This window comes from Mesorhizobium sp. M1088 (assembly GCF_040318575.1).
Taxonomy (GTDB): domain Bacteria; phylum Pseudomonadota; class Alphaproteobacteria; order Rhizobiales; family Rhizobiaceae; genus Mesorhizobium.
This window is the reverse complement of record NZ_JAMYMO010000035.1, coordinates 1-55,546: the sequence shown is the minus strand read 5'-3', so window position 1 is coordinate 55,546 and position 55,546 is coordinate 1. Positions and strand designations below refer to the sequence as shown.

The following is a 55,546-nucleotide window of genomic DNA, read 5'->3' as shown; positions in this document are numbered from 1 at the left end:
GATGCCGGCCTTCTTCTCTTCGGCAGCAATCTGAAGTTCCAGCTCGACGGCCATGCGCTCGAATTCGGCGATCATCATGTCGAGCTGCAGCAGCTGCCGCCGCTTCTCGCTCACCTGAAATTGCTTCAGCCGAACGAGGTTTTCACGTGACTTCATGATTCGGTACTCCCGGAAACGCACACCTGCACATATCGTCCAATTCACCCGGCAAGGCCCAGGCTTGACCCGTTTCCACCGGCTTTCCCCGAACTATGGGAAACAAACTCCTAAAGTTTTTTGCCGGCGGTAACCATTCGTTTACGGGCATTGTTAATCATACGGCTCAGGACTTAAGGGCGGGTAAAAATTCTGCTTCTCGTCGGGAAACCCGGCCAACGAGTCCGAAGAGTCACTTAGTCTGGCTTATTAATGTGCTGCATTAACGGTTTGGGTCTGTGATTCGTTATTGGATTCAACAAGGTGTAGAAAGGGGTTAAAAAATCTGATACCGTCATGGACGGGGAATTAGGTTTTATTAACCATTCGATGGCAGCCTCTGCTCAGGCAATCACTGCTCCGGTCCTGGACGGGTCGTGAAATGGTCCGGCAGCAGAAAAGGGGAATGAAATGCGCGTTCTGCTGATAGAAGACGACAGTGCAACCGCACAAAGCATCGAGCTGATGTTGAAATCGGAAAGTTTCAATGTCTATACGACCGACCTTGGCGAAGAGGGCGTCGATCTAGGCAAGCTTTACGATTACGACATCATTCTCCTCGACCTCAATCTCCCCGACATGTCGGGCTATGAAGTTTTGAGAACACTTCGCCTGTCCAAGGTGAAGACGCCGATCCTCATCCTCTCCGGCATGGCCGGCATCGAGGACAAGGTGCGCGGCCTCGGCTTCGGCGCCGACGATTACATGACCAAGCCCTTTCACAAGGACGAACTGGTCGCCCGCATCCATGCCATCGTGCGGCGTTCCAAGGGCCACGCCCAGTCGGTCATCACCACCGGCGACCTGGTGGTCAATCTCGATGCCAAGACCGTTGAGGTCGGTGGCCAGCGCGTGCATCTGACCGGCAAGGAATATCAGATGCTGGAACTGCTCTCGCTGCGCAAGGGCACCACGCTGACCAAGGAAATGTTCCTCAACCATCTCTATGGCGGCATGGATGAGCCGGAGCTGAAGATCATCGACGTCTTCATCTGCAAGCTGCGCAAGAAGCTTGACGCCGCGTCTGGCGGGCAGAATTACATCGAGACCGTCTGGGGCCGCGGCTATGTGCTGCGTGAGCCCGAAGATATCCGCGTCAGCGCCTGAACTAGGGGCGTGATCCCAAGGTGGGCGCCGGTTTTTTCGGAAAAGAACCTGGCAAAACAACAGGATAGAGCCGATCCGATTTTCGTCGGAATGGAACAGCTCTGATCAGGCGGCAATCTTCAAGGCGCGGAAGCACTCGAGCAGTTGCGGCCGGTTGAACGGCTTCAGCAGGTAGCCCTGGGCGCCGGCGCGCTTTGCCCGCATGATCGCCCCGACGTCGACCTCGACCAGCGAAATCAAAACTTGCGGCACTACCGGGCTTTCCATGGCGCGCACGCGGCGGATGAGGTCCTGCGCCTGCATGTCCGGCAAGGCGCCGTCGACGACGATGATATCAGGCATGTCGGCTGCGCACATCTCGATCGCCTCGTGGCCGCTGGCGGCTTCGATCACCATCATGCCGGAACCGCCCAGGATACGCCTTGCGACCTTCCTGATGACGCTCGAATTGTCGACGAACATGCAGCGTTTCATTCCGGGACCCTCTTTGCCATGCGGCGAACCGGCAGCGTCGTGGCATCTGCCGGGGAACATAGGCCGATCTGGTAAAGAAGCCGAAAAGCCGTTAGGTAAAATTTTCCTGAAGGTGTTTTAAGTGAAATCTTCTTTCGCAATGCTTCACGCAATCAATCCGCAAGCCCGCCCACAGATGTTAGGACAACGCCGCAAATATGACTTGAGAAAAATACTTTCCCCGCTCTTTAGGAGAACTTCAGGCTGCGGAAAGGACGATCTCGTCGGCGGTCGCATGGATCGAAATCGTCATGTTGGCTTCGCGGGCCAGGAGCAGCGTGTAATAGGGCTGCACCGAATGCGCGTCGATCGGCTCTTCCGGCCTGTGGCCGGAATGCAATTCCAGGAATTTGGGCGGCACGCGCAGCATCGGGCCGCTCGCCGCGAGCGCAAAGCGCGGCTCGGTCTCGAGGTTCTCCAGCGTGACCACCAGCCTGCCGCCGCGCGGAATGGCGGCGTTAGCGACGAGGATGAGATTGAGCAGCAGCTTGACCTTGTTCTTGGGCAACAGTGCGCGGGTTCCGTTCCAGATCAGTTCCGGCTTCTCGTTCTTCAGGAAGGCGATGGCCACGGCCTCGGCGTCCCCGGTGTCGATCAGCATGCCGGCGGAACCGGCGGCACCGAAGGCGATGCGGGCGAATTGCAGGCGGGCGGAGGCGTTTTTGGCGCTTTGGCGGATCAGCTTCATGGCGTCTTCGTCGGCGCCGCCTTCGTCGAGCAGCTCAAGCCCGTTGTTTATGGCACCGACCGGCGAAATGATGTCGTGGCAGACCCGGCTGCACAGCAGCGCTGCCAGATCGGGTGCGGAAAGGGTGAAAAGCTCGGCCATCGGCAAAAATCCCTGCAAATTTCACAACACAATGACCGGGCGATCATGATCACGCCTGTCCACACGAATCACGCTCTCTCCCAAGCATTCTGAATACACAGCGCTTGTGCGTGCAGCAACAAATCCGAAATCATGATTGTCGAAAATGGCGTGTTCACGCAGCAGGGTGCTGCGCGGGCGATGTGAAAACAGCCTTCGAACCGCCATCTTCATGTGGGAGTTTAATGGTTGAAAAAGGATTACGGCATAGTTTGCCCCTAACAGTCATCCTTAACGGCCGCCAAAGAGCCGTACGGGTGCGAGGCGTCGGCGAAAGTGCTCCCTGACGGAGATTGGAAGCATGGTTTCCCGATTCTACGACCGGACTTTTTTCCGTGTCATCTCAATGACGATCGCGCTCATCGGCCTTGTCGCCTTTTCGGCATCGGCCGCGCGGGCGCAGGAATACACCGCGCAGGAGATCGTCGATTCCGGTCATAAATTCTTCGGCGCGACGTCGGGCGGGCTCGCCACCGTCGTCGAGAAGATTTTCGCCACCTATGGCCTGCCGAACGGCTATCTGCTCGGCGAAGAGGGGTCAGGGGCGCTGATCGGTGGCCTGACCTATGGCGAAGGCACGCTCTACACCAAGAATGCCGGCGACCACAAAGTGTTCTGGCAAGGCCCGTCGCTCGGCTGGGATTTCGGCGGCGAGGGCTCGCGCGTCATGATGCTGGTCTACAATCTCGACGATGTGAGCAGCCTCTATAATCGTTTTGGCGGCGTCGCCGGCTCCGCCTATGTCGTCGCCGGCGTCGGCTTCAACGTGCTGAAGAACAACAATGTGCTGCTCGTGCCGATCCGTACCGGCGTCGGCGCCCGTCTCGGCGTCAATCTCGGCTACCTCAAGCTCACCCAGCGCGCGACCTGGAATCCGTTCTGACCTGCATGATGGCGCCACTGCGATTGGAGCTGTGATCCCACGGTCTGAGCCTTGCCGCGGCATACTCTTGCCGTGGCGCCGGATTTCCGTCATGCGAAGATGGCAAAATCGACCTTTGGCGGTTGCCATGCACAACGGATAGTCATCTTGGTCCAGTCGATCCTGTTCTTTGTTCTCGGCTTTCTCTGCGCCGGCTTTCTGGCGCTGATGATTGCTCCGGCCGTGTGGCGGCGGGCGGTGGCGCTGACGCGCAAGCGCGTCGAGGGCTCGATGCCGTTGACGCTGGCCGAGATCCAGGCGGACAAGGATCGCATTCGCGCCGAGTTCGCGGTTTCGGTGCGCCGGCTTGAAATGACCGTCAAGTCATTGCGCGAGAAAGCCGCCGAACAGCTGGTCGAGATCGGCCGCGACCGCGAAGCCCTGAAGGAATTGGCGGCCGAGCGACAGGACAAGAACCGGGTCGTCGCCGATCTTACAGCCAGCGGCGAGGAGCTTCGCAAGCGTGATGAGCAACTGCAGCAGCTGTCGGAACGGCTTGCGGAGACCGAGCGCGCCCTCGAAAAGCGCGGGCTCGAACTGCGGAAACTGGAGCACATGTATGACGACGCCAGTTTTTCATCCAGCAGCCGGCAGATCGAGTTGGTGGCGCGCGAATCCGAGCTGCAGAAGTTGGCAAGCGACATTTCGCTGCTGCGCGGCCAGCGCAAGGAGGCGGACAGGCGCAGCCAGGAATTGGCAGCCGAAAGCAAGGTTTTGCGGGACGCGCTGAAGGCCGAGAAGAAAAGAACCGGCGACCTGGAAAAGAAGGTCGAACGCCTGCTCGCCTCGCTGGCCGATCGCGAGGACAGGCTCGAGCGCCGCGAGAAGGAACTGGTGCGCCTTCGCGAAAAGCCGAAAGGCGCTGAAAGGGCGCCTGCGGTGGGTCTTGCCGGCGTGCCAGGCACCCAGGTCAATGTGGCCGCCAACGGCGACATCGAACAGACAACCGCCAAGCTCGACGCCGACCGCGAGCGGCTGGAGGCCAGGCTGACGTCGCTGGCACGCGAGAACAGGCGGCTGAAGACAGATCTTGCTGCCGTCGAAACGTCGAAATCGCGGACCGGAGACGATACCGGCAGCGCCAGCGCGGCATTGCGCGAAGAGATGAACGATCTGGCGGCGCAAGTCGTGGCCTTGACGGCAAAGCTCGACGGGCCGGATTCGCCCATCGCCCGGGCGCTTGCAGCGCCTGAGGATACGCGGCCGGGGAGCGGCGGACGCAGCCTTGCCGATCGGGTGCGGGCGCTGCAGAAGGCCGCTTCGACCGACTAAGATTCCACAAGCGCGAGCGGGACGCCCCGGCTCTAAATTAGGCTCCGGAAAAATGATGCAGCGCGATGGCTGACGCGGCGGCGACGTTCAGGCTGTCGAAGCCCTGCGCCATACCGATCCGCAGCGTCTGCAGGCGGGCAAGCAGGCTTTCCGGCAGGCCTTCGCCCTCGGTGCCGAGATAGAGCGCCAGCCGCTCGTTTCTCTTGGCATCGCGAATGTCGATCTGCCCGCGCGGCGACAAGGCGAATTGGCTGAAGCCTTGCCGGTCGAGCATTGCGGTGCAGCCGGCGGTATCGGCAAAGCAGGCGAAGGGGACTTTCAAGGCCGCGCCCACCGAGACGCGGATTGCCTTGCGGTACAGCGGATCGCAGCAGGTCGGATCGAGAAGCACGGCATCCGCGCCAAAGGCGGCGGCATTGCGGAAGATCGATCCCATATTGTCATGATTGGCGATGCCGACCAGCACCACGATCAGCGCGCGGGCGGGCAGAGCGCCGAGCAAAGCTTCAGCGGAGACGGCCGCGCCCTTGCGGCCGATCGCCAATATGCCGCGATGCATGTGGAATCCGGCAATCCTGTCGATGACTTCGCCGGATGCGACATAGATCGGAAGCCCGGCAGGCGCCTTGCGCAGGACGTCATCGAGGCCGGCCAGCCGGTTCTCGAGCACCAGCACCGATTCTGCCTCGAAGCGACGGGCGGCAAGCAGCGTGTCGAGCACCACCTTGCCTTCGGCGACGAAACGGCCCTGCCGGCCGGCAAGATCGCGTTCCCGGATGTCGAGATAGGCGGCGACGCGAGGATCCTGCGGGTCGTCTATGCGGATCGGATTCATGGCTTCCTCGGCGGATCTTGGCGTCGGCCGCGAATCGGGATTCGGCTTCGGAAGGCATGATGCCGGATCCGAAGCTCTGACCGTATCTCAGCGTCCAAATGGATGCACGCCGTTCTAACGGTTAAATCCAATCACAAGGCGCCGGGCCGAGACGCCTTGCCTGGCCTCCTGGCGGCATGGAGATATTGATTCCCGCGGCACGGCACTTCGGCCAAGCCGCTTCAATGCAGAATTTCGATGGGGCGAAGGAACCCCACGGGGCCATGCCGCGTCATAGAGGCGGGCTCCTGCTGCGGTCCTGGGAGGACATCGATGATCAGGCTCCTCCTCGTCTTTACCGCCACGCTTGCCCTTGCATGTGGCGTGGCCAGCGCGGCCAAGCTTGATCCAGCCACCGTCAATCAGGCCCAATTCACTATCGGCGAACCGAAGGGTGTCGATCCGATGCTGCTGAAGGCGCAGATCCTTCTGGATCGGGCCCGCTTCTCGCCGGGCCTGATCGACGGGCGCCTTTCCCAGAACTTCGCCAAGGCCGTCGCCGCGTTTCAGGCGGCAAACGGACTTCCGCCCGAGGGCAAGCTCAGTCCACAAACCTGGAGCAAACTCATCGCAACCTCCGCCAGGCCGGTGCTGGTGAGCTATGAGGTGATGCGCAAGGATGTGCGCGGACCTTTCACCAGGCGTATTCCGGCTCGCTTGGAGAGGATGGCCCGCTTGCGGCGGCTCGGCTACCGCAATGCGGTGGAGAGGTTGGCCGAGCGCTTCCACGTCAGCGACCAATTGCTGCGAATGCTCAATCCGGGCACCAGCCTCAGGAAACCAGGCAGGACCTTGGTGGTGCCTGATGTCGGCAGAGGCGACCCTCCCGCCGGCGTCGCCACCGTCGAGGTCGACAAGGGCGCTCGCCTGGTGCGTGTGCTCGACCGTGCCGGCAAATGGCTGGCGGTCTACCCGGCCTCGATTGGGAGCGAGGAGAAGCCGGCGCCAAGCGGCATGGCGGAGGTCAGGCGCGTGGTGCACAACCCTACCTATCATTACGATCCGGACTTCGCTTTCAAGGGGGTCAAGACCAAGCGGCCCTTCACCATCGCTGCCGGGCCGAACAATCCCGTGGGATCGGTCTGGATCGACCTCTCCATCGAAAGCTACGGCATCCACGGCACGCCCGAACCAGGCAAGATCGGCACGACCTTTTCGCATGGCTGCATCCGGTTGACCAATTGGGATGCCGAAGACCTTGCCTCCATGGTGCAGCCGGGCACGAATGTCGAGTTCAAGGACGAGATTGCGCAGGCCGCCGACGAGCGCGTTCAGTAGCAAGGCTGACTTGGCAGGAGGGCGGACTTGGCAGCAAGGCGGACTTGGCAGCAAAGCGGATTTGGCGGGGCATTCTCCGCCTCGGCCGCTCAGGTCCCGGCGCGACGCAGCCGGTGAGCCATCTGCGACAGTTCACCTTCGCCGAAAATGCCGTCCAGCATGTGCAGCAATTCGCGCACCGCCGCGGACTTGCAGGAATAATAGATCATTTGCCGGTCGCGGCGGGTCTCGACAAGGTCGGAAGCCCTGAGCTTGGCCAGATGCTGTGACAGGGCGGATTGGCTGAGCGATACCTTCTCGGCTATGGCGCCGACCGACATCTCTTCCTCGGCCAGATAGCTCATGATCAACAAACGTTTTTCGTTGCCCATCAGCGTCAGAAACGCAGCCGCGGTTCCGGCGTTGGCGACTAGTTTGTTCGAGACCATAGATCCCCCATGCCTTCTTGCTCATCCGCCGCTATGGGGGCAATAGCGTCGGATTCCATAGACTTTCCCTATAGATGCACGCCAGCGATTCAGCGTCACTCGCAAAGGTAGAACATTTCGCTCAAATCTCAAGGCTTGCTTTCCACTCAAGCCGATTAACTGTGCGGCTGTGATTAATTTGCCGATCGGGCAGCCTTGGCCATGTCAACCAGGACAGGCCTGAGGTCGCGCGCCGCTCTCAGCGGCTCGGGGAAGAAAACCCGACAGACATTGTCGCCCGATATGAGATCCATCCCGTCGGCGTCGAACCCGGTGACGATCCAGCCGTCACTCTCGGCCCCGCCGAAATGACTTGCGTAGAGGGCAATCGCATCGAGATGGTCGGCGTTCATGTGGTCGAGCGCCGATTGCTCGCCGGCGGCAAGCTCTTCGACGATCGCTCCCGTCGCGACCAGATCGGTGCGGTCGAGCAGATAGGCCTTGCCGAAGCCTCCGTTCAGGCTGGCGCGCTCCGGTTCGAGCCGGAAAATCGAGAAGTCGCCGAGCCCGGCATAGAGTTTTGCCTTGGGGTTGCGGTTGAGGTAGCGCCGCTCGGCACGGGCGTGTTCGTTCGATCTGCGTTCGAGCCGCACGGCGCGGCAGACGAGCGTCAATCGCGGATGCGCCAGCGGATCGCCCTTGCCGGGTTCGCCGACGAGCAACGAGCAGCGCGGGTCGGCAAGGATGGCGCCGGTATGGGTGGACAGCATCGATACCAGGATCAATGGCGTGCCGTCGATGTCTGTGGCGACGCCGACCCGGCTGGCCAGCGGCGAACCGGTTCCTGGTTCGAGCACTGCCAACGCGCCGAAACGGGCGCTGCGGATCAGCGTCTTTGCCAGCCTGATCGCCTCGGTATCGGTCGCGCGGATCACGTCTTTCCTGGGTTCGTCCAAGGCATCACCGTCGCATTTATTTCGGCGCCATGCGGATGGCGCCGTCGAGGCGAATGGTCTCGCCGTTGAGCATCTGGTTCTCGATGATGTGCAAGGCAAGTGCCGCGTATTCCGAAGGCTCGCCCAAACGGGAAGGGAAGGGCACAGCGGCGCCGAGCGAATCCTGCACCTCCTGCGGCATGCCGGCCATCATCGGCGTCCTGAAGATGCCGGGTGCGATGGTGCAGACGCGAATGCCGGAGCGGGCGAGATCGCGCGCCACCGGCAGCGTCATGCCGACGACGCCGGCCTTGGACGCGGAATAGGCGGCCTGGCCGATCTGGCCGTCATGGGCCGCGACCGACGCGGTGTTGACGATGACGCCGCGCTCGCCGCCCTGCAGCGGCTCGAGCCTGGCGGCGCGGTCGGCGACCAGGCGGATCATGTTGAAGGTGCCGATCAGATTGACCTCGATCACCTTGCGGTATTGATCGAGCGGATGCGGTCCGTCCTTGCCGATCGTCTTCATGCCGACAACGATGCCGGCGCAATTGACCAGGATGCGCGGTGCGCCGAGCGTCTCTGCCGCTTCCGCGACTGCGGCGGCACCGCTCTCGGCGTCGCTCACATCACATCGGACGGCGATGCCGCCGATGTCAGCCGCCACCTTGGCCGCACGCTCGATACCGAGATCGAGGACGGCAACCCTGGCGCCGCCGGCGGCAAGAGCGCGCGCCGTCGCCTCGCCAAGGCCGGAGCCGCCACCGGTGACGATCGCAATCTGGCCGTTCGGGTTCATCTCGACGTCCTCCTCCGTGTCCAGACTATGCCGCCAAGCCACCGTGCGACAGCGCCGGCACGGTCATGCCATCGCGGCGATGTGCGCGGCAATGCTTGCCTGGTCGGCGTGGCAAACCTCGCCCGCCAGCCTCGCCAACGCGCCCGGCACGATCTCGTGCGCCAAAAGCCGATCGGGGTCGACCGGACGCGGCATCGAGATCTGCCCGCGCGGCAGCCTCCTGAAGCCGAGCGGGCCGTAGTAGGGTTCGTCGCCGACCAGCATCACCGCCGGCGCGCCGGCGTTGGCGGCGGCTTCCAGCGCGATTGCCACCAGCCGGCGGCCGATGCCGAAATTTTTGAAGGCCGGCCGCACAGCGAGCGGCCCGAGCATCAGCGCGCGGCCAGCGCCGGCGGCGATGCGCGTCATCCGTACCGAGGCGACGACGATTGTGCCATCGACGGCCACGAAGGACAAAGCCCGTTCATGCGGGCCACCTTGGCGGATCTTGTAGGCGGCGAGCACGAAACGACCTGGCCCGAAGGCCTCGTCATTGATGGCTTCGATTTCAGGATCGTGCGCCGGAGTTTCCGGCAGGTATTTCACGTCGGCCAGATATTTCAAGTCGGCAAGGCTCATGGTCTTTGCGTTCCGGTATGCGAGGAAAGGTTTGCTGCAAGCGGCAGCGTTCGCCAGTCAGCGCTTCATCAAGCGCGGGCGCTCTTTCGTCGTCGGTCGAACCGGATCACGGCAAAGTCGAACATGCGGATGTCCGCTAGCACCAATTTTCAGCCGCCGCAATCGGCCCGCGCAGCCGACGCGCACTCGACGACGCAGCCGTTGACGATCTGTTCAGCATCGGGGATTTCCGCGGCGCCGCTTGGTGCCCTACATCGGGTAGGAACGCGAAAGGATATTGCATGGGATTGCTAGTCGAAGGCCAATGGCAGGACCGCTGGCACGATACCGGGGAGAGCGGCGGCAGGTTCGTGCGGGCGCAGTCGCAGTGGCGCGACTGGGTGACCCGCGACGGCACGCCGGCCGAAGGGCGAAAACGCGGCTTCAAGGCCGAGCCCGGCCGCTATCACCTCTATGTCTCGCTCGCCTGCCCGTGGGCGCATCGGACGCTGATCTTTCGCGTGCTCAAAAAACTCGAGGACGTGATTTCCGTCTCGGTCGTCCATCATTTCATGGGCGCCGACGGCTGGACGTTCCTGGCCGAGGACGGCGCTACCGGCGACACGCTCTACGGCCTCGATTTCCTGCACCAGATCTACACCAGGGCCGATCCCGGCTATTCGGGCCGGGTCACCGTTCCGGTGCTGTGGGACAAACGCGAGCAGACCATCGTTTCCAACGAATCCGCCGAGATCATCCGCATGCTCAATTCGGCCTTCGACGAATGGGGCGATGCCAGGCTCGATTTTTATCCGCAACCGTTGCGCGGCGAGATCGAAGCGATCAATGCGCTGGTCTATCCCGCGGTCAACAACGGCGTCTACCGTGCCGGCTTCGCCACCACGCAGGCCGCCTACGAGGAGGCGTTCGGCGAATTGTTCTCGGCGCTCGACACGCTGGAGGACCGTCTGTCAAGGCAGCGCTATCTCGTCGGCGGCCGCATCACAGAGGCGGACTGGCGGCTGTTCACGACACTGGTCCGCTTCGACCCGGTCTACGTCGGCCATTTCAAGTGCAATCTGCGCCGCATCGCCGATTATCCGAACCTGTCGAATTACCTGCGCGATCTCTACCAGGTGCCGGGCGTCGCCGGCACGGTGAATTTGCACCACATCAAGTCGCATTATTACGGCAGCCACGAGACGGTCAACCCGACGCGCATCGTGCCGGTCGGGCCGGAGCTGGACTACGGCGCGCCGCATGACCGGGACAGGTTCAGGAAGGCGGCGTGAAATCAGCGATCTAGCGGAAGGTCTCGGAGTCCATCTTTGCCCTTCTAACGAGTTCAGCTTTCAATATGGTATTTCCAAATCGATTGGAGTAGCCGAGCGACGTTGCAAGGAACGCAACGATGCCGCTGATCATGACGATCACGACCGACATCTGGGGCGGGATTGCGCATAACAATCCCGACGGCAGAAGCACAGCCATTCCCAAAATCATTTCTATCAGGGTTGAGAAGCCGACCATTTTCCAGAATTCAGTGCGAGTAAAAAGCTGAGCATGTCGCTTTATAAAAACGAAATATGTCACGAATGCCGCAACTAATTGTATTGTGAATTGGATGAATCTTCCAACTTTTGCTAACATGTATGGATCTATCCCAAGAACTATTGTCGAAATTAACGCTATAACTGAAAATGTTATCACATTAATTCCCGTGTAAAGTGATACACAGAGCGCGATTCTAAATCTATCGTTTTGGCTGTGTTGCATTTTTTCTCCTCATCGCTCAGCATTTATCTCTCTGAGAACAATGAATGCTGCCGGTCTATACCGACGCAGCCAAAGCTGTTGAAGAGATGATCTACCAGTAAGGCGATGCCGAATTCCCCCCCAAAACTTCGGCAATCCGCCGCAGCGTCGCCGGTGTCGTGCCCTGGGGCAAGCGGTCGAGCGGGAAGAAGCCGGCTTCGGCGATCTCGCGGTCGGGCAGCTTGGGCGCTGTCTGGTTGAACTCCTCGACCAGATAGAGGCCGACATGGTCGCGGCGGCTGGCGCGGCGGTTGAAATGCAGCGACTTCAGCACCGGCGGTCCGGTCAGCGCGATGTTGCCTTCCTCGAAGACTTCGCGTGTCAGCGCTTCGATCATCGTCTCGCCCAACTCGACGCCACCGCCCGGAAGGTGCCAGCCCGGGACATAGGTGTGGCGGATGAGGAAGACGGAATTGGAGGGGCGGTCGTGGATCAAGCCGCGCACGCCGAGCGTCATCGGCCGCCGCAGTACGAAATACAGGTGAAACAGCCTCGCCCTGAAGCCCGGCCAGCCGGTCTGGCGTAGGGCTTGCTCCGGATCCGGCGTCATCGTCCGCGAAACCGTGAGTGGAAAGCCGCGCGCGGCTCGCCTATGAAGAAAAGATGTACAGGCTCGCGCATATTTCCGATGTCCATCTGGGGCCGCTTCCCGATGTAACCTATCGCGATCTCGCCTCCAAGCGCGTGGTCGGTTACGTCAATTGGCAGCGCAACCGCCGCCGCTACATGCATGATGCCGTCATCGACACCATCGTCGCCGACATGAAGGCCAGCGGGCCGGACCATCTCGCCATCACCGGTGATCTTGTCAATCTGGCGCTCGACGGCGAGCTCGAGATGGCCAAGCACTGGCTGGAGACGCTGGGCTCGCCCAATGACGTGTCGGTCGTGCCGGGAAACCATGACGCCTATGTGCCGGGCGCCTTCGACAAGACCTGCCGGTCCTGGGCGGCGTGGATGACCGGCGACGGCGTCAATACGCCGGTCGACCGCAACACCTTTCCCTATTTGCGCGTACGCGGCAATGTTGCGCTGGTCGGCGTCACGACGGCGCGCGCCACGGCTCCATTCATGGCCAACGGCTTCTTTCTGGAGGGCCAGGCGGAACGGCTGCGCGGCATGCTCGACGCCACAGGCAAGAGCGGCCTGTTCCGGGTGATCATGATCCACCATCCGCCGGTGCGCGGCGCCGTTTCGCAGAACAAGCGGCTGTTCGGCATCTCGCGCTTCCACAAGGTTCTTCACCGGCATGGTGCCGAGCTTGTGCTGCACGGCCATTCGCATGTGCCGTCGCTCTTCTTCATCGGCGCCCGCAGGGCCAAAATCCCGGTGGTCGGGGTCGCCGCCGCCGGGCAAGCGCCCGGCAGTTCGCATCCGCCGGCGCAATACAATCTGCTCGACATCGACGGTGAAAAGGACAATTGGCGGATCAGGCTGACGCGCCGCGGCCTGACCGGGCCGGCATTGCCGCCCAGCGACCTGCAGACAATGGAGCTTGGCGTGGGGGCCGAGGCGTCGCTTGCCGGGGCGCGGTGAACTCAGATGGGAGCGTCTCGCCGGTCGTCAGCCGCACTCTGCGACGCCAAGTGACATCACTTGGCTGCAAATGCTTTAAAAGCTGATTTTCATCGCGACGATGCGGTCCCAGAACAGCACGAGCGAAATCGCCAGGCCGACCAGGGCGCCGGCGGCGATCAGGCCGAGGCCCGAGAAGAACGCCGACCAGCCGTTGCTGCGCGCAGGGACATGCAGCGGCGGCTCAGCCTCCGCCACCAGGGCGCGTTTCAGGCCGGCGACGGCCTGCTCGATGCCGCCTTCCATCATCCTCTGGCGTTCGACGACGCGCTCGGCGACATAGCGCGTCACCTGATCGGCAACGACCTTCATCTCGGTCGACTCGGCGAGCACGACGCGGCCAATGCGCGTGTCCTTGAGAAAGCGGTAGGTGCGACGGTCGCGTCCCATGGCGACATGGCTGACGGCGTCGATCCACAGCCGTGGCTGCAGGCCGGACGAGACGGCGAAGTCGAAACTGTCCATGTCGGTGGGCACGTCGGCGAAGACCGACGCGAGTTCGGCGGCAAGCAGATCGAGCCGCATGCGATGCGCTTCGCGCATCTCGACGACGACGTCGTCGCGGTCGGCGAAGGCGTTTTTGACGTCGCGAATGGCATCGGACAGTTTTCGCGACTGATCGATCTGGGTGATGTTCTCGCCTGCGTCCTTCATCGGCGTTGCCTCGCGGGTTTGGTTAACACCGAATTAACACAGCCGCCGGCAAAATGCACTTGCGAGATCGACGGGCCGGCAAGCGGTTCGCTGGATGAGCACAAGCGCCGCCGCCGTGCCTGCGCGAGGACCGATCAGCTCGCCGCAGCGGCGAATCCTGGACGAAGTCGCCTGCTGCGGCGCCGCATATTGCGACGGACGGCCTCGACGACCAGGCCGGGCGCTTCCTGGACCAGCATATGGCCGGCTTCCAGCACGTGGTGCAGATGAAAATGCTTCGGCACGCTGTCCGCCTGGCTGACGGGCAGCATCGCGTCGTCGGTTCCCCAAACCACCATGATTGGCATATTCAGCGTTTCAAGCCGCTCGTTCGGGATGACGCCTTGCCGATCATCCCTGGTCATGGCGGCTGCGAGCTCGACAAGTGTACGCAACTGGCCGGGCCGCCGGCGCATCTCGCTGACGAGTTCGACCCTATGCTGCGGCAGCCGGCTTTGCGGTCCCGACATGGCGGCAAGACAGGCGCGGATTTCATCCATGCCGGCAGCGGCGGCGTAGCGACGCAGCAGCGGACCATTGATCTCAGGACCGAAACCGCCCGGCGCCAGCAGCGTCAGCGACGCCATTCTTTCGGGCTCGCTCAATGCCATCAGGGCGGCCACCGCGCCGCCCATCGAATGACCGACGAGATGGGCCCGCTTTATCCCGCGAGCGGAAAGATCCGCAAGGACGGCACTGGCTGCAATCCTGGCCGGACCGCCGCCCGGAAAATCGAGCGACAGCCCATGTCCCGGCAGATCATAGGCCAGGGTCCGCGCGCCGGGCGCCAGAGACTCGGCCACATCGCGCCAGTCGTCGTGGCAGCCACCGAAACCATGCAGGAAGGCGATCGTTGTCGGGCCGGCGCCCCGTTCGGCAGCGTAAAGGGATGGGGTCATGCAAACTTTATGGCTTGGTGCCGGAATCAATCAGGATGCCGGGGCGGTCTTATGCGAGGATCAGTCTTTGCGGGAGGTCAGACTTATGTGGAGATCAATCTATGCAGGATCAGATTGGCCGGTTCAAATTGTGTCTGAATTGCGCTTTGGCCGTCCGGATGGCCAGTAAAATCTTCGCGATCACCTGACGTCGTGCACGCGCCGGGAGACGTCAGCTGGCGCCGCCAAGCCCGGCGGCACGCAGGGCCTCCACCAGCCGGTTGGTCAGATCGGCGGGATATCTTCGCTCGACGAAGGTTGTGCGCGGATCGGCTGCGAATTTCGGAAATTTGGTGGTCAGTTCCTGCAGCAGCCTGCTCGCCAGCTTCTCGCGGCCGGCAGCCTTGGCGCCGATCAGCCGCGCCGCCAGATAATGCGATTTCATTTCAGTCGTTCGCAAGCCGTCGCTGGCAAGCGTCGCCCTGTTCATGTCGCCCATCATGAACTCTCCGGCGAACAGCCCGTAATCCCACCATGTCGGATGGGCGCTGGCGATGTCCACCGCGTGAGCAAGGATCGGGGCGCCCTCGCTGTACTTGCCGGCGAAAACCAGCCCGTAGCCATAGGCGGCGGCCATTGCGAGATCGTAGGGATTGAGCTCATAGGCCTTGCGCATCCAGCGGATCGATTCCGCGGAATCGCCCATGCGCGAATTGAGGTAACCAAGGGCGCGGTGCGCGTAGGGGCTGGTCGGGCCCATCTGGATGGCGCGATGGGCAAACGTCATCGCTTTGTCGATCGTCGCGTCGGCGGGGTAGGGATAGTGGTCGGTGACCGCTTCGAGATGCAAGGAAGCGAGTTCCGAATAGACGAGCGACGACTTCGCCTCCCGGTTGGCAAGATCTTCGAGGCAGCGGTAGGCGGCTTCATGCGTCTTGGCATTCTGGTCGAGATAATATTTGCCGTTGAGCACCAGACACGCCGTCAGCCCGGTCTGGATGCCGCTCTGCTCGATGTAGTTGTAGATCGTGCCCGAGGCGGGAAGAGCCGAGGTCAAAATGCCGGAGATCTGGTCCTCGATGGCGGTGTTCGCGCTGTCGCCGGCGGTCAGGTTGCGTGAGAGCAGCACGCGGCCGGTCGCCACGCTTTGCAGCTCGAGCATGATGTCGCCGCTACGCGGCCCGGGCAGGACATCGAATACGAAGCTGGCGGCGTCGGTTACTGGATCGGGCGGGCTGTCGGCATCACGGCCGATGAAATTGATGGTATCGAAGCCGCTGAGGCCGGCGCGCAGCGATGCGGCGACACGGCGAGCCAGGTCGCTGTCGGCCTTGATGGCGATGTAGACCTGCGGGAGGTTTTCAACCGGAGGCGCTGCTATGCTGCCGGTCGCCACCGCGGTCTCGACCGCCGTGTCGCCGCCGGTCAGCAATACCACGCTACCCTGGCGAAGGATCAGCACACCCAGCATGAGGATGACCAGCGCGATCGCCAGCCAGAAGAACTGCAAATGGCGTTGCAGCGAAGGAGCAGCAGGGGCGACGGCTGGAACGCTCAGCAATGCGGCCGGATGTGCCCGGTTGCGGGCGTCCTCCAGCGATCCGGGCGGGGCGGTCGTCGCCGCTTCCTCTGTTGCCAGCTCCGGCTTGCTTTCTGCCTTGGGCTCCACCTCCGCCGGCAAGCGAATGGCGTTGAGTTCGTAGGACGGAACATAGCCGCCGCGCGGAATGGCGATGCGGACCGGTTCGGCAACGCCCTCATTGGCGAAATACTGCTGCAGAAGCTCGCGCAGCCTGCCGGCCTGCACCCGCACCACCGCATCGGTCGACGGATCGAAATCGCCGTCCTTGCCGAACACGTCCATCGCGATGGAGAAGCCCTTGAGCCTGTCGGCTTCGCCTGCCTGCTCGCGCTCGACCAGGTAGCGGAGCAGCTTGCGCGCGCGCTCGGATCGTCCGAACGTTTCGCTGGCAAGCAATCGCTCCAGCGTTTCGCGCACTGCGGGGGCGGCAGGCGTGGTATGCTGCAAGTGTCGATCCCTTCGAATTCGGCACAGTTGAGGTACAATCATATCGCGCTGGCGGCGCCTTACAAGCATGTGCTTATGGTGCGATAGCGTACCCACCGGATAAAATTTCCGGTGGGCTGATGCGCGGGCGTGGCAGTCCCGGCTAGCCGCCCTTTCGGCCGACGATGCGGTTGGCGGCCGAAACCACGGCTTCGAGCGACGCGGCGACGATGTTGGTGTTGATGCCGGCGCCGAACAGCTTGCCGCCCGGATGTTCCATCTCGACATAGGAAATGGCCGAGGCATTCGAGCCGCGCTGCATGGAATGCTCGGAATAATCGAGCACCGACATCGGCACCCCGACATGGCGCGACAGCGCATCGACGAAGCCGTCGATCGGGCCGGTGCCGGTGCCTGATATGGTCACCTCCTTGCCCCTGTCGAGGATCACCGCTTCAACCACGCGCCGGCCCTTGACCTCGGTGTCGGGGTAGGTGTGGTGGTCGAGGAACTTCAGCCGCGCGCCGGGCTGGTCGACATAGGTGTCGAGAAAGCGCTCGTAGATGCGCCTGGCCGGCACCTCCTTGCCTTCGGCGTCGGTGATCGCCTGGATGGCCTGGCTGAACTCGATCTGCAGGTTGCGCGGCAGGTTGAGGCCGTAATCCGCATGCAGCACATAGGCGATGCCGCCCTTACCGGACTGCGAGTTGATGCGGATGATGGCTTCGTAGCTGCGGCCGACATCGGCCGGGTCGATCGGCAGATAGGGCACCTCCCAGTGCGGCGTGTTGGCCTTGCGCAGCGCCTTCATGCCCTTGTTGATAGCGTCCTGGTGCGAGCCGGAAAAGGCGGTGTAGACGAGCTCGCCGACATAGGGATGGCGCTCGGGGATCTTCAGCTGGTTGGAGTATTCGTAGACGTCCTTCATGCGGTTGATGTCGGAGCAGTCGAGCCCGGGATCGACGCCTTGCGTGTACATGTTGAGCGCCAGCGTGACGATGTCGACATTGCCCGTGCGCTCGCCATTGCCGAACAGGGTGCCTTCGACGCGGTCGGCGCCCGCCATCAGGCCGAGTTCGGTGGTGGCGATGCCGGTGCCGCGGTCATTGTGCGGATGCAGCGAGATCAACAGGTTCTCGCGATCGTCGAGGTTGCGGCACATCCATTCGATGCGGTCGGCGTAGATGTTGGGCGTCGACATCTCGACCGTGGAGGGCAGGTTGATGATCAGCTTGTTCTCCGCCGTCGGCTTGACGATCTCGGTGACCGCGTTGCAGATCTCCAGCGCCACTTCGAGCTCGGTGCCGGTAAAGCTCTCCGGCGAATATTCGAAACGGTAGCCGCCGCCGGCCTTGGCCGCCATGTCGGTGATCATCTTGGCCGCATCGGTGGCGATGCGCTTGATGCCGGCGACGTCCTTCTCGAAGACGACGCGGCGCTGCAATTCGCTGGTCGAGTTATAGAAATGGACGATCGGGTTGGTGGCGCCCTTCAGCGCCTCGAAAGTGCGGGTGATCAGTTCCGGCCGGCACTGCACCAGCACCTGCAGCGAGACGTCGGCGGGCACGTTGCCTTGTTCGATGCACCAGCGGGCGAAATCGAAGTCGGTCTGCGAGGCCGACGGGAAGCCGATCTCGATCTCCTTGAAGCCCATGTCGAGCAGCAGGGCGAACATGCGCGCCTTGCGTTCTTGGCCCATCGGATCGATCAGCGCCTGGTTGCCGTCGCGCAGGTCGACCGAGCACCAGATCGGCGCCTTGTCGATCACTTTCGAGGGCCAGGTGCGATCGGCAAGACCGACGGTCGGATAGGGCTGGTACTTCCGGGCAGCATCCGGCATGCCCCTCGCGGGGCTGGCGGTTTCCTCTACATTCAGACGGATATCTTCTCGTGCGTTCATCGTCTTTTCTCCCGGCGGCTCGCGGATCCAGCTTCAGGCGGATTGGTGGCGAGCGGCGCCTTTACCAGAATTTCGTTCGCTTGATGTGACGTGCCAATTTTGTAACTGGCCAAGGAGCGTGCGCGTGAGCGGCGAATTCGACCGCCGGGCGCTCCTTCAGCGAACCCGGCGATCGCCGATAAGGCCGAGAAGCAGCAGGGTGGAGGCGAGCGCGCGAACGGTCTGGCCGGCAATGCCGGTCGGACGGGACGCAAAAGAGGTGGCGCGCAGGCTCATGGCGGATTTCATACAGGAGCGGGCAAAGCGAGGCAAGTGGGGGCATGGGAGATGGGTGAAGCTGCTTATTCCAGCCTCGCAAGACCTGGGTTCCTCGCCGTCGCGAAACGGGGGAGAGGAACCCAAGCTGCAATGAAGGCGCGGCGCCGACATGAAGCGATTTTTCCTAATTATAGCAACTTTGTTCTTGCTTTGTGCCGGCAGCTATGCTACTAATTTGGGTATGGTGCTGACTGGCGCCGAGAACCCGCTGTCGAGGCGGGTTTTTTATTTCACGGTTTTGGCGTCACCTTTCGCGGGCCCAGCCGCTCACCTGATCCAGTTGCTCTTCCCCGAGCCCGGCAAATGCGCCAGAGTCGATTGTCGGCGGGGTGCGATGGCTTGCCGCCGGGAGGGATCGTCCATGAACTTCGTGTTCTTCTCGCCGCATTTTCCAGCCAATGGCGCCGATTTCTGCGACCGGCTGAAGAAGGCCGGCGCCACCGTGCTCGGCATTGGCGACGCGCCGTTCGATGCGCTGGACGGCAAATTGAAGGCAGCCCTTTCGGAATATTACCGCATCGACGACATGGAGGAGTACGAGCCGGTGTTCCGGGCGATCGGCCATTTCATCCACAAATGGGGCCGCGTCGATCGGTTCGAATCGCTCAACGAGCATTGGCTGGAGCTGGAAGCCAATATCCGCACCGACTTCAACATCTTCGGCACCAAGCTCGACTTCGTCAAGAATTTGAAACGCAAGAGCCGCATGCGGGCGTTCTTCCGCAAGAGCGGCGTCGAAACCATCCCGCAACGCAAGTGCTCCGACCGCGCCGGCGCCATGACCTTCATCCGCCGCGTCGGCTATCCCGTGGTGGTGAAGCCGGATTCCGGCTCCGGCGCCTCGAACACTTTCAAAATCTCCAACGCCGGCGAACTCGACAGCTTCTTCAGGGACAAGCCGGAAGGCGTCAGCTTCGTCATGGAGCAATTCATCGAAGGGCTGGTGGTGACCTTTGACGGGCTGGTCAACCGCGACGGCGAGGTGGTGCTGGCCGCCAGCCACCGCTACGACCAGAGCGTCATGGAGGTGGTCAACCGCGACCGACATATGAGCTATGTCTGTTTTCCCGAGATCAGCCGGGCGGTCGAGGAGGCCGGCAGGAAAATCCTCAAGGCGTTCGACGTGCGCGAGCGCTTCTTCCACATCGAGCTGTTCGAAACCAGGGACGACAGGGTCATCGCGCTGGAGGTCAACATGCGGCCGCCTGGCGCCTGGATGACCGATGCCATCAATTACACCTTCGATATCGATGTTTATGCCGCATGGGCCGACATGGTGGTCAAGGACGCCGCCGGCGGCCCTTACAGGGGCAAGTATTTCACCGCCTATGCCAGCCGCAAGCGGCACCTCAACTATGTGCACAGCCATGCCGACGTGCTGGCCGCCTATGGCGGCATGATCGTCCATCATCACGCCATCGAGGAGGTTTTCAGCCGCGCCATGGGAAACTACGCCTATCAGCTGCGCTCCACCGACCCGAAGGCGCTGCGCCGGGCGGTCGACTACATCCATGCGGAAAAGGCGTGAGGCGATGGACGTTTCCTACCACAAGGGTTTTGGCCGCAACCTCGGCCGCGACATGGAATACAAGCGCTACGGCCATGCCGGCCGACCCGTGGTTGTGTTCCCGACTTCGCAAGGGCGGTTCTACCAGTTCGAGGATTCCGGCGCGGTCTCGGCTCTCGCCGAGTTCGTCGACACCGGTCGCATCCAGTTGTTCACGCTGGACGGCATCGATGCGGAATCCTTCTTCGACCGCCATGCCGAGCCGGCCCATCGCATCGCCCGGCATGAAGCGTATTTCCGCTATGTGCGCGAGGAGGCGCTGCCGGAACTCCTGTCTGTCGCAGCCGAGGCCAATGGCGGGCGTACGCTGAAGCCGCTGTTTTGCGGCTGCTCGATGGGCGGCTACCATTCGTCGAATTTCGTCTTCCGCTTTCCGGAACTGGCCAGCGGCGTCATCGCGCTGTCGGGGGTTTACTCCACCCACGATTTCTTCGGCAGCGCGCTCGACGGACAGATTTTCTTCAACTCGCCGCTCGACTACCTGCCGGGTATCGTCGATCCGGGGCTGCTTGTCAGGCTGAAGGCGCTGCGGCTGATCTTCTGCTGCGGGCAGGGTGCCTGGGAGGAACGGATGCTTGCCGATACGCAGGCGCTGGAACAGATCCTGCGTGACAAGTCGATTCCGGCCTGGGTCGACTACTGGGGCGGCGATGCCGCCCATGACTGGCCGTGGTGGCACAAGCAACTGGTCTATTTCTTCGCTCGCTGGCTGGACGACGATCTGATGCACCGGCTGGATTAGGCCACCCGGAGGAAGGAAAATGACCACGCCCGATGCCATCCGCCGCTTTGTCGAAGCCACCAACGCCGGCGACACCAAGGCTTTCCTCGAGACGTTCACGCCCGATGCCTTCCTGAGCGACTGGGGCCGGTCGTTCAAGGGCGGCGAGCAGATTGCGCGCTGGAACCAGTCGGACAATATCGGCGTGCAGTCCAAACTTAGCATCATTCGTATCGAACCGGCGGGCGAGACCTATCACGTCCGCATTGCCGTCACAGGCAACGGCTTCAACGGCGAGGGCGACATGGCATTCACCCTGGACGGCAACCGCATCTCCAGCCTGGTGATCAGCTGAAGGACATTTTGAGGGCCCTTTAGCCCATCTCGCCGACACGCCGCCGTTGCTCGCGCGGGACTCATTGGCTTGATGCCAAAAACATGACTATGTTTATCATCTTTTAGTGGAAACGCCAGGCCGGCTGTGGCATGCCGCGATGGCGGGGGCGCCGGCGTCTATGGCGCGCTCGGGTTCAAACGGCATCGAAAGGCTGAGCGATGGAGCAATTGAGTGCGCAAACCCGGATCAGCGGTGCCGCCATCCGGTCGGTGATGGACAGGCTGCGCGCCGAGCACGGCGAATCCGAGATCGATACCGGCCTTGCCGATCATTGGGAATTTCGCACGCATTACGGTTCGTTGAAGGCGACGCTCGGTGATAACAGCGTGCTGATTAGCGTCGCGGCCGAGGACCAGACCTGCCTGTCCTACATGAAGATGGCGGTCGCCGGCCATTTTTCGCAACATCTCGGCACGACCAGGGGCATCGCCTGGCAGGGCGACGGCAGCGATGCCGGTACGCCGGTGTTCTTCCGCGAGATCACGGTGCTGTCCTCGACGCGGATTTCTCCGCATATGCAGCGCGTCCGCTTCACCGGCAACGATCTCGGCCGCTTTGGCCGTGGCGGCCTGCATGTGCGGCTGCTGCTGCCGCCGCGCGGCAGGCTGCCGGTGTGGCCGTCGATGGGCGCCGACGGCCTGATGGTCTGGCCGTCGGGCGAGGACGCGCTCGTCGTGCGGGTCTACACGATCCGGGCGCTGGACGCCGCAAGCGGCTGGCTGGATGTCGATTTCGTCCTCCACCCCGGTATGGAGACGCCGGCGGCCGCTTTCGCCGAAAAGGCAGTTGCCGGCGAGATCATCGGCATGATCGGACCGGGCGGAGGTGGCGTGCCCGAGGCGCAAAACCTGCTGCTGCTCGGCGACGACACCGCGCTTCCGGCGATCGGCAGGATCCTGGAGCAGCTTTCGCCGTCAACCCGCGCCGAAGCGTTCATCGAGGTCGATGGTCCCGACGATCGGATGCCGCTGGCCGCGGGCGAGGCCGTTGCCGTCACCTGGTTCTATCGGCATGGGCGCGAGGCCGGTACAGCCAGGCTGTTACCGGCGGTGCTGCAGCAGCGGAGCCGGACCGCGCTTGCCGACAATCTCTATGTCTGGGCCGGATGCGAGTTCGGCGATTTCCGCGAGATCCGCAGGATCGTCCGCAAGGAATGGGGTGTGCCGCGCGACCGGCACCTGGTCACCGCCTACTGGCGCCACGGGACGCAAGCGGCGGACGGCGGCGAAGAATAGCGCGCCGCCCCTCGGGGGCAGAGGATCGCATACGGATTCTTGCGAAGAAGACCCCCACCCCTAACCCCTCCCCACAAGGGGGAGGGGAACTTTTGCGGCAGAGCCACTCAGCGGCAAACTTCGACGATTCTAGCCGAAACAGCAGCGGCATCGTCCCCCTCCCCCTTGTGGGGAGGGGTTAGGGGTGGGGGTACGCGGCCTGGCAAATACCCCAAACTTCCATATGCGATTCCCCTGCTGCACAAGGGCGGGCGGGGTCAGCGGCGGTCGGATACGTAGGCGATCGCCGGGGCCGCCAGCATCGCGACGAGGCCGGCGCCTGCGAAGAACGCGCCATAGCCGAAATACTGCGCGGCGTAGCCGGCCGCGATCCCGCCGGCCATGCTCATCAGTGCGTCCATGCACTGGAACAGCGTGAAGTCGACGCCCGCCTGTCTTGGATCTGACCAGCGCATGAACTGCGCGTAAAGCGCGACGAAACCGAGAGCCATGAAGCCGGACGAGCTGAGCACCGCGATGGCCATCAAAGCGGTGGTCGAGAAGCCACCAAGAAAATCGAAGACCGAAAAGAAGAACAGCGATCCGCCCTGCAGGAAAAGCGCCAGGACGAGCACGTTGCGCGGGCTGAACCATTTGACGAGAGCGCCGCCGGCGAGTGCGGCAGCCAGGCCGACGAACATGCTGCCGACGCCGTTGACAAGTCCGACCATCGGGAGGTCGAGCCCGGCGTCGATCAGGAATGGTCCGAGCATGGCGAGTGCCGCCTTCTGGGCCAGGACATAGATGGCCGACGCTGCCAGGCCGCGCCGAATTTCGGGACGCTTCAACGCGTCGAGAAGGCTGGGAACATGCTCGCGCGTCTCCTCGCGCGCGCGGTTGGCCGCGCCGAGCAGGAAGGGCAGACCGAGCGGCAGGAGCAGCAAGGCCATCGCCCAAACGGCGATGCGCCAGCCATAAGCGTCGACCAGAAGCAGAAATAGGCCGGCGCCGATGGCCGAGCCGAGGTAGGCGCCGCCGACCTGCGCGGCATTGCCCCAGCCGTGGTTTTCCCTGGCCAGGCTCTGCACGGCGAAACCATCGCAGGCAATGTCGACCGTCGAGGCGGCGAAGGCGACGATGGTCAGGCAGGCCAGAACCGGCCACCAGGCCTCCGGGCCGAGCGCGCCGACGGCCCACAGCCCGGCGATGGACACGAGCCCACCGGCGGCGACGATCGTGCCGGTGCGGTTCTTGCCGACCGGCGGCAGCCGATAGCGCTCGACGGCCGGCGCCCATAGAAACTTGAGCGCCCATGGCAGCGCGATCAGCGAGACCAGGCCGATCCGGTCGAGCGGCAGGCCCTGGTCGCGCATCACCGCCGGCAGGCCCGCCCAGGTGATGCCGCCGATTACGCTCTGCGCGACGTAGAGCCCGCCGATCGCCAGGACGATCGCGACAGGTGTCGATGCCCGGCTGGAAACGGCGATCGACATCAGAAGCGGTAGCGCAGGCTAGCGAACAGCGAGCGGCCCTCGTCGCGGTAGCAATAGCCGGCCGAGCAGATGGATTTTTGAGTGTCGAACAGGTTCTTGGCGTTGACCTGCAGCTTCACGCCCTCGAGTTTGGGATTGCGGTAGCCGAAATCGTAGGAGAGCGAGGCGTCGACGAAGGCGCGCGCGTCGTTCTTGAAGGTGTTGGTGTCGTCGCCATAGCTCGAGCCGGCAACGCGAACGCCGCTGCCCAGCCCGAGCCCCTGCAGCGTCCCGTCCTCGAACTGGTACTGCCCCCAGAGCGACAGGATGTGATTTGGCGTCGCCGACAGTTCCTTGCCTGCGGTTCCCGTGGCGCCGCGTTCGATTTTCACGCGCAGATAGGTGTAAGAGGCGAGTATGCTGAGGCCGTTGTCGAGCGAGGCGCTGGCTTCCAGTTCGACGCCGCGCGAGTTCAGGTCGAGCTGGCGCTGCTTGTTGATGCCGGTCGAGGCGTCGAAGACGACGCCATCCTTCTGGTCGATGTCGAACAGAGCGGCGCTGACGGCGGCGTTGTAATCGGCAAACTCGTATTTGACGCCGATTTCCTTTTGCGTCGCGATGGTCGGACGGGCGACGCGACCGATGGGGCTGCTGACATCGTCATAGACGAAGCCGATATTGGGCGAGAACGACGTCGAATAGTTGACATAGGGCGTGATGCCCCATTCGGTCTGGTAGGACAGGCCGAGCCGGCCGGAAAGGGCACTGTCGTCCTGCTTGGACTTGGTGAAGTCGGCGGCGGTCGAGGTGGTATCGGCCCAATCGTAGCGACCGCTGGCGAACAGGGTGAAATCGTTCCACTCCATCTGGTCATGCAGGTAGGCGCCGAGCTGGTTCATCTCCTGCCCGCCAGAGTAAGGAACCGGAGCGGCCTTGATGTCGTCGACGGAAACGTAGGAGATACCGTTGCCGGCGTCATAGTTCGACCAGGCGTAATCGATGCCGGCTACCGCCGTATGCCTGACCTGGCCGGTATCGAATTCGAACTGCGCCATGTTGTCGACGACGAAGTTCTTCATGGTCTCGGTGTAGTGGCCCCAATAGCGTTTCAGATCCACGCCGGCCGGGTAATGACCGCTATATTCGATGTCGGCGTCGACGGCGCTGTAGCGAAGGTTCTGCCGGACCGTCAGCACGTCGTTGAAACGGTGCTCGAATTCGTAGCCGATGCGGCCCTGGGTCTGGTCGAAGTCGTTCCAGGCGGGATCGCCCTCATAGAGGTGCGTCAGAGCGCCGCCCGAATTGTAAAATGCAGCGGTGCCGCCGGTGACGGATTTCGAATATTCGCCGAGGATGGTCAGCCTGGTATCGTCGTCCGGCTTGAAGGTGACGGCCGGCGCCAGATAGATCTTGTCGTCGGGATAACCGGGCAGGTCGGTGTCGCTGGTGCGGCCGAGGCTGGTGAAGCGGTAGAGAATGCTGCCGTCGTCGTTCACCGGGCCGGAAGCGTCGAGTGCGGCCTGGAAGCGATTGTGTTCGCCTAGCAGCATTTCGATTTCGCGGAACTCTTCCTTGGGGCGCTTGGTGACCAGATTGACGATGCCGCCCGGACCGCTGATGCCGTAAAGCGAGGAGGCCGGACCCTTCAGGATGGTGACGCCCTCGATGCCGTAGGGCTCGGTCTTGAACCAGGCCGAGGGGCCGTTGTACTGGCGCAGCCCGTCGCGGAACATGCCGTTGTAAAAGGCCTGGAAGCCGCGCAGGAAGAAGGCGTCGTAGCGGGTGTCGAAGCCGAAGCTGTTGGGATTGGCGCTTGCGACATAGCCGAGCGATTCGTTCAGCGTGCGTGGCTTCTGGTCCTCGATCTGCTTTTGCGTCACAACCGAAACGGCTTGCGGAATCTTGACCATCGGCGTGTCGGTCTTGGTGCCGATGCGGTCCTTCTTGGCGACATAGCCGTCCTGCACGAGGATCTCGTCGCTCTCGGCATCGACCTCGATCTTGTTGAGAACCGTGACGCCGCCCTGGTCCTGAGCGTGAGCCGGCCCGGACAGGTCGAGCAGGGCAACGCTGCCCGGCAGTGATATCCCCAGGAGCCATGTCATCGTCCGTTTCCGCATCAACTCGTCTCCACTCTTCCGTACATTGACGGAAGGGGCTCTCAAATCTGAGTATTGAGTCAAGTTATTTTTTGAGCTCGTGCGGGTGCTGGCCCGATACGGTCGGCGGCAGCAAAGTACGACCGGTTTCAGGAAAGCCGGCCGCGAAGCAGGCAGAGGCAAGCTGCTATGGTTTGAGGCTTCTCGCCACCAGCCGCGCCACGCTTGGGCCGACCAGAAGCACGATCAGGAAGCGTGCCGATTGCAGCGCCATGACGAAGGAGATGTCGACATGCTGCGCGGCGGCGGCGATGATGGCGACGCTGTCCATGCCGCCGGGGCTGGTTGCCAGATAGGCGGTCAGCGGATCGATGCCGAGCAGGCGGCTGATCAGGAAGGCGAGGCCGCCGCAAAAGACGATCAGGGCAATGATCGAGCCGACGATCTGCGGCAGCGCGCGGGCCGCGTGGCGCAAAATGGCCCTGGTGAAATTCAGGCCGATGCTCCAGCCGATCATCGTGTAGCTCAAGGCGAGCAGCCAGGGCGGCAACTGCATGGTCACGCCGAGCCCGAGATGGATCACGGTGCCGAAAATGAAGGTGCCGAGGAATAACGGCGACGGCAGCCGGAAAAGCTTTCCGGCGAGGCCGCCAACCAGCGCCACGCCGAATGTTGCGGCCAAGCTCTGCGGGTCTATCGGCGGAAACCAGACGATGGCCGGCACCTCGATGCCCGAGGTGTCGACCCAGAGCTTGGCCACCAGGGCTGCCGTCATCGAGACGCAGATGACGCGCAGATACAGCATAAAGGCGACGAGGCGCTGGTCGGCGCCGAAGGCACCGGCCATCAGCACCATGGCGGTGGCGGCGCCCGGCGACGAGCCCCAGACCGCGGTGGTGCCGGGCAGGATGCGCCAGCGGCTGATCAGCCAGCCGAGCAGGCTGGATGCCGCGACTGTCGCCATCACGACGCCAAGGAACAGCGGCCATTCCCTGTAGAAGACGGGAAAGATATCGGCCGAGATGGAGCTGGCGACCAGGCAGCCGACGACCGCCTGGGCTGAACCGAACAGAACCCGCGGCACGCGCACCGTGGCGCCGTTGGTGCCGGCAGCTATGGCCGCCAGCATCGGTCCGATCAAAAGCGCGGCGGGCAGGGCGGCGAGCTCCAGCACGCCGGCAAACAGCACCGAGACCACCACCAGGACGGGCCACTGCCAGGCCTTGTGGATCCGCGCCAGGTGCTCGATGGCCGGCGGGTTCGGGGAAGAATCCATAGATGGGCTCTTAGACCGGTCGCGAAAAAATGCGAACCCTTTTTGCGCGGAAAAGGCTTGGATGGTAATGGCACCAACCATCCGCAGCGATCCTTCGCACCCCCCTCTGTCCTGCCGGCCTCTCCCTCTATTCCGCCTTCACCGCCGGCAAGCCGAACCCGCCAACAGGATGCGTCTCCACCTGGAACTCGAAGCCGGCGATGATCGGCCGTGCCTTGGCGATTGCCGCCTGGACTTCGGGCAGCTGCAGCGAAGCCTTGTGGCTTTCGGCGTCGGTCCACACTTCGGTCACCCAGATCGCGTCGGCATCGGCCGGGTCGGTGGCGATGATGTAGTTCAGGCAGCCGGGCATGGCGCCGGTGCTGGCGAGCAGGATATCCATCATTGCGTCACGCTGGCCGCGCATCGCCCGCATCTTGCCGATCAGTCCGTACATTCGCTTTGCTCCGTTGAGATGACGCAACCGGGAGTATGCAGTTCGCCGTCTACGGCATCAACTGCCCGCCGTTGACCTCGATCACCTGGCCGATGATGTAGCCGCTCAACAGATCGGAGGAGAGGAACAGATAGGCGCCGACGCAGTCCTCGGCGGTGCCGGCGCGGCCCTGCGGGATGGTGGCGATCATGCCTTTCATCTGGTCGTCGGTCGAGTAGCGCTCGTGGAAAGGTGTCGCGATCGTGCCGGGCGCCACCGCGTTGACGCGGATGTTGAACCCGATCAGCTCCTTGGCCATGCCGCGCGTGACGTTGGAGACGAAGGCCTTGGCCGAGCCGTAAAGGCCGGCGCCGCCACCGGCGCCGTTGCGCGCGGCGATCGAGGAGGTGTTGACGATGAAGCCACCCTGCCGCTTCAGCCATGGGATTGCCTTGCGCGAAGCTGTCAGCACGGAACGCGCGTTGAGGTCCATCACCGCGTCGTAATGCGCCTCGGCCTGCTCGGCATAGGGCACGCGGCCGAGCATGCCGCCGGCATTGTTGACGAGGCCGTCGAGCCGGCCGAAATGTTGCGCACTGTCCTCGACGACGCGCTCGACATCGGCGGGGATCGAGAAATCGCCCTGGGCGAGGAACACGTCGCCGCCGCCGTTGCGAATGGTCGCGGCCAGGTTTTCGGCAGCCGCGCGGCTCGAATTGTAATGCAGCGCGACGCGGCATTTCTGCGCGGCATAGGCAAGTGCGAGCGCCGCGCCGATGCCGGTCGAGGCGCCGGTGACCAGGACCGCCTTTCCGGCAAGGTCGGGGATGACCAGAGAGGGGCTGACAAGGGTGGTGGTGGCTGGCACGTCTATTCCTCCGGGGACTCTGCCTGCTCTTCGTAGGCCCTCGCAGTCCTCGCGTTCAAGTCCGTAAAAGTTTAGAGCGGTTCACCGTTTCACGGAAACGGCGAACCGCTCCCTCTTTGTCTTGACGCAATTCCGGACGGAGAACCGTTTCACACTTTTCCTGGAATTGCCCTATGGCCTGAGATAGGCGTAGCCCTGGCGTTGCAATTCGGCGAGCTTGACGACGCCGCCCCTGTCGGCTGCATGGAAGCCGTCGAGCAGGTCGGCCAGGCCGATATCCATGCCGTGCATGGTGTTGGCGCAAGCGTGCGGGCTGAGCCCATCTTGGACAAGGCCGGCGAACCGCCCGGAAATGGCGGCCGATATGCCCTTCGACTTGAAGGCGGCAAGTGCTGGGCCGTGCACGACAAGCGCGATGTCGACCTTGCCGTCGGTGCCTTCGAAGTGGTTCTTGATGTTGCCGAGCACGAAATTGACCTTGTCGAGATCGCTGAGGTGATAGGCGACCTTCTGCCTTTCCTCTTCGACGGCCTTGACTTCAATGGCTGCCGCCTTGGTGGGGCGCAGCCCAAAAAGCCCGGCGGCCCCGGCAAGACCGACGCGGAAAATATCGCGGCGTCGCATGGCTTTATCTCCATTTATCCGGCCGGCGCAAATTGCGTGGCCTCGGCCTCGATCCTAGCATAAATTGAAGCCACGTCTTGTCGGGGCAGGGGGAGCCAGCATGATATCAAGGACCGTGATGGGCGCCGGAGTTGGGGTTGCCTTGCTCGCCGCCGTCGCCGGCTCTGCTTTCGCCGATGACACGCTCAAACTCACCGAGCTCAGCCCCGACGGCAAGGACGCCTGCTTCGGCCGCGTCTATGACACCGCGCATCTCAAATCGCATCCGCAGCAGAAGGTGACGCGCATCTTCTTCTATTACGGCCGCGATCCGGTCAGCCGGCCGAACGAGGAGCCAAGCACCGGCGTTGATTCCTCCTACAATGGCTTCATGGCGACGACGGTGCGCGGCGCCAAGGCGCCTGAATGGCTCGGCGGCTGGTGCAGTCATGAGTCGGAGGACGGCAAGACCGGCCCGATCCGTTGCGGCATGGACTGCGACCGCACCATGGCTTCGCTGAAGGTCGACGACAAAGGCCGGCTGATCGTCTCGGACGTGCAGCCCGACCTCTATCTCGACGCGGGATCGGAAGACGAGCTCGGCACGGCGGAGTACGAAAGGCAGGCGCTGGGCAAGGACGACAACGGCTTCAGGCTCGATCCGATGCCGGCCGCGACCTGCAAGGCGGAGTTCGCGCGCATCGACCCGATCGATCCGGCACTTGGCCCGCCATTGCGCGAGCGGCTGAAGCCGGACCAGCCCTTCTGCTACGGACGCGACTACGACGCCGGGCATCTCGGCTCGCATGCCGACCAGCTGACCCAGTCGATCAGGGTTTTCCGCGGAGCGGTCGAGCTGGCGTCTTTCGCCAAGGAGGGCGATCCGGCCAATTGGCCAAGCGGCGCCGATATCGCCGTTTCTGTTACCACGCGGCAGAAATCGGCCAAGGTCACGCAGGTCTATAACTGTCAGGGCGAGGGCGACCAGTGGCGCTGCGCGGCGAGCGCGAAGACGGGTGCTGCGTCCTGTGACATCGCGCAAAGGGAAGTCTTCCTTCGCCGCGGCGCCAACGGCACGATGATGCTGGCCAACCCGAACAGCGGCCTGCCGATCATCGATCTGTGCTCGAAAGCGGCGGAAGGCGACACCAGCTCCGACGACAAGGTCTACCGGCTGGAGCCGATGCAGCAGGCTGCCTGCGGGCTGTAGCAGTTCAGAGACGCGATGCCGGCGGGACAGAGGGGGGTGCTGTCCCGCCGACCTCAAGGTTTTGGATGGCGGCGTCCCGCTATCGCCTCACGCGAACGGCACGGCTGTCGTGCCTTTGGGCAGTTTCGCTTCGTCGTCGGGTTCGACATGGATGATGACCCGCACGGAAGGGATTTCGGCCTGCAGCGCGTCTTCGATGCGGTCGCAGATGACGTGGCTGGCGCCGACCGACATGTCGGCGTCGACGACCAGGTGGAACTCGATGAAGGTGGCGCGGCCGGCGATGCGCGTCTTCAGGTCGTGGACCTCGAGCGCGCCCTTGCAATTGGCCGAGATGATGTCGCGTATGCGGATATGTTCCTGGGTGTCGACGGCGCGGTCCATCAGCCCGTTCATCGACGAGCCGATGACGTGCCGGCCCTGCCACAGGATGTTCAGCGCCACGATCACCGCAAGAGCCGGATCGAGAACCTGCCAGCCGGTCAGTACGGCGCCGACCAGGCCGATGAACACACCGACCGAGGTCGCCACGTCGGTCATGATGTGCCTGCCGTCGGCGACGAGAGCCGGCGATTTTTCGCTTCGGCCGGTGCGGATCAGCGTCAAGGCCCAGACGGCGTTGATGACCGTTGCGACGCCATTGACGGCAAGGCCGGTCCATGGCTGTTCCAGCAGGGCGGGATGCTGCCAGGACCACCAGACTTCATTGAGGATCAGCAAGGCGGCAAGCACGATCAGCACGCCTTCGAGGACGGCCGAGAAATACTCGGCCTTGTGGTGGCCGAACGGATGGTCCTGATCGGCTGGCTTGTAGCTGACCTGGATCGCCCAATAGGCGGCGGCAGAGGCAATGACGTTGACGATCGATTCCAGCGCGTCCGAATAAAGCGCGACCGAACCGGTGACGTACCAGGCCACCAGCTTCAGGCCGAGCACGACGCAGGCGACGACGATCGACCAGAAGGCGAGGCTGGCGACCTTCTGCCTGGCGGCGGCTTTGATTTCTGCCGCGGTCACTGGGGAAAAGATCCCAACACTGAGCCCTCGAATTAAGCGGCCTTTTCCTTGGCCTTGCGCGGCAAGTGCGCGACGATGTTCTCGATGATGCGCATGCCGGCATTGTGGCCGAGCGTCATGATCGATTCCGGGTGGAACTGCACTGCGGCGATCGGCTCCTTGCGGTGCTCGAAGGCCATGATGATGCCGTCCTCGGTCTCGGCGGTGACGACAAAATCATCGGGCAGCCGCACCGGATCGGCAAAGATCGAATGATAGCGGCCGACCGTCACCTCCTTGGGCAGGCCGGAGAAGATGATGCCCGGCTTCGACACGCGGATGCGCGACGGCTTGCCGTGCATCGGGATGTGCAATTGGCGCAGCTCGCCGCCATAGGCCTCGGCCAGCGCCTGCAGCCCGAGGCAGACGCCGAAGATCGGCAGGTCGCGCGCACGGGCCCGCTTGATGGTGGCGGCGCAGTCGAAGTCCTTCGGTGTGCCGGGGCCGGGCGACAGCACGACCAGGTTTGGCTTCAGCCGGTCGAAGATCTCGTCCGGCACCGGCGTGCGCACCGTCGAGACGTTGGCGCCGGTCTGGCGGAAATAGTTGGCGAGCGTATGGACGAAGGAGTCCTCGTGGTCGACCAGCAGGATGTTGACGCCGTCGCCGACACGCGCGGTGCTGCGTTCGGTGCTGGCGGCATTGCCTGATTTGGCGTCGCGGATGGCGGAGAGCATGGCGGATGCCTTCAGTTCGGTTTCGGCTTCTTCTTCCTCGGGAATGCTGTCGAAGAGCAACGTAGCGCCGGCGCGCACCTCGGCGATGCCGTCCTTGATGCGAATGGTGCGAAGCGTCAGGCCGGTGTTCATGTCACCATTGAAATTGACCATGCCGATCGCCCCGCCATACCAGGCGCGCGGGCTCTTCTCGTTCTGCTCAATGAACCGCATGGCCCATAATTTCGGCGCGCCGGTGACGGTGACCGCCCAGGCATGCGACAGAAAGGCGTCGAAGGCGTCCATGCCTTCGCGCAGCCGCCCCTCGATGTGGTCGACGGTGTGGATCAGGCGGGAGTACATTTCGATCTGGCGGCGGCCGATGACGCGCACCGAGCCCGGCTCGCAGACCCTCGACTTGTCGTTGCGGTCGACGTCCGAGCACATGGTGAGTTCGGATTCGTCCTTCTTCGAATTGAGCAGCTTCAGGATCTGCTCGCTGTCGGAGATGGCGTCGTCACCGCGCTTGATGGTACCGGAGATCGGGCAGGTCTCGACGCGGCGGCCGTTGACGCGCACGAACATTTCCGGCGAGGCGCCGATCAGATATTCGCCCTCGCCGAGATTGATGAAGAAGGAATAGGGCGAAGGGTTGATGCTCTTCAGCTTGCGGGAAATCTCGGAGGGCTGGGTTTCGCAGCGTTCGTAGAACATCTGCCCCGGCACCACTTCGAACAGGTCGCCGCGCTCGAAGCTCTTCATCGCCTTGCGCACCAGCTTGGCATATTCGCCGGGCTCGTGGTCGCCGCGCGGCGGGATGCGGTCGGCGGTCCTGAACGGCTCGACGATTTCGTCGCGCGGCAGGCCTTCGGTCGAGAAGCCATCGCCGGAATAGTCGTAGCGGTCGGTCCAGGCCTTGGTCGAATAGTGGTCGACGACGAGGATCTCGTCGGGCAGGAACAGCACGAGATCGCGCTGGCTTGGCTTGCGCTCGAGCTTGTAGTCGACCGGATCGAACTGGAAGGCGAGGTCGTAGCCGAAGGCGCCATAGAGGCCGAGATTGGCGTCTTCCTCGGTCTTGAACAAAGCCGTGATGGCGCGCAGCACGGTGAAGACGGAGGGTACGCGGCTGCGTTCCTCCTCGGTGAAGACACGGCCGGGCTTGGCGACCTCGAGGCGGATGAGTTTGTTGGACGTCTCGGCGATCGTGACGTCGTCAAGACCGGCAAGCACCGTGCCGATCACCGGCAAAAGCACCTGGCCACGGCTGTTCAAGGCCTCGATGCGCATGGCGCGGCCGTGTGCCGAGATCACCAGCGGCGGATCGATGATGGCGGTGTCCCAGCGCGTATAGCGGCCGGGATATTCGTAATTCGAGGAAAACACGGCGCCGCGGCGCGAATTCAGGCCATCGACATAGCCGTCGATCGCCCCCTCGTAAGGCCGGTCATGGCGCTGGCGGGTAATCGCCACGCCACCCGCCGTGACGAAGCGCTCGGCGCCATTCTCCAGAATTTTCGTCGTCATTGCCGTCTCCATCAGCGTCTTTGGGGCAACGGACCCGGGAATGGCTTGAAAAAACAAATGGCCGCCCGGACATTCCGCTGCGGCCACCCTCTATTGTCACGCGAACGCGTTCGAACAGGCCGCTGTCAGCGAGCCCACCACCAAATGGTCTTGATCGAGCGCATGTTCATGGCGAAATCCATAGCCGCGAAAAGCGGTATGCGCAACAGGTTTGAAAGTCTGTGGGGTGGCTGCCGCTTTCGCAACCCAGCACATGGCCAAGACCGGCAGTCCTGCCTAGACTCTGCATCAAACAGAAGGAAGACGGGAAAACATCAAATGACCCAGCAGTTCGACCGCGCACGGACGTTCCATTCCCTCCATGTCAAGGGAAACCCGATTGTCCTCTACAACGCCTGGGACCCAGGCTCCGCCAAGATCATCGAGAAAGCAGGGGCCAAGGCCATCGCCACCGGAAGCTGGCCGGTCGCGGCCGCTTTCGGATTCGCCGATGGCGAGAAAATCCCGTTGGAACTGGCGCTCGAAAACATCAAACGCATCGTTGCGGCGGTGGATGTGCCGGTAACCGTGGACCTCGAGGGGGGTTACGGGGTCGCTCCGGAGGTTGTCGCCCGCAGCGTGACGCTCGCCGTGCAGGCTGGAGCCGTCGGCTTTAATTTCGAGGATCAGATCGTCGGCGGCAGTGGGCTGCACGACATCGCCATACAGGTGAGGCGGATCGAAGCGGCTGCAGCGGCGGTGAAGACGTCGGGTATTCCGGCCTTCATTAACACCCGAACCGACATTTTCCTGAAGACTAAACCGAATGCGCACGACAAGGCTCTTCTCGATCAGGCGATCGAGCGGGCGCACGCCTACGAAAGGGCCGGAGCGCATGGCTTCTTTGCGCCGGGGCTTGCCGATGAAGGCCTGATCGAGTCGCTCTGCGAGGCAACGGCATTGCCGGTCAACATCATTGCCCTGGCGCATGTGCCGCCGCGCCAGAGGCTTGCCGAACTCGGCGTCGCCCGCGTGAGCCATGGTCCGGTGCCGTACCGGCAGATGGCCGAATGGCTGGAGGCCAAGGCGCGACAGGCGATTTCGGGGTAGCCTGGCGGGGTGCGTCAGTCCTCCAGCGTTCCCGACCTTGCATCGGCGCTCGTCCCGTCGCCGACCAGCTTCAAGAGGTCTTCGCCGGCGCGGATGATGCGGCGGGAACGCCGCGTCAGGATGAGGCCCGCCTGCGGCGCCAACACTTCCGTGCGGCCGTCGGGCTCGCCGGGCGCGTGGACGATGGTGGCAAGGCGCGCACCCTTGGTGACGCGGTCGCCCGGCTTCACGTCGTAGAGGATCGCGCCCGAGCGGGGCGCCGGCATCATCTCGATGTTTTCGAGCGGCGCGACGAGCCCAACGAAGCTGCCAGGCGCGCGCAGCGCCTGGTCCTGGATTACGCCGCGCGCCACCAGCAGCCGGTAGAGCCCTTCGGCATCGGCGCCGGCGAGGGCGCCGTCGACATCGAGTATGCCGCGATATTCGACGGTGGTGGCGACGCGCCGGTGGAGGCGCGCCACGTCGGCGGGAACGTTCTGATACGGCAAGATCGAGGCGCCTTCGAAGGTGCCGTCGGGGTCTTCGTGCCACAGCATCACCGCATCGACGCCCATGGCCGCTGCACAATCCGCCATGGCCGGCCACAGGCTGGTGTGGACGTAGAGATAGGCGAGGCCCTCATCGTCGCAATGCAGGTCGAGCACGATGTCGTGGCCGATGGAGAGCTGCAGCAGCCGCGTTTTCAGCCGCTGGTCGACCGTGCCGTGCGCCGGCAGCAGCGTGAGGTCGGGCGCGGCGAGCCGCGGAAAGCCGCGATTGAAATTGGTGCGCGTGCCCAGATGAAAGCGGCCCTGATGGTCGCCGTAAAGATATTGCGCGCGGCCGATCGGATTAGCCCAGGGCACGATGGTCATATTGCCGGTGATGCGGCCTTCGGCTTCCGCCTTGCTGAGCATCGGCATCAGCGTGTCGATGGCGACGACGCCCGGCAATTCGCCGGCATGAAGTGCCGCCTGCAGATAGGCGGAAGGCGCCGTCTTGTCCGTTCCGGCGAAGCGGAAGACGGGGAATTCGTAGGAAACGCCTTCGCTGTCGCCGGCGACGCGTTCGATGGACTTCTGCATGGGATGGCTCCGGGAGAAGAGGCGGAACACATGCCCTTTTGCCGCTGGGCTGTCGATTGGTCCAGTCGCTGCCGCTATGGGCGCACGATTCTACCCGGCCGTCACACCAGCGGCTTGAGTTCCTGGGCGATGGTCGGCAGAAGCTCCGAGACGTTCGGGTGGATGTGCACGCCGCGCGCCAGCGTGCTGACCGGCGCCTTGGCATACATCAGGTCGAGTACGCAGTGCACCGCCTCGTCGCCGCCCGGGCCGAGCACCGAACAGCCGAGGATCTCCTTGGTGTCGGCATCGACAAGGATCTTCATGAAGCCTTGCGTCTCACCTTTTTCGACTGCACGGCTGACGCGGGTCATTGGCCGCTGGCCGACCAGGGCGCGGCGGCCGGATTTCCTTACCGCGGCTTCGGTCATGCCGCAGCGGCCGAGTGGTGGGTCGATATAGAGCGCATAGGCCTCGATGCGGTCGCTGACCTTGCGCGGATCGTTGTCGAGCAGGTTGGCGGCGACGATCTCGTAATCGTTGTACGAGGTGTGGGTGAAGGCGCCCTTGCCGTTGCAGTCGCCCATCGCCCAGATGCCGGGCACGCTGGTGCGCAACTGGTCGTCGACGACGATGAAGCCGCGTTTGTCGACCTCGACGCCGGCTTTGTCGAGGCCGAGATCGTCGGTGTTTGGCGTGCGGCCGAGCGCCAGCAGCACATGCGAGCCGACCGCAGCCGCCTTGCCTGGCGAGAAGGTCACGGCGATTTCGTGGCCTCGCCTGGCGAAGCGGATGTCGTCGGCGCCGAGATGGACGGCAATGGCTTCGTTTTCGAGGATCGACAAAATGGCGTCCGAGACATCCTCGTCCTCGCGACCGATCAGACGCGGGCTTTTTTCGATGACCGTGACTTCGGAACCGAAGCGGCGGAACATCTGCGCGAATTCGAGCGAGACATAGCTGCCGCCGACGACGATGAGATGGCGCGGCAGCACGTCGAGATCCATCATCGAGGAATTGGTCAGGTAAGAGATGCCGTCGATGCCGGGCAGGTCGGGCACCGAGGCGCGCCCGCCGGTGTTGAGGAATATCTTTTCGGCGCTCAGCAGATCGTCGCCGACGCGCACCGTGTTGGCGCTTACGAAGCGCGCATGGCCGCGATAGAGCGTGCATTTGTCCATGCCGGCAATCCAGTCTTCGAGATTGCCGCGGGCGTCGTTGGAGACCTTGTCCTTGCGCGCCTTGATCGCCTTGTAGTTTACGCCGACGGGACCGGATAGCGTGACCCCGTAATCCGCGGCGGAGCGGGCGAGATGCGCGGCATAGGCGCTTGCCACCATCGTTTTGGTCGGCGTGCAGCCGGTGTTGACGCAAGTGCCGCCGACCAGCTTTCGCTCGATCAGCGCCACGCTCATGCCGGCCGCATTCAGCCTGCCGGCGAGCGGTGGGCCGGCCTGCCCGGCACCGACGATGATGGCGTCGAATGTCTTTGCCGTCATGCCGCCGCCGCCACGATCAGAAGCCCGCCGACGATCGCCACCGCGTCCTCGATGAAGGCGGCGGGCGGGTCCTTGCCGAAGGCGGTGGCGAGGCGCTTGCGCGCCTCGGCACCGCCCAGCGTGCCGATCACCGCGCCGATGGCGCCGGCGATCAGGCCGCCGATGATGGCGCCACCGGTGGCGCCGATCACCGCGCCGGTGAAAGCGCCCAAGACGATGCGCGTGCCGAATTGCTGCGGCACCTTGCGGCTCGGCGCCGAGGGCAGCTGGTCAGTGACCAGTTCGGCGATGGCCAGGATGGTGAAGATGCCGACGGCGATCCAGTGGGCCATGAAGCTCGCCCAGGTGCCGGCGACCGGCAACCAGCCAAGCCAGGCGCCCCAGGCGACCGCGGCGGGCGCGGTCATGGCGCGAAGCCCGGCAACGATGCCAATCAGGAGGGCAAGAATGTACAGCATGATTGATCCCTCGATGGCCGGCTTGGGACATATCCGAGAGGGCAGGCTACCATAGGTCCGGTATTTGACCAGAGGTGGTGTCGCCGCCGGCGCTTCCGTATTTTCACCACTTGTGCTTTGGCAAAGTTGAAACTGGAGTTGCAGCCTTGGCCGGAAGCGAACGCATGAAAATGGCGGCGGGCGAGTGGTATTGCTGCCTTGATCCGGAACTGGAGGCGTTGCGCATCACGGCGCGGGACGCGGTGTTTGAGCACAACAGCCTGCCGCCCCGGCAGCGTCGCGACATCGGGCCTGGATTGCGGACGCTGCTCGGCGCTGCGGGCGAGGGCGCCCGGATCGAGGCGCAGTTCCACTGCGCTTATGGCTTCAACATCTTTCTCGGCGACCGCGTTTTTCTCAATGCCGGCTGCATCATTCTCGATACGGCGCCAGTGCACATCGGCAAGGGAACGCTGCTCGGCCCCAATGTGCAGATCTATTGCGCCGAGCACCACAAGGAGGCTGCCGGGCGACGGGCAGGGCTGGAGATCGCCAAGCCGGTCGAGATCGGCGACAATGCCTGGATCGGCGGCAGTGCCATCATCCTCGGCGGGGTCAGGATCGGCGATGGCGCTATCGTCGGCGCCGGTGCTGTGGTGACGCGCGACGTGGCGGCGAACACCACGGTGGTCGGCAATCCGGCACGCGTAGTCAGCAACAGCTGAGCACCGTGCTTCTGTCGCCGGTCACGTCCTCGTTCTGATGGACATAGGCGGCTGTGTCACTTGGCCGGAGGTGGATGCAACCGTGTGTCGAGCGCAAACGCCTCCTGGGTCTTCATGGCGTATGCCCCTCTGGCGAGGCTCGCGTCGAAGATCAGGTTCCAGCTACGCTGCGATACCGCGCTAGGAATCACCACGAACCGGTGCCGTTGCAGAAGATCGTCGCCAAACGCCTGTTGCCCGGAGCTCGGAATGCCCGGGCGCAACCAGTTGGGGTTGGGCACGGCGGCGGGGTCGACGATATGCACATCCGCGACATCGCTGACGATCGCTGCCGTCATGACATGCGCTATCGTGTCGAGCGCCCTGAAGCCCTTATGAACCGCAACCTCGAGGATCGCAGTCGACGGATCGATCGAGCAGTAGACGGCGCGCACGCCCTTGCTGTTCCAGCGTCCGCCCACCCTGTATGCGCCCTCGCCACTATCCCATGTAGATGCAAACGCGACTTGATCGAGGCGCCATCCGATGAGGTCGGAGCCACCAAGCGCCGCCGGCAGCGGCGTCATGCATAAACGCCATATTCAAGCCGTTCCAGGTAGTCTTCTACAAGCTCGATCCCCGCCGGCGTCGCCAGAAGGTCGATTGGACGACGCTGGTCGAGCCCAATCGCCGGCCGCTCCAGCCATTGCTCTGCCTCCGCCTGCGAACCGAACACGTCGGTCGCTTTCGACAGGATCTCCGCGAACTTCCAGGTTCGTCCGCTCTGGTCCTGACTGAGAGGCTTGGACGGAGCATCCTTGCGGCGCTGGTAGGTGCGCAGGCTCATGCCGATGGCCTTCTCCAGCGAATCGGTCTTCTGGATGAAGACGAGTTGCCCGATAAGATGGTCCAGCGCTGAAGCCGGCAGGCCGTGCAGAAGCAACTCGTGGGCATCCAAAGCGCTGCTGAGGCGCCTTGCCAGAATGCGGCTGCCGCCTAGCAATTTCGCCACCTTCTGAAGTTCATTGTTTTTTGCTGTTGGCGCAGCCTTTTCCAATGCCATCGCCACGGCGAGCCTCTTCGCGTCATCTGTCGCTTTAGTATATGACAGATGACGCAGAGCCTTTCAAGCACCACAGGATCGAGAGCAGGGCAATCGCTTCGAGAGAAAAGATAGCCGACTCGGGCCAGGTGGCAGTCCAACGTCGGCCTGAAGCGATTGCCCTGGAATCGAGCGCGAGCCGAATTTCACCTCGGCATGTGCGCCACGCGCTCCTCCTGAGCACTCCTCGAGAATTCGCGCCGGTACTGCGCCGGCGAGGTTCTGAGGCGCGCTGCGAAGTGCTGGCGCAGCGAGGTAGCGCTGCCGAAGCCGGCCTCGAAGGCAACCGTGTCCATCGATTTTTCCGTTGCTTCCAGCAGCCGCTGCGCCAGCTGGACGCGCTGGTCGGTCAGCCAGTCGCCGAAACTGGTGCCGATCGTTTTCTGGAAACGGCGCGTGAACGTCCGGCGGGTGAGGCCGGCGTGACCGGCAACGCTGTCCAGACTGTGCGGCTCACCCAGGGTTTTGCGCACCGCTTCGAGAGCCTGGGTAAAGCGGTCCGCATTGCCGGTCCTGGCGATGGGACGTTCGATGAATTGCGCCTGCCCGCCCTGCCTGTGCGGAGAAAGCACAATCTGCCGGGCAAGGCGAAGTGCCGCCTCCGCGCCGTAACGAGCCCGTACGACGTGCAGGCAGCAGTCGAGCCCGGCGGCGACGCCGGCGGATGTCACGACATCGCCATTGTCGATGTAGAGCACTTCCGGTTCGACGAGAATGTCGGGATAGAGTTCCTGCAGCTGATCCGCGTAGGCCCAGTGCGTCGCCGCTCGCCGCCCCGAAAGCAGTCCGGTCGCCGCAACAGCGAACGTTCCCAAGCACAGTCCGACGATCAGCGCGCCGCGCTCGTGCGCGCCAAGCAACGCGTCGATCAATGCCGCTGGAGGCGAGCTCCCGAGATCTTTCCAGCTTGGCACGATGACGATGTCGGCGTCATCGAGCGCGGAAAGCCCGTGCGGGACGCTGATGGTCAGACCGGCATCGGTGCGGATCGGCCCGTCCTCAATCGCGCAGACCCGGAAGTCGAAGCGCGGCAGGCCGAGCTCCGTGCGATCCGCGCCGAACACGAGACACGGCACGGAGAGATGAAACGGGCTGATGCCATCGAAGGCGATGGCGGCAACGGCAGGATCGGTCATGGGAGCTCCAGCAACGGGTGAGGCCGATTGTCCCAATTCTTTCGAATAATGTCAATCGGGACACTTTTTGCAATCCGGTGCCGAGCTTATCGTCCGCCCATCAATGTCCAACGGGAAAGGAAAACCCCATGTCGCAACCAGCCAAAGGCAAAGCTCCACGCCGCGCCCTCATCGTCATCGATGTTCAAAACGACTATGACGGCGGCAACCTCGCCATCCAGCATCCGCCGTTCCGCGACAGCGTCGTCAACGTGGCGCGAGCGATGGATGCGGCCACCGAGGCAGGCGTCAAGGTGGTGGTCATCAAACAGTTGGCGCCGGAAACCTCACCGGTCTTCGCCAAGGGCAGCCATGGCGCCGAGTTGCACCCGGAAATCGCTAGGCGAAACCGCGACCACTACATCGAAAAGAACTTGCCCAGCGCCTTCACCGGCACGGACCTCGAGGAGTGGCTGCGCGCCAACTCTATCGATACGGTCACAGTCATCGGCTACATGACGCACAATTGCGATCTGTCGACGGTCATCCACGCCGTGCATATGGGCTTCGAGGTGGAGTTCCTGTCGGACGCAACGGGGTCGTTGCCGTACGCCAACAGCGCCGGCTACGCCTCGGGGGAGGAAATCCATCGCGTCGTGACGATCGTCCTGCAGTCGCGCTTCGCGGCCGTTCTCAAAACCGCCGAGTGGATCGATTGCCTGAAGACCGGCGTGGTACCCCAGCACGACACACCCTATGCCTCCAACCAGCGCGCGCTGGCGCGAAGCGCGGCGTAGGAGACTGTTGCGAACAGGCAGAAGGACGCCGCAGCGTTGCGGCGCCCTTTGCCGTTCAAGCGTTGATTATCCCTAAAACAGGCCTTCGATCTGGCCCATTTCGTTCAGGAAAATCTTTTCCGAGGATGGCGCTTTGGGCAGGCCGGGCATGGTCATCACCTCGCCGCAGATGATGACGACGAAGCCGGCGCCGGCAGACAGCCTGACCTCGCGCACCGGCACGGTGTGGCCGGTCGGCGCGCCGCGCAGATTCGGATCGGTGGAGAAGGAATATTGCGTCTTGGCCATGCAGACCGGCAAATGACCGTAGCCGGCGTGCTCCCAGGCGTGGAGCTGGTCGCGCACCGATTTGTCGGCGATCGCTTCGGAACCGCGATAGATGCGCTGGACGATGGTGTTGATCTTCTCGAACAGCGGCATGGCGTCGGGATACAGCGGGGCAAATTGCGACGCGCCGGATTCGGCCAACGCCACGACTCTTTTGGCCAGTTCCTCGATACCGGCCGATCCCTGGGCCCAGTGCTTGCACAGGATCGCCTCTTCGCCCATCGAGGCGACGTAGTCCTTCATCGCCTGGATCTCGGCCTCTGTGTCGGAGTAGAAATGGTTGATGGCGACCACAGCCGGCACACCGAACTGGCGGATGTTCTCGATGTGGCGGCCGAGATTCGCACATCCCTTCTTGACCGCCTCGACGTTCTCCTTGCCGAGGTCCTCCTTCTTGACGCCGCCATTCATCTTCATGGCGCGAACCGTGGCGACGATGACCGCCGCGGCGGGCCTCAGGCCGGCCTTGCGGCATTTGATGTCGAAGAACTTTTCGGCACCGAGATCGGCGCCGAAACCGGCTTCGGTGACGACGTAGTCGGCAAGCTTCAGCGCCGTCGTCGTGGCAACGACGGAGTTGCAGCCATGCGCGATGTTGGCGAAGGGGCCGCCATGCACGAAGGCCGGGTTGTTCTCCAGCGTCTGCACGAGATTGGGCTGCATGGCATCCTTCAAGAGTACGGCCATGGCGCCGTCGGCCTTGAGGTCGCGCGCATAGACGGCCGACTTGTCGCGGCGATAGGCGACGATGATGTCGCCGAGGCGCCTTTCCAGGTCCTTCAGGTCGGTCGACAGGCACAGGATGGCCATGACTTCCGAGGCGACTGTGATGTCGAAACCGGCCTCGCGCGGGAAACCGTTGGCGACGCCGCCGAGCGAACAGATGATCTCGCGCAGCGACCGGTCGTTCATGTCCATGACGCGGCGCCAGACGACGCGGCGGGTATCGATGCCGAGCTCGTTGCCCCAGTAGATGTGGTTGTCAATCAGCGCCGACAGCAAGTTATGGGCGGTGGTGATGGCGTGGAAATCGCCGGTGAAGTGGAGGTTCATGTCCTCCATCGGCACGACCTGCGCGTAGCCACCGCCGGCGGCACCGCCCTTGACGCCGAAATTCGGTCCGAGCGAAGCCTCACGGATGCAGACGATGGCCTTCTTGCCGAGGCGGTTGAGGCCATCGCCCAAGCCCACCGTCGTCGTCGTCTTGCCTTCGCCGGCCGGTGTCGGGTTGATGGCGGTGACGAGGATCAGCTTGCCATCCTTGTTGCCCTTCACCGACTTGATGAACTCGGCCGAGATCTTCGCCTTGTCGTGGCCGTAGGGCAGAAGATGTTCGCTCGGAATGCCGATCTTCTGGCCGATCTCCTGGATCTGCTTCTTCCTGGCGCCGCGCGCGATCTCGATGTCGGACTTCACTTCGGCCATGGACGACTTCCCTCTGAATTGGACGGATTTGACTAGTGTGGTCGCAAGAATAGCCCGGCATTGCAGGCGCGGGCATGTTCTACCCCTGTCGCTGCCGCGGCGTCAACTTTCATGCAACTATGTTTCCTACGAAGAAAATGCCTCTGCGGCCGGCTGCCCTGCTACAGGTTCTTTTCGCGCCGGTTGCCGCGCCGTATAGAAGCCAGAGCAGGCGCGGTTCCGCCGTCTCAAAACAGCCGCGTAATACGCGAAAAGCGACAGAAGCAACGGCGCAAATTCACCAGCGCCGGCCGTGCGGGACGATCCGCTACTGCGTCAGGACGTTGCTGATCTCGACCATGTTCGAGCGCACCCTGAGTATGTAAAAGCCCATAGTCGTCAGATGTGTCGGCAACAGCCAGCCGTCCTCGCGGCCATTGGCGATGATGAAGGGCTGGATGCGCAGTGCCGAGACGAACTGCGCGTCCATCGTATCCCACAGGTTCTGCAGGTGCTTTTCCTTGATGACGTCCTCGAAGTCGGCCTGTGCGCCCTTCATCAGCCCGTAATAGGCATAGAGCTGGCCATAGGCGAACCAGAAGCGGTCGTCGGCGCGAGTGTCGAACCAGCCATTATTGTGGTTTTCGGCACGCTCCTTGAGGATCGCCGAGGTCGAACCGATGTCGGACGAGATGCGGTCGATATACTGCTTGAGATTGTCGGCGCGGGCATCGAACGTCGCCTGGCAGGCTGCGAGGCGGGCGTTGAAGGAACGCAGCTTGCGCACCGCGTCGCGATAGTAGCTCGGCGTCGGCGTCTTGGGGCCGAACGGGTTCAAGCCGAAATACCAGGTTTCCTCGTCGAACTGCAGATTGCCGCGGGCATCCTGCAGGTCGGCGTCGATCTGCGAGGTGGTGCGGACGCGGCCGAGATTATCGGCAAGCTCGGTCGCCGTGCGCCGCACCGCCTGGTTGATGCCGCGCTGGAACGAAGCCTTGTTGTCCATGAACGGCGTGTGATCCCAGTCGATGCCGAACAGGCCGAGCTTGTAAAGAATCATCGACGACACCCAGGCATTCTGGTTGACGTTGAAGTCGGTCAGGTCGGCCGCAACCTGGGCAATGGCTGAATTTCCGCAGGTCTTGGCCGTGTCGGTGCCGGCGCCGGCGGAAACCTGTTCACCGGCGGAGCTGTTGCGTTTTTCGAACGTGTATTTGTCGACGTAATTCGGGTCGAAATTGTTCCACCACTGGGTGGCGTAGAAGAAGTTGACATAGAGACCGATCAGCACGAGCACAGCCAGGCCGAGCACCGCCTTCAGGATCCAGCCGCGTTGCGTGTACCAGCGCCCCGCCCACAGGAACGGCCACAGGATCGCGCCGATGAGCAGGCCGATGCCGCGGCCAATCCACTGGAAAATCCGGGTGAAGAAACTCACGATCGGATCAAGCATGGCGATGTCACCCCTCAGTCAGTCAAGCCGTAGAGGCGTGTGCGAAACGCCACCTTGTCCTTCAGATATGTGGTTTTCAGAACGTCCACAACATGCGATCGCCAGGCGTCGCTGAAGCCCTCATAGTCCCTGTAGAAGCCCGGCTTGTTGAAGACGTAACGCGAAACGAAGTCCTGCGGCACGAAGTCCGAGATCAGCTGGTTGGTCAGCCAGGCGTCGGCATGGTCCGGCTTGGCGCGGATGACCAGGAAGCGCTGCTGCGGGAACACGTCCTCGATCTTGAGATGGCCGAGCTGGGCGATCTCGCGCTTGGCGGCGTTGAGGAAGGGAAAATTGCCGTCCCTGGTGATCAGATCGGTATGGCCGTGGATCCAGGTCTGCAGCCAGACCTTGTCGACGTCGGTCAGATTGCGGTCGGGATCGGCGTCGCGGATCAGCGCGCGCACCACCATTTCGGCGCGATGCTCGAGATAACCGGAGGTTTCGATCCATGAGGCGCGCGGCAGCTCGATGCGGCCGGTCGAGGCGAGGAACTTGAACACCTTGTCGGCATCGTGGATCGAAAGGTAACTCACCTGCCACGGCCGCGAGCGGCGGAAACCGGGCGCTGCCGGGTCGCTGATCACCGTCGTCACGTCGGGATCGACGAACACATAGAGCCCGCCGAAATGGCTGGTCCAATAGGCATTGTGACGGAAGATCACCTGGTCCGGCACCAGCGCATTCTCGCGGATGTCGCCGCAGACCTTCGCCAGCTCGACCATGTGGGCCAGCATGGCGTTGTCGCGCCAGGCATCCGGCTCCTGCTTCAGCCGGTCGACCAGCTTGCCGAGCTCGGCGGCCTTGCCGAGCACATCCTCGGCCGACAGCACCTTGAACTCGACCTGGTTGATCGACAGCAGGTCCTCGATGTCGTCGACCTTGGGGACCGAATCCTCGATCTCGCCGTAGATGACGTCCTTGATCGTCAGCGCATCGATGGCGCGCTGGTTCTTGGACATGAACTCGTACATCAGCAGCGAGGTGTTGGAGAACGCCGTGTGCACCACCGGCAGGTCGATCTGCGACGGCGTCAGGATGATGAAGCGGCGGTTGACCTCGTTCGGATCGAGGTAGCTGTAGTCGCCGCATTCCTCGGCGACCTGCGGCGAAAAGCCGGTGCGGTCGATCTCGAAGCTTTTCAGCTTGGTCGGCTTCAAGCCGAACGCGACCATCGCCTTGTTGTAGCGCTGGATCAGGTGCGGCTCGTCGATCGTCAGCAGCCGGCCGTAGATCAGTTCGTTGTCGCGCAACAGATCGGGTTTCTTGGCCATTATTCCTTCTCCCCGTTCACGGGGAGACGGTGCCCGAAGGGCGGATGAGGGGCGCGAACGCTCCTTCTCCCCTTGTGGGAGAAGGTGGCCAAGCGAAGCTCGGTCGGATGAGGGGTGTTCCAGCTTGACGAATACCCCTCATCCGTCGCCTTCGGCGACACCTTCTCCCACAAGGGGAGAAGGGGGCGTCGGCGCATCTCACGCATTCCACAGCCCCTTTTTCTTCAACTCCTCGATCTCGCGCACGGCACGCTCCCGCAGACGGGTGTCGCGGATCATCTTGGTCACCGCCGCATCATCGGACTTGTCGGAATAGCGGAACTCGGAATCCGCGTAGCGGTTGATCTCCTGCATGACCATGTCCATCGAGAATGGCCCGCGCAGCTCCTCGATCATCGCTTTCTTGTCGTCGTAACCCTTGTGCATGAAGGCTTCCGGCTTTTCGAACCACTCGTCCGGCAATTCGATGTCCATGGCGCGCATCTTGATGGCATCGGTAACGTTCTTGATGGCGCGGCCGGTAAAGCGCGGCTCGGCATCCTTGATCAAGTGCAGATAGGTGCCGATGTCGGCCATCGTCTTTGGCGCGCCATTCTCCTTCATGTAGCGCTCATAGACCTTCATCAGCCCGTCTTCCTGCGGCTTTTCATGCTCCTCGTAGGCTTCCATCACCGCGCGCTGGATTTCCTGGGCAGCGTAGAGCTTGTGCTCGCCGAGCGGGATCTTGTGGTTCTTGCCGGCGAGCAGAACGAAGATGTCGATGTAGTCGTCGCGGCTCTGCGGGCCATCGACCAGCCAGCGCGCGCCGGCGCGCTGGCGCAATGCGTCGTCGACGTTCTCGGGATAGTTGGAAAACATGCCGAAAGAGCAATTGCCGCGCACCACGGTCGCCGCACCTCCAAAGGCGTCCATCAGGACGCCGGTGATTTCCTGCTGGCCGGCCGAGGCGCGGTCGTCGGACCGGCGTGCCGCCACCTGGTCGATATCGTCGATGGTGCCGAAGCCGATGACGCGCGGGTTCAGCACATTGTTGATGAACTGGCGGCAGTTCTGGCCCGACTTGCCCTGGTAGGAGGAGATCTGGTCGACGCCGAAATTCTCGTAAGCGAAGGGATAGCCGGCGACCTGGCAATAACCATTGAGAAGACCGGCGATCATCTGGATCAAGGTTGTCTTGCCGGTGCCGGGCGCGCCATCGCCGATAAAGGTGAACAGGAAGCCGCCGAGCTCGACGAACGGGTTCAGCTCGCGCTCGAAGTCGTAGGCCATCAGCATCTTGGCAAGCTTGACTGACTGGTATTTGGCGATGTGGTTGCCGACGACCTCTTCCGGTTTTTTGAAGGTCATCACCAGCGGCTTTGCCCGCTTACCCGGCGCGACGTCGAAGCCGTCAAGGGTAAAATCGTCGACGTCGATGCGGATATGCGCGTTCTCGAACGGACCGATGCCGTCGAAGCGGCCCTTTCGCGCCAGCAGCCCGTCGATGGCGACGCGGGCAAAGGCGCGGGCGCGGGTCATCAGGTCGGCATCGTCCTTCGAACCTGCTATCGCCCTGTCGAGCCCGGCTACGATCGACTTCACCGCATCCTGTGGCGTGTCGAACAGAAAGTCCGGCTCGGGCGTGTCGTTCGGCGCCTCGCCGTCGCTGTCGATCAGCTGGAACAAATAGGAGGCAAGGCTGAAGGCGGAGATGTAGGCAGAGGCCGACAGCAGCTTCTTGAAGGTGGCAGCTTCATCGCCTTCGAGCGGCGCACGGGCGTTTTTCGCCTGCAGACTTTCGAGGTCCGAGCCCTCGGCGAAGACATCCGATATGGCCAGCGCTATCGCTGTGCCGCGCCGGGCGCGAAACAACAGCGTGTGCTGCGGGATGGTCAGCAACTGGTCGTCGGAATGGACGGCGGCGACGGTTTTGGAGAGCTCGACCTCGCGCGTGCGGCGCACCGAGCCGACCGAGACGGTAGAGACGAAGCGGCGGTTGGTGCCGGCAAGCGCGGTGCCGGACTCGCGCGATGGGTCCTCCAGCACGACGATGCGAGTGATGAAACTTTGCGCAGTGGCACGGTGCTTTTCAATTGCCGCTTCCGGGATGGTGGTCAGGCCGGTGTCCATGGAGGATGCTCCGCGATTTGACGGTCAGACGTCGCTGATGACCTGCCCTTTGGACAGGATGTGGACCTTGTAGCCCGAAAAGATCTTCTGCGCCTCGCCGGCGGCATAGAGCGCCTGATAGGCCTCGTGCGGAATCAGCGCATGGTTCTCATAGCTCGACACGCCTTGCCGCGCGGCCTCGAGATCGTCGGTATTGATGAAGAATTCCTGCGTCGTCTTTTCGCTCGAAAACAGCCCCTTGCGGCCTGGCTTTTCGGCCTTGGAAAAGACCTCCTGGATGGTCCAGGTCAGCAGCCAGGCGTTTTCCGGCTTGCGCACCTTGGCCAGCACTTCGCTCACCGTCGAATTGTTGTCGGTAATCCCTGCAGAATAGAACGGGCCGAGCACGACGCGACGCAGCTGCTTGGGATGCAGCGGCTCGAAATCCTTGTCGAGGTTGACCGCGATGGTCGCCGGCGACAGCGCGTAGGCGGAATTCTTCTCGGTGAAATCGTCGAAACGGTGGGCAAGCTCGGGATTGAGCAAGCCGTCGACCGGCAGCGGAATGTCGACCCTCTCATTAAGCTTGCCGCTGGAGTCGACAAGCTGCCGGATCATGTCGTCCGAGGAATCCTCAACCGTCACCATATACACAAGCGGCAGGTTGGCGCTGCCGTCGAAGCACGCCCAGTGGACCAGATAATACGGGCGCAACGTCTTCGGATTGACCGACACCTTGACCGTCTGGGCCAGCGTGAACGGGCCGAAGGTGGTCTCGCTCTTGACGTCCTCGAGGTAAAGCCGCTCGGCCATCGACTTCTGCAGCGCTTCGGGGAATTCCTTGTGGCGCAGGATGAAGTCGGCCATTTCCTCGCGCAGCTCGCTGGCCGAAGGGATGACGGCGAGACGGCCGTCGGCCTGGAGCCGGTCGTTTTCCAGTTCGAGCAGGTTCTGGAAGACCGGAAAACCGCTTTCGGCGCGCGAGATGCGGAATGTCTCGGTGAAGCCCAGCCGGTTGCGCCAGCACGAGAACGACTTGTCGAGCCGCGCAATATATTCGGCGACGACCTTGGCGACGATGCCGTGCCGATAGAGCGGCGAGCGATCGTCGCGCATGAACACTTCGAGGCCGCCAAGTGCCGCCGTGATCGCCGAGAAATAGCGCGCCGCAGCTTCGTTTTCGGGGGTCATGCTGCCAGCCCTTGGGAGCAGTGCACGTGCAGCAATTACGACTGCACGTAATTTGCCGAATTGTGCTTCTTCATCACATCGTCGAAGCGGCGGGCGAAGGCATCGTCGGCGAGCTTCTTGCGGCGCTGGATGTCGGCGGTGGCGACCATGTTTTTCTCGTGCATTTCAAGCAGATCGCCGATGTGCTTTTGCGAGGCGGCACCAATGCCGGCCATGGTCTCTTCGGCGGTGTTGTCGACCTGGCTGCCCAGCGTGTTGATCTTGTGGGCGACATCCTGTTGGGCGGCGGTCTTCAGCGAATCTTCCAGCGCCTTGTACAGCACGATGCGCTGCTCGGTATCGATGGTCAGCTTGTTGATCAGCGTCGATTGCGCCGCGATCTGGTTGTTGAGCGAATCAACGAAGGTCTGGAACATCGAGGTGTAGCGCTCCAGCGTCTGGCTTTCGGCCAGCAATTCCTGCTCCTTGGCCTGCTTTTCGTTGTATTCCGTGGCCAGTTTCGAGCGTTCGCCTTCAAGCTGCGTGCGCTCCTTCTGGCTGGTCGAGGCGGCGATCTTGTTCTCGATGTCGAGCAGCATCGGGTTGAGTTCTTCGATGCGTTTCTGCACGGTCTCGAGATTGGACATGGTGGTCTTGCGGCGCTCGATCACCTGCGACAGGCTGGCCTCGGAGGTCTTGTAGCGCGTGTCGAGAACCTGCTTCTGCGCCTTGAGGATGCCGACGATGGTGTCGGATTTCGCCAGCAGCTCCTGCAGATTGCCGGCCAGCGACATGTTGCGGACGCGGTCGGTGCGCAGGCGCTGCTTGCGCTGGCTGGAGAAGACACCGACGAAATTTTCCCAGCCGGTGTAGTTCTTCATGCTCTCGAATTCGGCGCCGAAGACGTTGGTGGCGTCCTCGAGGCCGATAATCAGGTCGGCGATATTGCCTTCCATCACCTTCTGCTGCTTCAGCACGTCCTCGATGCGGGCATTCTCGATGTCGAAATTGGCGTCGCCGATCTTCTTGTCGGCGGTGGCGAGCGTCTCGAGCACAGTACCGGACTGCTCAATCTTGGTGCGCATGTCCTCAACGACCTGCTTGGTCTTGGCAATCTCGGCGTCGAAATTCTGCAATGTCGCCATTGGGGCCTCCCGCTTCGGCATCGGTTTCGTTTCGCAAACCGCCGCGAATATATGTGCCGGGTTTGGCGAATGAAAGACGGAAGACATGGGATTACAGGAAAACAAAAGAATTTCAGGAGGCCGACCGCAGGATAGTCAGGCAATGATTACGGTGTAACTGCCGTCCGGTCAGACACCGCTTCAACCGCGGCTGGACTTTAGGTCGGGAGCGACGCTCAGGGCTTGGGATCGGCCTTGAGGTAGGCGATGACATTGGCGATGTCGTCGTCGCTGGTCAGGCCGGAGAAGGCCATTTTGTTGCCGGGGACCTTCTGCCGCGGCGCGCGCAGGTATTCGGCGAGGTTTGCTTCGTCCCAGACCAGGCCGGCGGCCTTCATCCCCTGCGAGTAGCGGCTGAGATAACTGTCCGCGGTGCCGGCGGTGCGGCCGACGACACCCAGCAGATGCGGGCCGACCTTGTCGTGGTCGCTCGTGGCCTCATGACAGGCCATGCATCTGTTGAAGACTTTCTTGCCGAGAGCGGCATCGCCGTCGGCATGCGCGGCAAGAGCGCCGGCGATGAGGAAAGCAGTTGCAGATGAGATGGCTCGAAGCATGGGAACTCCCCGACGGCTCTGGTTGAGAGGTTCTGAAATAGGAAGCAGGCCTTAAACAAGCGCCGCACGATGGCGCGATTGGCGAACGAATGTCGGCCGGGAGGTCGGATGAAAGCAATAGCGCTGGTCAGGTTCTGGTGAAGCCGATGAAATCGTCGGGCACGGCGCGGCCCATTTCCTCTTCCCAATGGCGGCGGCAGAGCGAGACATAGACATCCTTGCCGATCGCCACCTGTTCGCCCTGTTTCGCCACCTTGCCGTCGGCGCCGAGGCGCACCACCATCGTCGCCTTGCGGCCGCAACGGCAGATGGTGCGCACCTCGCGCAGGTCGTCGGCGATTGCCAGCAGGGTGCGCGATCCGGAAAACAGCTTGCCCTGGAAATCGGTGCGCAGGCCGTAGCACATGACCGGGATGTTCAGCCGGTCGGCGATGCGGGCGAGTTGCCAGACTTGCTCCTCTTCGAGGAACTGCGCCTCATCGATGAAGACGCAATGGACCGTGGCGTGGTCGTGATGCTCGGCGACCCGGGCGAACAGGTCGTCGCCGTCGCGGAACATCTCGGCTTCCGTCTCCAGGCCGATGCGCGACGAGATCAGCCCGGTATCGCCCTTGCGGTAGTGGCCGGCGATGAACAGCATCGTCGTCATGCCGCGCTCGCGGTAATTGTACGAGGCCTGCAACAGCATCGTCGTCTTGCCGGCATTCATCGTCGCATAATGGAAGTACAGCTTGGCCATGCCGTCCTTTTAAGCCGAGTTGCAACAAAGCGGGGAGGGGGAGCGCCTACATTCCACCGGGAAAAGACGACTTCCATCCGGAAAGCGGCGGGCGTGTCGCTGATCGGCCAGCCTGCGCCGTTGTTCGTGATTGCCTTAGTGCTTGAAACCGCAGCAGAATGATGTTTGGCTGACGGAACAAAGGCGGAGATAAAACCGTCGCGTCGCTTCACCGAGAACTGAAATGGGAGAATTTTCATGTCGCGTATGAGTTCATTCGTCGCCGGCCTCGGCCTGGCGGCTTTTCTATCCACGACTGGGGCCTTCGCCGGCGATCCGGAAAGCTGCAAGACGGTGCGGCTGTCCGATGTCGGCTGGACCGACATCCAGGCGACCACCGGCGTCGCTTCGGTGCTGCTCACGGCGCTCGGCTACGAGCCGCAGGTGATCCAGCTTTCGGTGCCGGTGACCTATGCGTCGCTGAAGAACAAAGACCTCGACGTGTTCCTCGGAAACTGGATGCCGTCGATGACCAACGACATCAAGGACTATGCCGCCGAAGGCTCGGTCGAGACCGTCAGCGAAAATCTCAGCGGTGCCGGCTACGGCATCGTCGTTCCGACCTATGTCGCCGATGCCGGTGTCAAGACGCTGACCGATCTCGGCAAGTTCAAGGACAAGTTCGACGGCAAGATCTACGGCATCGAGGCCGGCAATGACGGCAACCGCATCATCCTCGACATGATCAAGGATCCGAAGACCAATCTTGAAGGCTTCGAACTGGTCGAATCTTCCGAGGCCGGCATGCTCACCCAGGCCGAGCAGTCGATGAAGAACAATGAATGGATCGCCTTCCTCGGCTGGACGCCGCATCCGGTGATGGGCGCCATGAAGATCACCTACCTCGAGGGGATGGGAGATAGCGGCTTTGGTGCTGCCACCGTGCATACCAATGTACGTAAGGGCTACATGAGCGAATGCCCGAACGCCGGCAAGTTCATCGCCAATCTGAAGTTCAACCTCGACATGGAAGGCGAGATGATGGACGCGATCCTGAAGGGCGGCGATGCCAATACGGTCGCGACCGACTGGCTGAAGAAGCACCCGGACGCGGTCGCTCCCTGGATCGCCGGCGTCACCACCTTCGACGGCGGCGATGCGGCGGCTGCGGTGAAAACGGCGCTCGGAAGCTGACCCGACCATCTGGCATGACGAGACAAGGGGCAGCCACGGTAGAAATGGCTGCCCTTTTTCATATCCTGTGACAAGATGACCGTCCGGCGAAGGACGGCGCCGGCAGAAGAGGGGCTAGATGGATCCGATCTCCAAATTCCTGGTCAGTTACAAGATTCCCATCGGGGCATGGGGGAAGGCGTTTTTCGGCTTTCTCACCGACAATTTCGACACCATCTTCAGGGCCTTTTCCAACAGCCTCAACTTCCTGCTCGACGGCATCGTCGACGGGCTGCTGTTGCTGCCGCCGGTTCTGCTGATCGCGCTGATCGCTCTGCTCGCCTATTTCCTGCAGCGCTCGAAAGGCCTGGCTTTGGCGGTATTCATCGGATTGCTGTTCATCCTCAACCAGAACCTGTGGAAGCAGACGGTGGAGACGCTGGTGCTGGTGGTCGCCGCCGCCGCCGTGTCGATGGCCATCGGCGTGCCGCTCGGCATCTGGGCCGCGCACAAGCCGAAGGTGTATCGCGTCATGCTGCCGGTGCTCGACCTGATGCAGACATTGCCGACCTTCGTCTACCTGATCCCGGTGCTGACCCTGTTCGGCCTCGGCAACGCGCCCGGCCTGATCGTCACCATCATCTTCGTCATCCCGACCTCGGTTCGGCTCACCCATCTCGGCGTCACCTCGGTGCCGAAATCGATCGTCGAGGCGGGCGAGGCATTCGGCGCCACCAAGCGCCAGCTGCTGTGGAAGGTCGAGCTGCCTTCAGCGCTGCCGACCATCATGGCTGGGCTGACCCAGTCGATCATGCTGTCGCTGTCGATGGTGGTGTTCGCCGCCCTGATCGGCGCCGGCGGCCTCGGTACGGAAATCAACCGGGCGCTCGGTTCGCGCAGGATTGACCTCGGGCTTGAGGCAGGGCTCGCCATCGTCGTGCTCGCCATCGTGCTCGACCGGATGACGCGCATCGGCGTGGGAGGCAAGAAATGACCGTCGCCGTCGATTTCAGGAATGTCGACATCGTCTTCGGCGCCGACCAGGCAGGCTCGCTGGCGCTGATCGACAGTGGTGCCACCCGAGCCGAGATCCTCGAAAAAACCGGCAACGTACTGGGCTGCGCCGGCGCCAGCCTCACCGTGAACGAGGGCGAGATCTCGGTGCTGATGGGGCTTTCCGGCTCCGGCAAATCGACGCTGCTCAGAGCCGTCAACCGGCTGAACGTCGTCTCGCGCGGCCAGGTGCTGGTCAAGGATGGCGACGGCACGGTCGACGTCGTCACCTGCGACGAGGCGACGCTTCGGCGGCTGCGGCAGAAACAGGTGGCGATGGTGTTCCAGCAGTTCGGCCTGCTGCCGTGGCGCACGGTGGAGGAGAATGTCGGCCTTGGCCTCGAGCTCGCCGGCGTACCCGAAGCCGAGCGCAAGGAGCGGGTGAACAGGCAACTGAAGCTGGTTCATCTCGACCAGTGGTCGAAGAAATATGCGCATGAGCTGTCCGGCGGCATGCAGCAGCGCGTCGGCCTGGCGCGCGCCTTTGCCACCGAGGCGCCGATCCTGCTCATGGACGAGCCGTTCTCGGCGCTCGATCCGCTGATCCGGACCAAGCTGCAGGACGAGTTGCTGCAGCTCCAGGCCGAGCTGAAGAAGACCATCATCTTCGTCAGCCACGACCTCGAGGAGGCGCTGAAGATCGGCACCCATATCACCATCATGGAAGGCGGGCGCATCGTGCAAACAGGCGCGCCGGAAGACATCGTGCTGCGGCCCGCCAACGACTATGTCCGCGACTTCATCGCCAATGTGAACCCGCTCTCGGTGCTGACCGCGTGGAACGTCATGCGCGACCGACGCGACCTCGAACATGGCGAGAACGGCTGGGTGTGGCTCGACCGGCGCAGGACGACGCGTTTCAAGATCGACGAGCATGGGCTGGTGGCGGCGGCCGAGCGCGACGGCAAGCCGGCGGTCTGGGTGTCCTGCGCCGATGTCGAAGCCCAGCCGGAGGAGACGGCTCAGGTATTCTGGGCCAATCCCGGCACCTCGCTGAAGACCGTGATGCTGGCCATGCATCGCTCGCAGACCGCACCCGTCGCGCTATTCGACGAGCAGTCGCGCTTCGTCGGCGCCATCGGCGTCAGGGATGTGTTGAGCGCGGTGCTGCGAAGATAGTTTTTCTCCTTGGGGAGAGAACCAAGACCAAACGCCGAGTTCTGTCGCGCCCCCCTCTGTCCTGAGTTGTGTGCGTCAAGTTCTGCAAAATGGCGTGGCATCGCGGTGACGTCGGCGTGTCCGCCGCGCAGCCCCCGTGTTTAGCGGAGCGGCGGACACATGACGG

Annotated in this window: 53 protein-coding genes (1 of these 53 cut by a window edge); 18 read left to right on the top strand and 35 right to left on the bottom strand. The window is 62.9% G+C overall.

The genetic code is table 11. The annotated features are described in order from the left end of the window. Window positions 1–156: the start of a flagellar export protein FliJ gene (locus NKH49_RS27415; protein ID WP_023719275.1), read on the bottom strand. It extends 222 nt beyond the left edge of the window; the window shows 156 of its 378 coding nt (coding positions 1–156); the start codon lies at window positions 154–156; the stop codon falls past the left edge of the window. A gap of 450 nt (window positions 157–606) precedes the next feature. On the opposite strand from NKH49_RS27415, the gene ctrA reads away from it, so the two are divergent. Then, on the top strand, window positions 607–1,302 hold the full coding sequence (gene ctrA, locus NKH49_RS27410; RefSeq protein WP_006203583.1) for a response regulator transcription factor CtrA: 696 nt from the start codon (window positions 607–609) through the stop codon (window positions 1,300–1,302). Between the two features lie 105 nt (window positions 1,303–1,407). Here the strand turns inward: ctrA and NKH49_RS27405 are convergent, their stop codons facing one another. Together NKH49_RS27405 and chpT are read right to left on the bottom strand one after the other, a co-directional pair. Then, window positions 1,408–1,776 carry a response regulator gene (locus NKH49_RS27405; protein WP_352928791.1) on the bottom strand — a complete coding sequence of 123 codons (369 nt, stop codon included), beginning with the start codon at window positions 1,774–1,776 and terminating at the stop codon, window positions 1,408–1,410. A gap of 238 nt (window positions 1,777–2,014) precedes the next feature. After that, window positions 2,015–2,644 (bottom strand): histidine phosphotransferase ChpT, encoded by a 630-nt coding sequence (gene chpT / locus NKH49_RS27400; protein ID WP_352452917.1) that lies wholly within the window; start codon window positions 2,642–2,644, stop codon window positions 2,015–2,017. Window positions 2,645–2,984: 340 nt separating this feature from the next. On the opposite strand from chpT, the gene NKH49_RS27395 reads away from it, so the two are divergent. Together NKH49_RS27395 and NKH49_RS27390 are read left to right on the top strand one after the other, a co-directional pair. Next, window positions 2,985–3,566 (top strand): DUF1134 domain-containing protein, encoded by a 582-nt coding sequence (locus NKH49_RS27395; RefSeq protein ID WP_023679557.1) that lies wholly within the window; start codon window positions 2,985–2,987, stop codon window positions 3,564–3,566. 147 nt (window positions 3,567–3,713) lie between these two features. After that, window positions 3,714–4,877, top strand: coding sequence for a coiled-coil domain-containing protein (locus tag NKH49_RS27390; protein WP_352767289.1), 1,164 nt, complete (start codon window positions 3,714–3,716; stop codon window positions 4,875–4,877). A gap of 37 nt (window positions 4,878–4,914) precedes the next feature. Here NKH49_RS27390 and NKH49_RS27385 read toward each other — a convergent pair whose 3' ends face one another. Next, complete coding sequence (locus NKH49_RS27385; protein ID WP_352928790.1) at window positions 4,915–5,712, bottom strand: TrmH family RNA methyltransferase; 798 nt, start codon at window positions 5,710–5,712, stop codon at window positions 4,915–4,917. A 312-nt stretch (window positions 5,713–6,024) separates the two neighbouring features. Here NKH49_RS27385 and NKH49_RS27380 point away from each other — a divergent pair, with 312 nt between their 5' ends. Beyond that, window positions 6,025–7,029 carry a L,D-transpeptidase gene (locus tag NKH49_RS27380; RefSeq protein WP_352928789.1) on the top strand — a complete coding sequence of 335 codons (1,005 nt, stop codon included), beginning with the start codon at window positions 6,025–6,027 and terminating at the stop codon, window positions 7,027–7,029. A gap of 89 nt (window positions 7,030–7,118) precedes the next feature. Here the strand turns inward: NKH49_RS27380 and NKH49_RS27375 are convergent, their stop codons facing one another. The 4 genes from NKH49_RS27375 to NKH49_RS27360 all read right to left on the bottom strand — a co-directional run bounded on the left by NKH49_RS27375 (window position 7,119) and on the right by NKH49_RS27360 (window position 9,788). Then, entirely contained in the window at window positions 7,119–7,457 is a 339-nt protein-coding gene (locus NKH49_RS27375) for an ArsR/SmtB family transcription factor (protein WP_352928788.1), read from the bottom strand. Window positions 7,458–7,630: 173 nt separating this feature from the next. Continuing rightward, window positions 7,631–8,392 carry a HugZ family pyridoxamine 5'-phosphate oxidase gene (locus tag NKH49_RS27370; RefSeq protein ID WP_352928787.1) on the bottom strand — a complete coding sequence of 254 codons (762 nt, stop codon included), beginning with the start codon at window positions 8,390–8,392 and terminating at the stop codon, window positions 7,631–7,633. A gap of 16 nt (window positions 8,393–8,408) precedes the next feature. After that, window positions 8,409–9,170, bottom strand: a complete 762-nt coding sequence (locus tag NKH49_RS27365; protein WP_352928786.1) for an SDR family NAD(P)-dependent oxidoreductase — start codon at window positions 9,168–9,170, stop codon at window positions 8,409–8,411. A gap of 63 nt (window positions 9,171–9,233) precedes the next feature. Then, window positions 9,234–9,788 carry a GNAT family N-acetyltransferase gene (locus NKH49_RS27360; RefSeq protein WP_352928784.1) on the bottom strand — a complete coding sequence of 185 codons (555 nt, stop codon included), beginning with the start codon at window positions 9,786–9,788 and terminating at the stop codon, window positions 9,234–9,236. Window positions 9,789–10,069: 281 nt separating this feature from the next. Here NKH49_RS27360 and NKH49_RS27355 point away from each other — a divergent pair, with 281 nt between their 5' ends. Beyond that, complete coding sequence (locus NKH49_RS27355) at window positions 10,070–11,059, top strand: glutathione S-transferase family protein (protein WP_352928782.1); 990 nt, start codon at window positions 10,070–10,072, stop codon at window positions 11,057–11,059. Between the two features lie 119 nt (window positions 11,060–11,178). Next, window positions 11,179–11,328: a hypothetical protein gene (locus NKH49_RS27350; protein ID WP_352928780.1), complete on the top strand. Its 150-nt coding sequence runs from the start codon at window positions 11,179–11,181 to the stop codon at window positions 11,326–11,328. Between the two features lie 306 nt (window positions 11,329–11,634). Here the strand turns inward: NKH49_RS27350 and NKH49_RS27345 are convergent, their stop codons facing one another. Then, entirely contained in the window at window positions 11,635–12,132 is a 498-nt protein-coding gene (locus NKH49_RS27345) for an NUDIX domain-containing protein (protein WP_352928778.1), read from the bottom strand. Between the two features lie 53 nt (window positions 12,133–12,185). On the opposite strand from NKH49_RS27345, the gene NKH49_RS27340 reads away from it, so the two are divergent. Continuing rightward, window positions 12,186–13,118 carry a metallophosphoesterase family protein gene (locus NKH49_RS27340; protein ID WP_352928796.1) on the top strand — a complete coding sequence of 311 codons (933 nt, stop codon included), beginning with the start codon at window positions 12,186–12,188 and terminating at the stop codon, window positions 13,116–13,118. A 75-nt stretch (window positions 13,119–13,193) separates the two neighbouring features. On the opposite strand, the gene NKH49_RS27335 is transcribed toward NKH49_RS27340, so the two are convergent. From NKH49_RS27335 to leuA, 4 genes are all read right to left on the bottom strand, one after another. Further along, window positions 13,194–13,811 carry a hypothetical protein gene (locus NKH49_RS27335; protein WP_352928776.1) on the bottom strand — a complete coding sequence of 206 codons (618 nt, stop codon included), beginning with the start codon at window positions 13,809–13,811 and terminating at the stop codon, window positions 13,194–13,196. Between the two features lie 134 nt (window positions 13,812–13,945). Further along, window positions 13,946–14,749: an alpha/beta fold hydrolase gene (locus NKH49_RS27330; protein ID WP_352928774.1), complete on the bottom strand. Its 804-nt coding sequence runs from the start codon at window positions 14,747–14,749 to the stop codon at window positions 13,946–13,948. 211 nt (window positions 14,750–14,960) lie between these two features. Beyond that, complete coding sequence (locus tag NKH49_RS27325; RefSeq protein WP_352928772.1) at window positions 14,961–16,757, bottom strand: tetratricopeptide repeat protein; 1,797 nt, start codon at window positions 16,755–16,757, stop codon at window positions 14,961–14,963. A gap of 142 nt (window positions 16,758–16,899) precedes the next feature. Beyond that, a complete protein-coding gene (gene leuA / locus NKH49_RS27320; RefSeq protein ID WP_352928770.1) occupies window positions 16,900–18,636 on the bottom strand; it encodes a 2-isopropylmalate synthase in 1,737 nt (578 codons plus the stop codon). A 679-nt stretch (window positions 18,637–19,315) separates the two neighbouring features. Between leuA and NKH49_RS27315 the strand changes: the two genes are divergently transcribed. From NKH49_RS27315 to NKH49_RS27300, 4 genes are all read left to right on the top strand, one after another. Continuing rightward, window positions 19,316–20,482, top strand: a complete 1,167-nt coding sequence (locus tag NKH49_RS27315; protein WP_352928768.1) for an ATP-grasp domain-containing protein — start codon at window positions 19,316–19,318, stop codon at window positions 20,480–20,482. Between the two features lie 4 nt (window positions 20,483–20,486). Continuing rightward, window positions 20,487–21,263: an esterase family protein gene (locus NKH49_RS27310; RefSeq protein ID WP_352928766.1), complete on the top strand. Its 777-nt coding sequence runs from the start codon at window positions 20,487–20,489 to the stop codon at window positions 21,261–21,263. A gap of 19 nt (window positions 21,264–21,282) precedes the next feature. Continuing rightward, the gene (locus NKH49_RS27305; protein ID WP_352540974.1) at window positions 21,283–21,597 is read left to right on the top strand and encodes a nuclear transport factor 2 family protein; all 315 of its coding nucleotides are present in this window, start codon (window positions 21,283–21,285) and stop codon (window positions 21,595–21,597) included. A gap of 200 nt (window positions 21,598–21,797) precedes the next feature. Continuing rightward, window positions 21,798–22,874, top strand: a complete 1,077-nt coding sequence (locus NKH49_RS27300) for a siderophore-interacting protein (protein ID WP_352928764.1) — start codon at window positions 21,798–21,800, stop codon at window positions 22,872–22,874. 257 nt (window positions 22,875–23,131) lie between these two features. Here the strand turns inward: NKH49_RS27300 and NKH49_RS27295 are convergent, their stop codons facing one another. The 6 genes from NKH49_RS27295 to NKH49_RS27270 all read right to left on the bottom strand — a co-directional run bounded on the left by NKH49_RS27295 (window position 23,132) and on the right by NKH49_RS27270 (window position 29,607). After that, window positions 23,132–24,346: an MFS transporter gene (locus NKH49_RS27295; protein ID WP_352928762.1), complete on the bottom strand. Its 1,215-nt coding sequence runs from the start codon at window positions 24,344–24,346 to the stop codon at window positions 23,132–23,134. Next, window positions 24,346–26,430 (bottom strand): TonB-dependent siderophore receptor, encoded by a 2,085-nt coding sequence (locus tag NKH49_RS27290; RefSeq protein ID WP_352928760.1) that lies wholly within the window; start codon window positions 26,428–26,430, stop codon window positions 24,346–24,348. The genes NKH49_RS27295 and NKH49_RS27290 overlap by 1 nt, the downstream gene beginning before the upstream one ends. Before the next feature lie 181 nt (window positions 26,431–26,611). Beyond that, on the bottom strand, window positions 26,612–27,700 hold the full coding sequence (locus NKH49_RS27285) for an AbrB family transcriptional regulator (protein WP_352928758.1): 1,089 nt from the start codon (window positions 27,698–27,700) through the stop codon (window positions 26,612–26,614). A gap of 127 nt (window positions 27,701–27,827) precedes the next feature. Further along, window positions 27,828–28,136: a putative quinol monooxygenase gene (locus NKH49_RS27280; RefSeq protein ID WP_352822395.1), complete on the bottom strand. Its 309-nt coding sequence runs from the start codon at window positions 28,134–28,136 to the stop codon at window positions 27,828–27,830. Between the two features lie 49 nt (window positions 28,137–28,185). After that, window positions 28,186–28,983: an SDR family NAD(P)-dependent oxidoreductase gene (locus tag NKH49_RS27275; RefSeq protein ID WP_352849935.1), complete on the bottom strand. Its 798-nt coding sequence runs from the start codon at window positions 28,981–28,983 to the stop codon at window positions 28,186–28,188. Between the two features lie 171 nt (window positions 28,984–29,154). Then, the gene (locus NKH49_RS27270; RefSeq protein WP_352450551.1) at window positions 29,155–29,607 is read right to left on the bottom strand and encodes a DsrE family protein; all 453 of its coding nucleotides are present in this window, start codon (window positions 29,605–29,607) and stop codon (window positions 29,155–29,157) included. Window positions 29,608–29,707: 100 nt separating this feature from the next. Between NKH49_RS27270 and NKH49_RS27265 the strand changes: the two genes are divergently transcribed. Beyond that, window positions 29,708–30,796, top strand: a complete 1,089-nt coding sequence (locus NKH49_RS27265; RefSeq protein ID WP_352928756.1) for a hypothetical protein — start codon at window positions 29,708–29,710, stop codon at window positions 30,794–30,796. A gap of 87 nt (window positions 30,797–30,883) precedes the next feature. Here NKH49_RS27265 and NKH49_RS27260 read toward each other — a convergent pair whose 3' ends face one another. Both NKH49_RS27260 and NKH49_RS27255 read right to left on the bottom strand, forming a co-directional pair. Further along, the gene (locus NKH49_RS27260; protein ID WP_502907951.1) at window positions 30,884–31,813 is read right to left on the bottom strand and encodes a cation diffusion facilitator family transporter; all 930 of its coding nucleotides are present in this window, start codon (window positions 31,811–31,813) and stop codon (window positions 30,884–30,886) included. 32 nt (window positions 31,814–31,845) lie between these two features. Beyond that, a complete protein-coding gene (locus NKH49_RS27255) occupies window positions 31,846–34,035 on the bottom strand; it encodes an anthranilate synthase (RefSeq protein WP_352849933.1) in 2,190 nt (729 codons plus the stop codon). 318 nt (window positions 34,036–34,353) lie between these two features. On the opposite strand from NKH49_RS27255, the gene NKH49_RS27250 reads away from it, so the two are divergent. Further along, the gene (locus NKH49_RS27250) at window positions 34,354–35,124 is read left to right on the top strand and encodes an isocitrate lyase/PEP mutase family protein (RefSeq protein WP_352928794.1); all 771 of its coding nucleotides are present in this window, start codon (window positions 34,354–34,356) and stop codon (window positions 35,122–35,124) included. A 14-nt stretch (window positions 35,125–35,138) separates the two neighbouring features. Here the strand turns inward: NKH49_RS27250 and NKH49_RS27245 are convergent, their stop codons facing one another. From NKH49_RS27245 to NKH49_RS27235, 3 genes are all read right to left on the bottom strand, one after another. Further along, window positions 35,139–36,188 (bottom strand): M14 family metallopeptidase, encoded by a 1,050-nt coding sequence (locus NKH49_RS27245; RefSeq protein WP_352928754.1) that lies wholly within the window; start codon window positions 36,186–36,188, stop codon window positions 35,139–35,141. A 101-nt stretch (window positions 36,189–36,289) separates the two neighbouring features. Next, window positions 36,290–37,666: an FAD-containing oxidoreductase gene (locus NKH49_RS27240; RefSeq protein WP_352928752.1), complete on the bottom strand. Its 1,377-nt coding sequence runs from the start codon at window positions 37,664–37,666 to the stop codon at window positions 36,290–36,292. Next, window positions 37,663–38,124, bottom strand: coding sequence for a DUF4126 domain-containing protein (locus NKH49_RS27235; protein ID WP_352928750.1), 462 nt, complete (start codon window positions 38,122–38,124; stop codon window positions 37,663–37,665). The genes NKH49_RS27240 and NKH49_RS27235 overlap by 4 nt, the downstream gene beginning before the upstream one ends. A 146-nt stretch (window positions 38,125–38,270) precedes the next feature. On the opposite strand from NKH49_RS27235, the gene NKH49_RS27230 reads away from it, so the two are divergent. Then, the gene (locus NKH49_RS27230; RefSeq protein WP_352683893.1) at window positions 38,271–38,828 is read left to right on the top strand and encodes a sugar O-acetyltransferase; all 558 of its coding nucleotides are present in this window, start codon (window positions 38,271–38,273) and stop codon (window positions 38,826–38,828) included. 56 nt (window positions 38,829–38,884) lie between these two features. Here NKH49_RS27230 and NKH49_RS27225 read toward each other — a convergent pair whose 3' ends face one another. The 3 genes from NKH49_RS27225 to NKH49_RS27215 form a co-directional block, all read right to left on the bottom strand. Further along, complete coding sequence (locus NKH49_RS27225) at window positions 38,885–39,394, bottom strand: RES family NAD+ phosphorylase (RefSeq protein WP_352819903.1); 510 nt, start codon at window positions 39,392–39,394, stop codon at window positions 38,885–38,887. Continuing rightward, window positions 39,391–39,870, bottom strand: coding sequence for a type II RES/Xre toxin-antitoxin system antitoxin (parS, locus tag NKH49_RS27220; protein WP_352819962.1), 480 nt, complete (start codon window positions 39,868–39,870; stop codon window positions 39,391–39,393). The genes NKH49_RS27225 and parS overlap by 4 nt, the downstream gene beginning before the upstream one ends. Window positions 39,871–40,055: 185 nt before the next feature. Then, on the bottom strand, window positions 40,056–41,045 hold the full coding sequence (locus tag NKH49_RS27215) for a helix-turn-helix domain-containing protein (protein WP_352928746.1): 990 nt from the start codon (window positions 41,043–41,045) through the stop codon (window positions 40,056–40,058). A 128-nt stretch (window positions 41,046–41,173) separates the two neighbouring features. Here NKH49_RS27215 and NKH49_RS27210 point away from each other — a divergent pair, with 128 nt between their 5' ends. Then, on the top strand, window positions 41,174–41,821 hold the full coding sequence (locus tag NKH49_RS27210; protein ID WP_352450542.1) for a cysteine hydrolase family protein: 648 nt from the start codon (window positions 41,174–41,176) through the stop codon (window positions 41,819–41,821). 72 nt (window positions 41,822–41,893) lie between these two features. Here NKH49_RS27210 and NKH49_RS27205 read toward each other — a convergent pair whose 3' ends face one another. The 8 genes from NKH49_RS27205 to NKH49_RS27170 all read right to left on the bottom strand — a co-directional run bounded on the left by NKH49_RS27205 (window position 41,894) and on the right by NKH49_RS27170 (window position 52,056). Then, window positions 41,894–43,573 carry a formate--tetrahydrofolate ligase gene (locus NKH49_RS27205; protein WP_352815244.1) on the bottom strand — a complete coding sequence of 560 codons (1,680 nt, stop codon included), beginning with the start codon at window positions 43,571–43,573 and terminating at the stop codon, window positions 41,894–41,896. 307 nt (window positions 43,574–43,880) lie between these two features. Continuing rightward, on the bottom strand, window positions 43,881–45,005 hold the full coding sequence (locus tag NKH49_RS27200) for a DUF2333 family protein (RefSeq protein ID WP_352450540.1): 1,125 nt from the start codon (window positions 45,003–45,005) through the stop codon (window positions 43,881–43,883). 14 nt (window positions 45,006–45,019) lie between these two features. Then, a complete protein-coding gene (locus tag NKH49_RS27195; RefSeq protein WP_352928744.1) occupies window positions 45,020–46,318 on the bottom strand; it encodes a DUF6638 family protein in 1,299 nt (432 codons plus the stop codon). Between the two features lie 198 nt (window positions 46,319–46,516). After that, window positions 46,517–48,427, bottom strand: a complete 1,911-nt coding sequence (locus tag NKH49_RS27190) for an AAA family ATPase (RefSeq protein ID WP_352928742.1) — start codon at window positions 48,425–48,427, stop codon at window positions 46,517–46,519. 24 nt (window positions 48,428–48,451) lie between these two features. Continuing rightward, window positions 48,452–49,597 (bottom strand): hypothetical protein, encoded by a 1,146-nt coding sequence (locus NKH49_RS27185; RefSeq protein WP_352928740.1) that lies wholly within the window; start codon window positions 49,595–49,597, stop codon window positions 48,452–48,454. 35 nt (window positions 49,598–49,632) lie between these two features. After that, complete coding sequence (locus NKH49_RS27180) at window positions 49,633–50,721, bottom strand: hypothetical protein (protein ID WP_352540990.1); 1,089 nt, start codon at window positions 50,719–50,721, stop codon at window positions 49,633–49,635. Between the two features lie 215 nt (window positions 50,722–50,936). Beyond that, window positions 50,937–51,317 (bottom strand): c-type cytochrome, encoded by a 381-nt coding sequence (locus NKH49_RS27175; RefSeq protein ID WP_352469717.1) that lies wholly within the window; start codon window positions 51,315–51,317, stop codon window positions 50,937–50,939. A 127-nt stretch (window positions 51,318–51,444) separates the two neighbouring features. Then, window positions 51,445–52,056, bottom strand: a complete 612-nt coding sequence (locus tag NKH49_RS27170) for a thymidine kinase (RefSeq protein WP_352770904.1) — start codon at window positions 52,054–52,056, stop codon at window positions 51,445–51,447. Window positions 52,057–52,293: 237 nt separating this feature from the next. Here NKH49_RS27170 and NKH49_RS27165 point away from each other — a divergent pair, with 237 nt between their 5' ends. From NKH49_RS27165 to choV, 3 genes are all read left to right on the top strand, one after another. Then, the gene (locus NKH49_RS27165; RefSeq protein WP_292660734.1) at window positions 52,294–53,229 is read left to right on the top strand and encodes a choline ABC transporter substrate-binding protein; all 936 of its coding nucleotides are present in this window, start codon (window positions 52,294–52,296) and stop codon (window positions 53,227–53,229) included. A 118-nt stretch (window positions 53,230–53,347) separates the two neighbouring features. After that, window positions 53,348–54,202 (top strand): choline ABC transporter permease subunit, encoded by an 855-nt coding sequence (gene choW / locus NKH49_RS27160; protein WP_254819158.1) that lies wholly within the window; start codon window positions 53,348–53,350, stop codon window positions 54,200–54,202. Continuing rightward, on the top strand, window positions 54,199–55,380 hold the full coding sequence (gene choV, locus NKH49_RS27155; RefSeq protein WP_352540993.1) for a choline ABC transporter ATP-binding protein: 1,182 nt from the start codon (window positions 54,199–54,201) through the stop codon (window positions 55,378–55,380). The genes choW and choV overlap by 4 nt, the downstream gene beginning before the upstream one ends. The last annotated feature ends 166 nt before the right edge of the window (window positions 55,381–55,546 follow it).

What these genes read in the sequence shown, in the direction of transcription:
- ctrA (WP_006203583.1), top strand. Translation starts at nt 607, where the DNA reads ATGCGCGTTCTGCTGATAGAAGACGACAGTGCAACCGCACAAAGCATC.
- NKH49_RS27405 (WP_352928791.1), bottom strand. Translation starts at nt 1,776, where the DNA reads ATGAAACGCTGCATGTTCGTCGACAATTCGAGCGTCATCAGGAAGGTC.
- chpT (WP_352452917.1), bottom strand. Translation starts at nt 2,644, where the DNA reads ATGGCCGAGCTTTTCACCCTTTCCGCACCCGATCTGGCAGCGCTGCTG.
- NKH49_RS27395 (WP_023679557.1), top strand. Translation starts at nt 2,985, where the DNA reads ATGGTTTCCCGATTCTACGACCGGACTTTTTTCCGTGTCATCTCAATG.
- NKH49_RS27385 (WP_352928790.1), bottom strand. Translation starts at nt 5,712, where the DNA reads ATGAATCCGATCCGCATAGACGACCCGCAGGATCCTCGCGTCGCCGCC.
- NKH49_RS27380 (WP_352928789.1), top strand. Translation starts at nt 6,025, where the DNA reads ATGATCAGGCTCCTCCTCGTCTTTACCGCCACGCTTGCCCTTGCATGT.
- NKH49_RS27375 (WP_352928788.1), bottom strand. Translation starts at nt 7,457, where the DNA reads ATGGTCTCGAACAAACTAGTCGCCAACGCCGGAACCGCGGCTGCGTTT.
- NKH49_RS27365 (WP_352928786.1), bottom strand. Translation starts at nt 9,170, where the DNA reads ATGAACCCGAACGGCCAGATTGCGATCGTCACCGGTGGCGGCTCCGGC.
- NKH49_RS27360 (WP_352928784.1), bottom strand. Translation starts at nt 9,788, where the DNA reads ATGAGCCTTGCCGACTTGAAATATCTGGCCGACGTGAAATACCTGCCG.
- NKH49_RS27355 (WP_352928782.1), top strand. Translation starts at nt 10,070, where the DNA reads ATGGGATTGCTAGTCGAAGGCCAATGGCAGGACCGCTGGCACGATACC.
- NKH49_RS27350 (WP_352928780.1), top strand. Translation starts at nt 11,179, where the DNA reads ATGCCGCTGATCATGACGATCACGACCGACATCTGGGGCGGGATTGCG.
- NKH49_RS27345 (WP_352928778.1), bottom strand. Translation starts at nt 12,132, where the DNA reads ATGACGCCGGATCCGGAGCAAGCCCTACGCCAGACCGGCTGGCCGGGC.
- NKH49_RS27340 (WP_352928796.1), top strand. Translation starts at nt 12,186, where the DNA reads ATGTACAGGCTCGCGCATATTTCCGATGTCCATCTGGGGCCGCTTCCC.
- NKH49_RS27335 (WP_352928776.1), bottom strand. Translation starts at nt 13,811, where the DNA reads ATGAAGGACGCAGGCGAGAACATCACCCAGATCGATCAGTCGCGAAAA.
- NKH49_RS27330 (WP_352928774.1), bottom strand. Translation starts at nt 14,749, where the DNA reads ATGACCCCATCCCTTTACGCTGCCGAACGGGGCGCCGGCCCGACAACG.
- leuA (WP_352928770.1), bottom strand. Translation starts at nt 18,636, where the DNA reads ATGAACGCACGAGAAGATATCCGTCTGAATGTAGAGGAAACCGCCAGC.
- NKH49_RS27315 (WP_352928768.1), top strand. Translation starts at nt 19,316, where the DNA reads ATGAACTTCGTGTTCTTCTCGCCGCATTTTCCAGCCAATGGCGCCGAT.
- NKH49_RS27310 (WP_352928766.1), top strand. Translation starts at nt 20,487, where the DNA reads ATGGACGTTTCCTACCACAAGGGTTTTGGCCGCAACCTCGGCCGCGAC.
- NKH49_RS27305 (WP_352540974.1), top strand. Translation starts at nt 21,283, where the DNA reads ATGACCACGCCCGATGCCATCCGCCGCTTTGTCGAAGCCACCAACGCC.
- NKH49_RS27300 (WP_352928764.1), top strand. Translation starts at nt 21,798, where the DNA reads ATGGAGCAATTGAGTGCGCAAACCCGGATCAGCGGTGCCGCCATCCGG.
- NKH49_RS27295 (WP_352928762.1), bottom strand. Translation starts at nt 24,346, where the DNA reads ATGTCGATCGCCGTTTCCAGCCGGGCATCGACACCTGTCGCGATCGTC.
- NKH49_RS27290 (WP_352928760.1), bottom strand. Translation starts at nt 26,430, where the DNA reads ATGACATGGCTCCTGGGGATATCACTGCCGGGCAGCGTTGCCCTGCTC.
- NKH49_RS27285 (WP_352928758.1), bottom strand. Translation starts at nt 27,700, where the DNA reads ATGGATTCTTCCCCGAACCCGCCGGCCATCGAGCACCTGGCGCGGATC.
- NKH49_RS27280 (WP_352822395.1), bottom strand. Translation starts at nt 28,136, where the DNA reads ATGTACGGACTGATCGGCAAGATGCGGGCGATGCGCGGCCAGCGTGAC.
- NKH49_RS27270 (WP_352450551.1), bottom strand. Translation starts at nt 29,607, where the DNA reads ATGCGACGCCGCGATATTTTCCGCGTCGGTCTTGCCGGGGCCGCCGGG.
- NKH49_RS27265 (WP_352928756.1), top strand. Translation starts at nt 29,708, where the DNA reads ATGATATCAAGGACCGTGATGGGCGCCGGAGTTGGGGTTGCCTTGCTC.
- NKH49_RS27255 (WP_352849933.1), bottom strand. Translation starts at nt 34,035, where the DNA reads ATGACGACGAAAATTCTGGAGAATGGCGCCGAGCGCTTCGTCACGGCG.
- NKH49_RS27250 (WP_352928794.1), top strand. Translation starts at nt 34,354, where the DNA reads ATGACCCAGCAGTTCGACCGCGCACGGACGTTCCATTCCCTCCATGTC.
- NKH49_RS27245 (WP_352928754.1), bottom strand. Translation starts at nt 36,188, where the DNA reads ATGCAGAAGTCCATCGAACGCGTCGCCGGCGACAGCGAAGGCGTTTCC.
- NKH49_RS27240 (WP_352928752.1), bottom strand. Translation starts at nt 37,666, where the DNA reads ATGACGGCAAAGACATTCGACGCCATCATCGTCGGTGCCGGGCAGGCC.
- NKH49_RS27235 (WP_352928750.1), bottom strand. Translation starts at nt 38,124, where the DNA reads ATGCTGTACATTCTTGCCCTCCTGATTGGCATCGTTGCCGGGCTTCGC.
- NKH49_RS27225 (WP_352819903.1), bottom strand. Translation starts at nt 39,394, where the DNA reads ATGACGCCGCTGCCGGCGGCGCTTGGTGGCTCCGACCTCATCGGATGG.
- parS (WP_352819962.1), bottom strand. Translation starts at nt 39,870, where the DNA reads ATGGCATTGGAAAAGGCTGCGCCAACAGCAAAAAACAATGAACTTCAG.
- NKH49_RS27215 (WP_352928746.1), bottom strand. Translation starts at nt 41,045, where the DNA reads ATGACCGATCCTGCCGTTGCCGCCATCGCCTTCGATGGCATCAGCCCG.
- NKH49_RS27210 (WP_352450542.1), top strand. Translation starts at nt 41,174, where the DNA reads ATGTCGCAACCAGCCAAAGGCAAAGCTCCACGCCGCGCCCTCATCGTC.
- NKH49_RS27205 (WP_352815244.1), bottom strand. Translation starts at nt 43,573, where the DNA reads ATGGCCGAAGTGAAGTCCGACATCGAGATCGCGCGCGGCGCCAGGAAG.
- NKH49_RS27200 (WP_352450540.1), bottom strand. Translation starts at nt 45,005, where the DNA reads ATGCTTGATCCGATCGTGAGTTTCTTCACCCGGATTTTCCAGTGGATT.
- NKH49_RS27195 (WP_352928744.1), bottom strand. Translation starts at nt 46,318, where the DNA reads ATGGCCAAGAAACCCGATCTGTTGCGCGACAACGAACTGATCTACGGC.
- NKH49_RS27190 (WP_352928742.1), bottom strand. Translation starts at nt 48,427, where the DNA reads ATGGACACCGGCCTGACCACCATCCCGGAAGCGGCAATTGAAAAGCAC.
- NKH49_RS27185 (WP_352928740.1), bottom strand. Translation starts at nt 49,597, where the DNA reads ATGACCCCCGAAAACGAAGCTGCGGCGCGCTATTTCTCGGCGATCACG.
- NKH49_RS27180 (WP_352540990.1), bottom strand. Translation starts at nt 50,721, where the DNA reads ATGGCGACATTGCAGAATTTCGACGCCGAGATTGCCAAGACCAAGCAG.
- NKH49_RS27175 (WP_352469717.1), bottom strand. Translation starts at nt 51,317, where the DNA reads ATGCTTCGAGCCATCTCATCTGCAACTGCTTTCCTCATCGCCGGCGCT.
- NKH49_RS27170 (WP_352770904.1), bottom strand. Translation starts at nt 52,056, where the DNA reads ATGGCCAAGCTGTACTTCCATTATGCGACGATGAATGCCGGCAAGACG.
- NKH49_RS27165 (WP_292660734.1), top strand. Translation starts at nt 52,294, where the DNA reads ATGTCGCGTATGAGTTCATTCGTCGCCGGCCTCGGCCTGGCGGCTTTT.
- choW (WP_254819158.1), top strand. Translation starts at nt 53,348, where the DNA reads ATGGATCCGATCTCCAAATTCCTGGTCAGTTACAAGATTCCCATCGGG.
- choV (WP_352540993.1), top strand. Translation starts at nt 54,199, where the DNA reads ATGACCGTCGCCGTCGATTTCAGGAATGTCGACATCGTCTTCGGCGCC.